Here is a 56,248-nt window from a genome sequence, read left to right on the forward strand (position 1 = left end):
ACCGGTTCCGGATGACGCAGTTCACCGAGCCCGGGCTCAGCCGCGTCGTGCGCCTGGCCTACCGCCGCGACGTCGAGCAGCCGCGCGCGGTGCGGGCGCTCCAGGACGGCATTGTCCGGTTCCTGCACGGCGAAAGTGGGGTCGGTCACCTTCCCCCGGGCACGCGCTCGCTCGTCGGAGCATGATCGAACTCGGATGCCACCGACCAAGGGAGACGACGGGATGCCGGGCGCGTTGAACGAGCAGTCGGCCGTGCGGGTGCTGGACTCGGGCGGTGTCCGGTTCACCTACGTGGTGGACGGCGCGATGGGGCTCACCCCGGCGGGCTTCTTCCCGGAGGTGCCGGAGTCGTACTGGACCGAGCACCCGGAGGCCCTCGACGGCGCGGGCCGCGTCGCGATGTCGGCCGGCGGCCTGCTCGTGGAGCGCGACGGCCGGCGGCTGCTGATCGACGCCGGGCTCGGAGTGGTGAGCCAGGAAATGGGTGTCGGCGGCGTGTCGATCGGCTTCGCGGATTCCGGGGCGCTCCCGGAGACGTTGGCAGCGCTGGGAATTGCGCCGGCGGACGTCGAAGCGGTCGCCTTCACGCATCTGCACGTGGACCACACCGGCTGGGCCTTCGACGGCGGGCAGCCGTTTTTCCCGGCCGCCCGGTACCTGGTCGCGGCCGAGGAATGGGGGCCGCACGGACGCGGTGAGGCGCTCCCGGGCGCGCCGTCACGCGAGGCCGTGCTCGAGCCACTCGCGGGCCGCCGCACCGAAATCGCCGATGGCGAGGAGATCTTCCCGGGCGTGCGGGCCGTCGTGACGCCCGGCCACAGCCCGGGCCACACCTCGTACGTGATCGAGGCCGGGCCGCTCCGGGTGATCGCGTTCGGCGACGTTTTCCACTTCCCGGGCCAGATCGCGCACCCCGACTGGCCCTCGCGCCCCGACATCGACGCCGCGGCCGTGGTCGCCGCCCGTCGCCGGATCGCCGGTGAACTCTCGCAGCCGGACACCGTCGGTTTCGCCTGCCACTTCGGTGACCAGGCTTTCGGCCGCGTCGTCCCGGGCCCGGATGGGCTGCCGGCCTGGCAAGCCGTTGCGGCGGAAGCGGTCCTGCCCGCGCCGCGGATCCTGCCGGGCTGAGCGGTTCCCGGCCGCGGCGGGGAGAATGGGCGGATGATCTCTCGGTCGTCGCCGTCGGCAGCGCCGGCTGGACTGGTGCTGGCAGCCGGGCTGGTGCTGGCAGCCGGGCTGGCGCTGCTGCTTGCCGGGTGCAGTGGCGCGCCGGCCGCGCCCGCGCCGCCGTCCGGCGCCGGGTTCCGGGTACGGAGCGCCGACGCGAACGGGGCGGGCATCGCGGTCGCCCGGGACGTCGCCGTCCGGACCATGTGCCTGAGCGGGTGCACCCAATCCCAGTCGCCGGCGGCGCTTGAGGGCTCGTGAGTGTTTATGACGGTTCTAACCGTCATAAACACTCACGAGCTTTTACGTGCCAACGTTGCGTGGTGCGGCGCCGGACGGGCCGGCCTTGTTCGGTTCGTCGGTCGCGACGCTGATGAGCAGCTGGGCGGTGTGGGCGATGTGGTCGCGCAGCAGTTCCGCGGCTCGGTCGGCGTCGCGGGCCACGGCGGCGTCCAGCAGGGCCTGGTGTTCGCCGGTGAGGTCGCGGTCGGGTTCCCGGCCGAACGAGATCGACCACTGGAGGTACAGCTCGGCCTCCTCGCGCAGGCCGGTGGCCGTGGCCAGTAGCCGGTGGTTGCGGCAGCCGGCCAGCAGGGCGGTGTGGAACGCGGCGTGCGCGGCGGACCATGCGTCCGTCGGGTGGTCCGCGTCGTCCTGGGCCAGGAACTGCGTGCGCTTCAGGCGATGGTGGGCGGCGACCGCGGCCGACTCCCAGTCCATGTCGCCGTCGCGCACCGAAAGCCTCAGCACCAGTGACTCGATCTCCAGCCGGGCGTAGGTCAGTTCCGCCAGGTCTTCGTGGGACAGCGGCATGACGCTGAAGCCGAGGTTCGACTGCGTCCGCACGAATCCGTCGGCGACCAGGCGGGTCAGCGCCTCCCGGGCCGCGCCGACGCTGGTTTCGTACCGCCGGCTCAGCTCCGGGAACTTCAGCCGCTCGCCGGGGACGAGGCGGCCGCCGAGGATGTCCCGCCGGAGGCGCTGGTACACGCCGTCCGCGCGGGTCGAACCGGTGCCTGTCATGCCGCCACCCTAGCAAGATTCAACTACTCGCGGAAGTTTCGAAAGTTCATTGACATCTCGAACGTGGCGGCGTAGTCAGGAAAGACCTCCAACGAAGCGGGCGGTATGAACACAGTTCACGATGTGGTGGTCGTCGGCGCCGGTCCGGTCGGGCTGGCCGCGGCCCGGATGCTGGGCCGGCGCGGGTTTTCCGTGCTGGTGCTGGAGCGGTGGCCCGAGCCGTACCCGCGGCCGAGGGCGGTGCACTTCGACGACGAGATCGGCCGCGTGTTCCAGGGTCTGGGCCTCGCTGAGCCGGTGAAGGCGATCTCCGCGGCCGTGCCGGATCACTACGAGTGGCGTAACGCCGCGGGCGAGGCCCTGGTCCGGATCGACTGGTCCGGGCGAGGGCCCAGCGGCTGGCCGATGGCGAACTTCTTTTCCCAGCCGAACTTGGAGAAGGTGCTGGCCGAGGCCGTCGAGGCGATGCCGAACGTGACGTTGCGCCGCGGGGCCGAGGTCGTCGGCGTCGAGGAACAGGCCGAGGACGTGCTGGTGACTTACACGACCGCGGCCGTCAAGCAAGTCGGCGCGCGGGCCCGGTTCGTGATCGGCTGCGACGGAGCGAACAGCTTCGTCCGCGAACGCCTGGGCGCCGTCCTGCACGACCAGGGTTTCTTCTACGACTGGCTGATCGTCGACACCATCCCCCTCGACGAGCGGGACTGGTCGCCGCAGAACTGGCAGCTGTGCGATCCCGCCCGGCCGACCACGATCGTCTCCGGCGGCCCCGGCCGGCGCCGCTGGGAGTTCATGCGGCTGCCCGGCGAAACCCGCGACGAGCTCAACACCGCCGACAAGGCCTGGGACCTGCTCGGCCCCTGGGGACGCACGCCGCAGAACTCGCGCCTGGAACGGCACGCCGTGTACACGTTCGCCGCCCGCTGGGCCGATCGCTGGAACCGCGGCCGGCTGGCGATCGCGGGCGACGCGGCCCACCAGATGCCGCCCTTCGCCGGGCAGGGGATGTGCTCGGGCCTGCGCGACGTCGCCAACCTCTGCTGGAAGCTCGACCGGGTGCTGCGCGGCGAATCGGATTTCGCGCTGCTGGACACGTATACCTCCGAACGCAGTGTCCACTTGCAACACGCGATCGCGATGTCCGTCGAGCTGGGACGTGTCATCTGCGTCCTGGACGAGCAGCAAGCCGCCGACCGCGACGCGCGCATGATCGCCGGAGGCGCCGACCCGGCCCGCGTGCTGCCGGTGTCCGCGCTGCCCGTGCTCGGCGAGGGCGTCCTCGCCGACAGCCCCGCCACCAGCGCGTTGCGCGGCACCCTGGCGCCGCAGTTCCCGGTCGAGCGCGACGGGCATCGCGCCCTGCTCGACGACGTGACCGGCGACGGCCCCGTGCTCCTGACCCTCGACGAGGTGAGCGAGGACTTCGGCGGCCGCGCCTTCACCCTCGGCCCCGGCCTGCGTGACCCGGACGGGAACTGGACACGCTGGTTCGAAGCCCACCACATCCGCGCGGTGCTCATCCGGCCCGACCACTACGTCTTCGGCGCCGTCACCGACCCCGCCGGCACCCAAGAACTCGTTGCCCGGTACGGCGAACTCGCCCGGGCCCGGACCTCAGGAGAACGGATCTCATGCGCCTAGCCAACATCGACAACCGGGCCGCCCTCGTCATCGAGCAGGACGGTGCGGAGAAGTTCCTCGACCTCGCCCGCGCGTCGGACGGCCGGTGGGGCCCGGACCTGGGCGACGTCTTCCGGAACTGGCCGGAAGTCGTCGCCTGGGCGTCCGAAGTGGACGTTCCGGCCGACCAGCTCGTGCCGGTGGACCGTGCCCGGCTCGGCGCGCCCTCGCCCGCGCCGCGGCAGGTTTTCGCACTCGGCCTGAACTACCGCGCGCACGCCGCCGAGTCCGGGTTCGCCGCGCCCACCGAACTGCCGCCGGTGTTCACCAAGTACGTGTCGAGCTTCTCCGGGCCCGACACCGAAGTCGTGCTCCCGCCCGGGGGCAACGTCGACTGGGAGATCGAACTCGTGGCCATTGTGGGCCGCGAAGCACGCGATGTGGCCGAAGCCGACGCCTGGTCCTACGTCGCCGGGCTCACCGCGGGCCAGGACCTGTCCGAGCGGTTGACGCAGCTGCGCGGCCCGGCGCCCCAGTTCGGCCTCGGCAAGTCGTACCCGGGATTCTCCCCACAGGGCCCCTGGCTGGTGACACCGGACGAGTTCGCCAACCCCGACGACCTCGAGCTCGGCTGCGCGATCGACGGTGTCGAAGTCCAAAAGGGACAGACCAGCGACCTGATCTTCGGCATTGCCCGGATGATCGCCGCCCTGTCGGAGAACGTCACGCTCTACCCGGGTGACGTGATCTTCACCGGCACCCCGTCCGGCGTCGGGATGGGCCGGGAGCCCCAGCGGTACCTGCGGGCCGGCGAGCGGCTCGACAGCTGGATCGCCGGCATCGGCGAACTGCACCAGACCTTCGTTTCCGCCCCGGCCGCCAGGTAAGGAGACTGTCATGCCACTGCACGGACTGGGCAACGTCGTCATCGGCGTGCCCAACGTCGCGGAGACCATCGCGTACTACACCGACTTCGGGCTCCAGCCCCGAGACGACGGCGCCTTCGCGACCCTCAACGGCGGCGACCAACTCCGGATCGTCGAGGCCCCGACGCGCCGGCTGGTGGAGCTGACGGTCGCGGCCGACGACCCCGACGACATCGCGGCGATCGCCCGGCGCCTGCGCACACACGACATCGCGGTGGAGGAGACGGACACGGCCTTGACTGCCGTCGAACCGGTCACCGGGACGAGGGTCCGGGTCGCGGTGCGCCCCCGGATCGTCGTCTCTCCTGAGGTGCCCGCGACGCTCTACAATGGACCTGGCCGGATCGACCGGTGGGGGCGGGCGCCGTTCCTCGGCCGCACCGGGCCGGTGCGGCCGCGCAAGCTGGGCCACGCGGTGCTCGGCAGCACCGACCTGGAGACGACGATGCGGTTCTTCACCGAGGGCATCGGCTTCAAGGTCAGTGACTACATGGGCGACAAGGCCGCGTTCCTGCGCTGCTCGGTCGAGCACCACAACGTGCTGGTGATGGCCGCGCCGGTGAACTTCCTGCACCACACCAGCTGGCAGGTCGACGACGTCGACGAGGTCGGCCGGGGCGCGCACGCGATGCTCGAAGGCAAGCCGGAACGGCACATCTGGGGCCTGGGCCGGCACTACGCGGGCGCGAACTTCTTCTGGTACCTCAAAGACCCGGCCGGCAACTTCTCCGAGTACTACTCCGACATGGACACCGTCCCCGAGGACGAGCTGTGGAGCCCGGAGGTTCTTCAAGGCCTGCAAGGGCTCTACGCCTGGGGACCGCCGCCGCCCCCGTCGTTCCTCGAACCCGACGACCTCGCGGCCCTGATGACCGGAGCCCATTCGGCGAGCGCGGGGTGAGGCGGCGGCCCCGTTGACACCTCAGCTGCGGCCGAGCATTTCCGCCGTCAGGACGTTGCCGCCCAGGCCCCAGCCGCCTTCGACGACCTCGTCGACCAGGACGAGGGTGGTGGCGCGGGCGCGCTCGCCGTACACGTCGGCGTACGCGTCCGTGACGGCGTCGATGAGCTTCTTCTTCGACTCCGGGCTCAGCGTGTCGGCGGGGACCTTCAGGTTGGCGAACGGCATGACAGTGTTCCTTTCGTTGCGGTGATGAGAAATTTCAGCCGGCGTGCGGCGGGATCAGACGATCCCGCCGTTGGCCCGCACGACCTGGCCGTTGACCCAGCGCCCGCCGGGCCCGGCCAGGAACGCGACGACCTCGGCGATGTCGGCCGGGGTGCCGAGCCGTTCCAGCGGCGGCTGCTGGGCCAGGCGTTCGATGGTCGCCTCGTCCTTGCCGTCGAGGAACAGGTCGGTGGCGGTGGGGCCGGGGGCGACGGCGTTGACGGTGACGTCGCGGCCGCGCAGTTCCCGCGCCAGGATCAGGGCCATCGCCTCGACGGCGCCCTTGCTCGCGGCGTAAGCGCCGTAACCGGGGAACTGCAGTCCGACGACCGAGGTGGACAGCAGCACGATCGCGCCGCCCGGGCGGATCCGGCGCGCGGCCTCCCGGGCCACGACGAACGTGCCGCGGATGTTGGTGCGGTGCAGCGCGTCGAGGTCGGCGAGGTCCAGATCCGCGATGGGGGACAGGGCCATGCGCCCGGCGGAGTTGACGACGACGTCAATGCCGCCGAACGCCTGCGTCGCGGTCTCGAACAACGCGGCGACCGCGTCCTCGTCGGCGATGTCGGCCTGAGCGGCCACGGCCTGCCCGCCGGCGGTGGTTATCTCGTCGACGACCTGCTTCGCCGCCACGTCGTTGCCGGCGTAACCGACGACGACGGCCTGCCCGGCGGCGGCCAGGGTGGTGGCGATGGCGCGGCCGATGCCCCGTGAAGCGCCGGTGACGACGGCGACTCGTTGGTCAGCCATGAGCCTCACTTCCAAGATCAATAGTGTCGATATCGGAGTGTCGTTTCACCGATAAGATAAACATAGCAGACGCTCCCGATCGCCGCTAGCGATGTGACGTAGCATTGATTCCATGAGCGATGCCTCCCGCCGCCGGGGCGCCACCGGCCCGGCCGACGACACCACTGTCCGCGCGGCCCTGATCGACGCCGCCGAGCGGCAGCTCGCCGCGTCCGCGGACGGTGACATCGCCACCCGCGCGATCGCCGAAGCGGCAGGGGTGACGCAGCCGGTGCTGTACCGGCTCTTCGGGGACAAGCGGGGCCTGCTCGACGCCGTCGCCGACACCGGTCTCGAGCGCTACGCCCTGCGGAAGACCGAACTCGAGGCCACCGACGACCCCGTTGCCGACCTGTACGCCGGCTGGGACGACCACATGGCCTTCGCCGCCGACAACCCCGCGCTCTACCAGCTGATGTTCGCGCCGCGCCCGCACTCGGCTGCGACGACCCACCGGCGCATCCTCCAACTGCTCGAGGCGACCCTGCTGCGCTGCGCCGCGGCCGGGGCTCTGGCGACGACGCCCGCGCTGGCCGCCCAGTTGATCCTGCCCGCCAACATCGGCGTCGCTCTCAGTCGCATCGCCCAGCCCGAGCTGTTCGACGACCCGGAACTGTCACACCGCGCTCGAGACGCCGTTTTCTCCGCCGTCCTCACCGAGCCTGTGGTTTCGAGCGGACCGGACCCTGTCCGCTCCGCCGCCCGCCAGCTGCGTTCCCAGATCGCCCTTACCGGCACTGATCGGTTGGAGCCGGTTGAGACCGCCCTGCTGGACCGCTGGCTGGAGCGCATCGACCAGCCGAGCTGAGCACGGAAAGCACCCTTTGAGCCGGACGGGGCAGGCCCGTGGACACCGTCCAGCACGGGTGCTATAACCGGACTACTGAATACTGCATACAACATACAGTCAAGTGGGTGACGTGATGTCCGAGCCCCAGACCGTCCTGCCGGTGCGGGAGATGCCCGAGGTGAAAGAGGTCCGCGACGTCTACGGGCGGCGGTACCGGGTGGGGGAGAGCGACCGGCAGCTGATCGGCCGGTCGCGGGCCTGGATGGTGTGGCTCGGCGGGGCGGCGATGTTCGCGGCCGGGGTGCAGCAGTACGGGTTCGGCGTGATCGCGCCGGTGCTGACGAGCGCGCATGGCTGGACGTTCACCGAGGTGGTCGTCTCGCTCGCGCTCTGGGCGGTGTGCCAGGCCAGCGTCGCGTTCCCGGCCGCGTGGCTGCGTGACCACGGCAAGCTCCCGCCGGCCGTGGCGGTCACCGTCGGCGGGGTGCTGTGCGCGACCGGACTGGTGACGCTCGGGCACGCGTCCAGCCTGACCACGGTGTTCCTCGGCTACTCCGTGCTCGGCGGCATCGGCACCGGGCTGGTGTACGCCACTTGCGTCGGCGCCGTGATGCGGTGGTTCCCCGACCGGACGGCCGCCCGCGTCGGCGCGGTGAGCGGCGCTTTTGCTTACGGCAGCGTGCCGTTTGTGCTCATCGCGGGCTTCGGGCTGTCGATCGGCAACCGCGCGGTGCTGCTCGACGTCACGGCGGCGGTGGTGCTCGTGGTGATCGCCGGGGCCGGCGCGCTGCTGCGCTTCCCGCCGCGGCATTGGTGGCCGGCCGAGCCGGACCCGCGGGCGTGGGCGCTCGACAAGGTGCGCAACCGCAGTGTCTCGGCCAACCGCCCGGCGGTGCGGCATTACCGGCCGGGTGAGCTGTTCCGTTGCGGCACAACGCTTTCGCTGTACCTGACGGTGGTGCTGGCGGCCGCCGTGCTGCTGTTCGACCTCGCCTACCTGGCCACGTCCGTCGCCGAGCAGGGCGGCGGACCGGGTCTCGCCGCGGTCGCGCTGGCGGTGCTGGCCGGGGTCACCGGCACCGGCCGGGTGCTGCTTGGCTGGCTGTCGGACCGGCTCGGCCGGCGGCGCGTCCTGCAGCTCGCCCTGGTGGCCGGAGGGATCGGGCAGCTGGTGCTGTCCTACTCCGGCGAGCACCACCACGCGGCCGGTCTGCTGCTCGGCGTCGCGCTCGCGGGCCTCGGCAACGGCTGCTGTTACACGCTGCTCGTCGGGCTCGTGCGCGAGTACTTCGGCGAGGAGTCCATGATGCAGAACTTCGGCGTGCTCTACAGCGCCAAGGCTGTCGGCGCGGTCCTCGGCGTCGGCCTCGCCGCGATCGTGGTGACCTCGCACGGCTACTCCGGCGCCTTCGCCGCGGCGGCCGCGCTCAGTCTGGCCGGCGCCCTGCTCACCGGCCGGCTCACCCAGCCGGGACGGCCGAAGTCCTTGCTGCCCGCGGGTTATCGAGGCTGAACCGCGCCAGTGGATTTGAGCCGAAGCGCATGTCGCCCGGCGCGCGGCGTGCCACGATATCCCGATGGCAGCGCCTCCGAGTCCCGTCGTGGTGACCGAGCTGGGTACGGCGCACGGCGTCCGTTGTGAAGTCGCCCAGACCTCCCGGCCGTGGCTGCTCGACATCGACACGATCGTCATCTCGGTCGGTACCCTCCTGGGCGCGCTCGGACGCGAGATCCGGGACCGCTTTCCCGACGCCGATCGAGACAGTGTCGTATTCGGCGCGATCCCCATGGACCAGACCTCGACCTCGACCCCGAAGGCCGGTTTCGCCGCGCGGTCCTGGTCTCACCGCACGACGGACCGGGCCAGGCCGATCCCGCCCCGACGTCGCTGGCACGGGCCGCGAGATCCGCAGCGGTGGAGGCCGGCGCCACCGGGGTGGGCACACCCCTGCTGGGGACGGGCGACCCGGGACCTTGTCCTCGGCGTCTGACTTCCTCGGCGGCGAAGAGCGGCCCGGCCAGTACCGGGTGGTCATACTCCTGCTCCGCTTGCTCAGCACGAGCCTGCGGCACGCCGTGTTCGACTCCCCGGCCCAGGAGGGCGTGGCCGGTGGCCTGCTGTACCGCCCGGACGACCGCGGCTGGGGCGAGCTCGTCGCCCGACATCCGGCCCCGGCGGTCGCGCCCCGGCTGGGAGAACGGCGTCGTGGGCACTGTGGACGGACAGCAGCTCCTGGCCTGGGACCGGCTGCACCGGGGGATGGCCTGGGCGTCCGCGGGGCTCGAATCGTTGACGCTCCGCGCCTTCCGCGACCGGATACCGGTGATCAGGCGGTTCTCCTACACACTGCCCTGAGCCCGGCGGCTACATCGACCACTTGACGAGGTACCACTTCACGTCGCGCTGTTCCATGATGGCGTCGGGCAGCTCGGTGTCGGTGAGGTCGGCGCCGACCTTGACCGCCGAGACGGGGATCTCGACCCTGGTGGACGACTCGTCGACGGCGGAACGGTCCACCGTGGCGCCCTGCATCGCCGCCTTCTCCGTGGGGGAGTACATCTCGACGGTCAGCTGCATCTGCTTTTCGCAGGGGCCTAGGTCCGCCTCGAGCTTCTTGGTGGTGTCGCCGCCGATCTCGCAGGCCGTGGCGACGTCTTCGTTGCCGATCGCGTGCAGGAAGGTCGCGTACCGGCCGACCGCGTCGTCACCCTCCTTTTTGGTCGACGGCTTGGCTTCCTCGGTCTCGGCGGTGGCGGACCCGGCCGCCGGCGCAGCGCCGTTCGAGGCGGTTCCCGAGGTGCCGCTCCCGCCCGAACAGCCGGCGATCAGCAGGGCGAGGCCCGTGACGAGGAGGGGGAGCGCGCGAGCGGACATGGGACACCTTTCAGGTCGGCGGGAACGGCCGCAGCGTAGCGCCCCCATCAGTCAAGAGTGACACTTTTACCTGAATTGCCACACGAGTGGGCGAAGATGGCTAGAATGCCACAATCCGGGCGGTGGAGCCGGTGCACGGCGAGGGGAAGCTGCGGGGATGAACGACACCTGGTGTGTGCCCGGGTACGCCGAAGTGGACGTGCTCGGTACCGGCGGTTTCGGCCGGGTCGTGCTGGCCAAGCACGAGGCTTCGGGGCAGATGGCGGCGATCAAGTACCTGCACGCGGACTTCCTGGCCGACGCGGCGATCCTGGACGGGTTCCGGCGGGAGGCGTGGATGCTCTCCGGCGTGCGGAGCCCGCACGTGGTCCGGCTGTTCGATTTCGTCGAGACGCCGCAGGGCGCCGCGCTGGTCATGGAGGCGGTGCCGGGTGTGTCGCTGCGCGCGCTGCTGGCAGCGGAGAACGTGCTGGCGCCCGAAGCGGCGCTGACGATCCTGAAGGGCTCGCTGCTCGGCCTCGCCGACGCGCACGCGGTCGGCGTCGTCCACCGCGACTACAAGCCGGCGAACGTGCTGGTGTCGCGGGAAGGGGCGTCGAAGCTGGTCGACTTCGGACTGGCCACTTTGGACGGACACAACGGACTGACCGCCGGTTCACCGTCCTATATGGCCCCGGAGCAGTGGGCCGGGCAGCCCGGCCTGCCCGCCACCGACGTCTACGCGGCCACGTGTGTGTTCTACCAGTGCATCACCGGGCACCGGCCGTTCGAGGCGGACACGAGCGAGCAGCTGCGCGCCCTGCACGGGGGAGCGCCGGTGCCGCTGGACGTGGTCCCCGAGGCGCTGCGCCCGCTGATCGCGCGGGGCATGGCGAAGGACCCGGCGTGGCGTCCGGCGACGGCTGCTGCCTTTGTCACCGAGCTGGAAACCGTGGCCCGCAAGGAATACGGGAAGAACTGGGAGAAGCGCGGCTGGAAGCGCCTGGCCACCTCGGCTGCCGCGTTGACGGCGTTGACCCCCCTGGCGCTGCTGACCTCCGCCGGCACAGCCGCGGCACCGATCGCGGCGGCCGGTGCCGGGACCGGCGTCACGGCGGGTACCGGGACGGGTGTGGCGGCCGGCACCGGAACGGGTGTCGCGACGAGCACCGGGGCAGGGGTGACCGCGACGGTCGTGGGCAAGGTCGCCATCGGCGTGGTGATCGTCGCCGGGCTGGTCGCCGGCGGGCTGGTGGTCTTCCGGCCCGGGGGTGACCCGCCCGCTCCGCCACCGCCGCAGCTGACGGTGGCCATGCAGACCCTGGCCGGGCAGGACCAGGCGCTGCCGATGAGCTACGAGCTGCAGTACCCGCAGGTGTCCGGCGGCGCGGACCCCGCGGTCCGGCAACGGGTCAACGAGGCGTTGCGGGCGCCGATCGACAAGCGGCTGAAGACGGTGCGGGACTCGGTCGCCGACCCGAGCACGCTCGACATGTTCCGGCAGCGGGGCGACACCGCCGCGCTGCACTCGTCCGCGCGGATCCTGCTGCAGACGCCGGACCTGCTTTCCGTGCGGTACGACCACGATCTCAAGTCGGACGTGCTGTCGCACACCACCTGGCGGTTCCCGGAAGCGTTCACTGTGGACCTCACCACGGGCAAGGTGCTGGGCCCCCAGGACATGTTCCGGCCCGAGATCCTGACGGCCGACGGCATGCGGACGCTGACCCAGCGGCTGACCCCGCACACGGGCGAATTCTGCAGCGTGCCCACGGTCGAGGGGTATCCGACGCGGCAGGTCAGCATGGACGCCGCGGAGATGCCCGGTGGCGGTGGCCACGTGCCGGCCTCGGCGTTCGGGTTCACCGGGACCGGGGCCGAGTTCGAGATCCTCTGGTACAAGCTCGGCTGCGCCAGTGCTTCCGGGAGCGAGAGCGTGGTGCTGCCGTATGCCGAGCTGAACGACCTGCTGCTGCCGAAGTTCCTGACCATGCTGGGCAAGGCGGCCACTCCTTCGCCCGCATCGTCGAAGCCGGCCCAACCGGGTGCCGACGCCACGTACACGAACTCCCGTTTCGGGTTCACCGCGCAGGTGCCGCCGGGCTACACCCCGTTGAAGTGGACCCCGGAGAACGGCGAGGGCATGACCTACAGCGACGACAAGATCGACGCGACGCTGTACGTGTGGGGCACCAACTCGGGAACCGGCTCGGGCGGCCTCAGCCCGGCGGACAAGCTGGCCCAGCTGGTCGCCTCCTTGGAGGGCAACGGCGGCCGGGTCACCTTCAGCACGTCAGACAGCGAGGGCTACACGGTTTCCGGCTACCAGGGCGACGGCAAGATCTATTACGCGCACGAGTCCATCGGCACCGGCTCGACGGCCGGGCTCCGCTGGGTCTACCCGGCCGCGCAGAAGACGGCATTGGACAAGCTCGTCACCGACACGGTGAGGACGTTCAAACCCGGCGATCTCTCCCAGCCGCACTGACACCGGCCCGGCGACCTGGTGGAGCGGTCGCCGGGCGGTCGTGCGCGGGGTCAGAACATCCCGTTGCCGTTCGCGGCGGTCTTCGGCACGTCCTGGATCACGTCCCAGTGCTCGACGACCTTGCCGTCCTCGAGGCGGAAGAAGTCGGCGAGCGCCCGTCCGGGATTGTCCGGGTTGCCGGGTTCGAGGTCCAGCACCGACGGAATCCACCCGTGCCCGCAAAGCGCGGCCCGCTTCACCAGCTGGCTGCTCGGCGAACTGGCGAAGCTGGACCCCGCGCTGAAGCCGTCGCCCGCGGAGTCCTGGGCCAACGCCGGCTGGGCCGCGGACGGCCGCTTCAAGGGCTGCTGACCAGCTTGACGTTCACGTCGAAAGACAGACGACCGGGCCCGGCCCTTCCCTTGCCACAGGTCAGGGAAGGGCCCGGGCCGGTCAGCGGTTGGTGGAGTACGAGTGCGCGCCGGTGCCGGCGAGCTTGCCGCCGTCGACGATGAGGTACTCGTCGCGGATCGGGGTGCCGTCGAACCAGGACTCGAGGATCTCGCGGGTGCCTGCGGCGTAACGGGTCTGGGCCGAAAGCGAGGAACCGGAGATGTGCGGGGTCATGCCGTGGTGCGGCATGGTGCGCCACGGGTGGCCGGCCGGGGCGGGCTGCGGGAACCAGACGTCGCCCGCGTAGCCGGCGAGCTGGCCGCTCTCCAGCGCGCGCACGATGGCGTCGCGGTCGGCGATGCGGGCGCGGGCGGTGTTGATCAGGTACGCGCCGCGCTTCATGGTGGAGATCAGGCTGTCGCCGAACAATCCCTCGGTCTCCGGGTGCAGCGGGGCGTTCACGGTGACCACGTCGCAGTGCGGCACCATCGCGGCGGCGTTCTCGTGGAAGGTCAGGTTCAGCTCGCGCTCGACCTCGGCGGGCAGCCGGTGCCGGTCGGTGTAGTGCAGGTGGACGTCGAACGGCTTGAGCCGCTTGAGCACCGCCAGCCCGATCCGGCCGGCCGCCACCGTGCCTACGTGCATGCCTTCGACGTCGTACGAGCGGGCGACGCAGTCGGCGATGTTCCAGCCGCCGTCGAGCACGGTCTGGTACGAGGGCAGGTAGTTGCGCACCTGCGAAAGGATCATCATCACCACGTGCTCGGCGACGCTGATGCTGTTGCAGTAGGTCACCTCGGCGACCGTGACGCCGTGCGCGATCGCCGCGTCGAGGTCGGTGTGGTCGGAGCCGATGCCGGCGGTGACGACCAGCTTGAGGTTCTTCGCGCGCTCGAACCGCTCGGCGGTCAGGTAGGCGGGCCAGAACGGCTGGGAGATCACGATGTCGGCGTCCGGCAGCTCGCGGTCGAAGACCGAGCCGTCGCCGTCCTTGTCGGACGTCACCACGAGCTGATGGCCTTGGGACTCCAGGAACTTCCGCAGCCCCAGCTCACCGGAGACGCTGCCGAGCAGGCTCCCCGGCGTGAAGTCGACCGCCTTCGGGGTCGGCAGGGTCTGGCCGCCGGGATAGCCCTCCAGCTTGGGCAGCCCGTCCCGGGCGTAGCTCGTGGGGTACCCGGCCGCCGGGTCGTCGTAGAGCACGCAAAGCACCTTTGCCATGATGTGTCTCCCGAAAGAATTCGTTGGCATTCAACGCTTTTCACCCTCCTCCCGGGCGCGGGGGAGGTCAAAGCGTTCGTGCCTATCCGGGCATAGCCCCCGGCTATCGAGCGGGCCCGAGGAAACGCGCGAGGACGCGCTTCAGCGTCCCCCGGACATCGGCGCCGACGGTGACGTCGAGCAAGGCGCGGGCGAGGATCGGCTCGGGGTCCCGGTCTGCCAGCACCAGCCCGATCTCCGGTGAGTGCGCCGGTTCCTCCAGCGGCACCACGCGCATGCCCGGCGGCACGCCGAACATGTGCAGCCAGGCGTGCGAGATGACACTGGACCACTTGCGCGACGCGACATGCGCGTAGAGCGCGGAAACGGTGTCGGTCTCGATCGCGGGCACCACCGTCGCGCCCGCGGTGGCGAAAAGCCCGTCCAGCACCCGTCGGTTGCGCATCTGCCGGCCCAGCAGGCACAACGGGAGCGCGGCGACCTCGTCCCAGCGGACGACGTCGCGGGTGGCGAGGTCGTTGTCACGCGGGGTCAGGAGCAGGTAGTGCTCCTCGTAGAGCGGGAACGTCCGGACCGCGCCCAGCTCCTCGTCGTCCACATAGGTCAGTGCTATGTCCAGCTCGAACTCGCCCAGCCGCCGCGTTATTTCCCGCGACGACAAGGATTCCAGGCTCACGCGCGCGTGCGGGTGGCGTTCGCAGAACGGGGTGGTCAGCAACGTCGCGGCGGTCAGCGCGGTGGGGATCGCCCCGACCCGCAGCACCCCGGAAAGGCTGTGGCGCATGGTCGACAGGTCGTGGCGCAGCCCGTCGCACTCCGCCAGGATGCGGTGCGCCCAGAGCAGCACCCGTTCGCCTTCGGGGGTCAGGCCCTCGAACCGGTGGCCCCGCCGCACGATCGCGGTGTCGAGTTCCTGTTCCAGCTTCCGGATCCCCGCCGACAGCGACGGCTGCGACACGTGGCACGCGTCGGCCGCGCGCGCGAAGTGCCGCTCCCGAGCGAGCGCGACGAGGTACTCCAGCTGACGCAGCAACACTCCGCGATCATGCCGCACGGCGAGCGGCACGGGAAGCGCCGCCTTCACTCCAGCACTTTCACGACCGCGCGGACGGCGTCGGAAACCTCGCCGCCGGACCACCACACCGCCACGTCCCATCGGGGCCCGCCGCCGGTGAACCGACGCACCCGCAACTCCGGGAACCGCCCCGCCACCGACTCCGGCAGCAGGCAGGCCCCGAAGTCGTGGCGGACCAGCTCCACCGCCGCGCCGATCTCGGCCACCTCGCACGAGACCACCCGCGCAACCCCGGCGTCGCGGAAGGCCCGGTCGGTCACCTGCCGGACCGCCCACCCCGGCGCGAAATCCACCACCGCCAGTTCCGCCGCCTCGGCCATGGTCAGCGCCCCGCCTTCGGAGGTAGGTGCCGTCACCAGGACCATTTCCTCCCGCCGCAACGAGCGTCGCACCAGCCCGTCGGTCCCGTCGCCGTCAGCCACGCCGACCATCACGTCCACAGTGGACTTCCGTACGGCGGCCGACAGTTCGTCCGGATGCGCCATCCGCACCTCGGCCCGTACCGCCGGATGCTCACGCCGCAGCTTGGCCAGCACCCGGTGCGGTTCCGCCCAGCACCCGGGCATCACGCCGATCCGCACGCAGCCGCTGACCTTCCAGCGGGCCCCGTCCACGGTCGCGCGGGCCTGTTCCGCCGCGGTCAGCGCGGCGCGGGCGGCCGGCAGGAACGCCAGCCCGGCGGGGGTCAGCGCGACCCGGTGGGTGGTGCGTTCGAACAGCGCCGTGCCGAGGTCCCGCTCCAGCGCGCGGATGACGGTCGAGACCGTCGACTGCACGGTGTGCAGCCGCAACGCCGCGGCGGTGAACCCGCCTTCCTCGGCGACCGCCACGGCGATCTCGAGCTGCCGCAGGTCCATCCGTCCTCCCGGGTTCGGGTGTGGCTCAGCAGGGGAGCGCCGGCAGCACCGCTCGCGTTCCCGGCGGCACCGGCGCCCCGGTGGCGATCTCGACCGCCGTGCCGGGCGTGAGCGGGGACGGATGTGGCGCGCCGCCGGCCGGGACCGGGCTCGCCAGCGCCATCCCCAGCGCGTCGGCCAGCGGCAGTTCGACCGCTTCCAACGGCTTCACCGCGTCCCGCGCGGCTTGGCGAGCCTCGGCCCAGTGCATCCGCGTCCTCCTCAAACAATGCCGTCGACTTCCGTCATAGACCCCGTCCGCTCGTCGTAGACGAATCCGCGCACCGAGGCGGTGTGCGGCAGGAACGGGCTGCACCGCACCCGCCGCAGGCACTGCCGGACGTCCTGCGCCGGATCGGCGAACGACTCGGCCGACCAGGGCGGCCGGATCCCGGTGCCCGCCTCGACCTGCCGGGCGAACTCGGTGTCGGTGAAGGTTCGCATGCCGCAGTCCTCGTGGTGGACCAGGATCACCTCCCGCGTGCCGAGCAGCCGCTGGCTGACCGCGAGCGAGCGGATGGCGTCGTCGGTGACGGCGCCGCCGGCGTTGCGGATCACGTGCGCGTCGCCCTCTTCGAGGCCGAGCAGCCGGTAGACGCTGATGCGCGCGTCCATGCAGGCGATCACCGCGACCCGGCGCCGCGGCCGCCGCGTCAGCCGGGTGTGGTCGAGCCGGTGGTGGTAGCCGCGGGCGTGGGCGACCAGCTCGTCGATTTCGCCCACGGTCAACCGGCCAGCACTTCGCGGACCAGCCGCGCGGTTTCGCTCGGCGTCCGCCCGACCCGGATGCCCGCCGCCTCCAGCGCCGCCTGCTTCGCGGCTGCCGTGCCCGCCGAACCGGAGACGATCGCGCCCGCGTGGCCCATGGTTTTTCCTTCGGGCGCGGTGAATCCGGCGACGTAGCCGACCACGGGCTTGCTGACGTTGTCGCGCACGTACGCGGCAGCGCGCTCTTCGGCGTCTCCGCCGATCTCGCCGATCAGCACGATCACGTCGGTGTCCGGGTCCTTCTCGAACGCCTCGACGGCGTCGATGTGCGTCGTCCCGATCACCGGGTCGCCGCCGATGCCGATGCAGCTGGAGAAGCCGAGGTCACGCAGCTCGTGCATGAGCTGGTAGGTCAGCGTGCCGGACTTCGACACCAGCCCGATCCGGCCGGGCCCGGTGATGTCGGCGGGGATGATCCCGGCGCCGGACTGCCCGGGGGAGATCAGGCCGGGGCAGTTGGGCCCGATGATCCGGGTCTTGCCACCGCGGGCCACGGCGTGCGCCCAGAACACCGCGGAGTCGTGCACCGGCACGCCCTCGGTGATCACCACGGCCAGCCCGATCTCGGCGTCGACGGCCTCGATCACCGCGTCCTTGACGAACGGCGGCGGCACGAACAGGACCACCACGTCCGCGCCGGTCGCGGCCATCGCGCCGGCGACAGTGCCGAACACCGGCAGCTCGCGCCCGCCGATGGTGACGGACTGCCCGGCCTTGCGCGGGTTGACGCCGCCGACGACGTTCGTGCCGGCGTCGAGCATCCGCTTGGTGTGCTTGGTGCCCTCGGCGCCGGTCATGCCCGAAACGATGATGCGGCTGCTGCTGTCCAGGAAGATCGCCATCTCAGGCCTCCGGGGTGACGGGGACGGCGGCCAGCTCGGCCGCCGCGCGGGCGGCGTCGTCCATCGTGGCCACGACGGTGACCAGCGGGTGGGCCGCCTCGGCCAGGATCCGCCTGCCCTCGGCGACGTTGTTGCCGTCGAGCCGGACGACCAGCGGTTTGGTGGCGCGGTCGCCGAGCAGGGCGAGCGCCTTGACGATGCCGTCGGCCACCGCGTCGCACGCGGTGATGCCGCCGAACACGTTCACGAACACGCTGCGCACGCCCGGGTCGCCGAGGATCACCCCGAGCCCGGCCGACATGATTTCGGCCGAGGCGCCGCCGCCGATGTCCAGGAAGTTCGCCGGTCCCACGGCGCCGGCCTCGGCGGCCGCGTCCGCGACGACGTCCAATGTGGACATCACCAGCCCCGCGCCGTTGCCGATCACGCCGATGTCGCCGTCCAGCTTGACGTAGTTGAGGCCCTGCTCGTGGGCCTGGCGCTCCAGCGGGTCGCCGGCCCCGGGGTCGGCGAACGCGGTGTGCCCGGGGTGCCGGAAGGCGGCGTTCTCGTCCAGGGTGACCTTGCCGTCGAGCGCGACGATCTCGCCGCTTTTCGTGCGCACCAACGGGTTCACCTCGACCAGGGTGGCGTCCTCGGCGACGAAGACCTCCCACAGCCGCATCAGTGCGTCCGCGACGCCGCCGGCGACCTCGGCCGGGAACTGCGCGGCGGCCACGATCTCGCGCGCCTTCTCCGCGTCGACGCCGGTGAGCGCGTCGATCGGGACCTTCGCCAGCGCTTCGGGCTTGGTGGCGGCCACTTCCTCGATCTCCATGCCGCCTTCGACGGACGCCATCGCGAGGAACGTGCGGTTCGCCCGGTCCAGCAGGAAGGACGCGTAGTACTCCTCGGCGATCTCGCTCGCCTCGGTGACCAGGACCTTGTGCACGGTGTGGCCCTTGATGTCCATGCCGAGGATGTCCTCGGCCACCTGCTCGGCGTCGTCGGGCCGCGCGGCGAGCTTGACCCCGCCCGCCTTGCCCCGGCCACCGGTCTTCACCTGCGCCTTGACCACCACGGTGCCGCCGATCTCGACGGCGGCGGCGCGGGCTTCTTCGGGACTAACGGCGACCCGGCCGCGGGGGACCGGTACGCCGCGGGCTTCGAACAGCTCGCGGGCCTCGTGCTCGAAAAGATCCATCGGATTCCTTCCTTGCCGGTCTGGGGGAATGGGCCGGGTCCGGGGAGGGGGACCGGGCGAAAAACCTGCGGATGGCCCTGGACAGCGGGCAACTCTGAGAGTAATCCTAATGCCTACCGCATACGGTATGCAATCTACAGTTTGTCCCGAAGGTGGCGCTGACCTGGAGGGATGGCCCTCACGCCGGACCGCGGACGGACGAGCACACCGGAACGAGCGCGCGGATCAGAGAGGTCCGGCGCGAGAGCAGCAGAGGAGCTGAGCCATGGCGCCAACCACCACGGGCCAGGACGCCGAGCAGGGCCGGGCGGCCGCGAACGGTGCCCCGGCGGCCCCGGACACGATCTCCGGCGGGCACCTGGTCGCCAAGGCGCTCAAGGCCGAGGGCGTCGACACGATCTTCACGCTGTGCGGCGGGCACATCATCGACATCTACGACGGCTGCGTGGACGAGGGCATCAACGTCATCGACGTACGGCATGAGCAGGTCGCCGCGCACGCCGCCGACGGGTACGCCCGGATCACCGGCAAGCCTGGCTGCGCGGTGGTCACCGCCGGGCCGGGCACCACCGACGCGGTCACCGGCGTGGCGAACGCGCTGCGGGCGGAGAGCCCGATGCTGCTGATCGGCGGGCAGGGCGCGCTGGCGCAGCACAAGATGGGGTCGCTGCAGGATCTCCCGCACGTGGACATGATGACGCCGATCACCAAGTTCGCGGCGACCGTGCCGTCCACCGCGCGGGCGGCCGACCTGGTCTCGATGGCGTTCCGGGAGGCGTTCGCGGGCGCGCCCGGGCCGTCGTTCCTGGAGATCCCGCGTGACGTCCTCGACGCGCGGGTCCCGCTCGCGAACGCGCGCATCCCGTCGGCAGGTCAGTACCGCGCGTCTACGCGCAGCGCCGGCGACCCGGCGGACATCGAGAAGCTCGCGGACCTGCTGGTGCACGCGAAGAAGCCGGCGATCCTGCTGGGCAGCCAGGTCTGGACCACGCGGGCGACCGAGCCGGCCACGGAACTGGTGCGCTCGCTGAACATCCCCGCGTACATGAACGGCGCCGGCCGCGGCACCCTGCCGCCGGGCGACCCGCACCACTTCCAGCTCTCCCGCCGGTACGCCTTCGACAACGCCGACGTGATCGTCATCGTCGGCACGCCGTTCGACTTCCGGATGGGGTACGGCAAACGGCTTTCGCCGGACGCCACGGTCGTGCAGATCGACCTCGACTACCGCACCGTCGGCAAGAACCGCGACATCGACCTGGGCATCGTGGGCGACGCCGGGCAGGTCCTCGCCGCCGTCTCGCAGGCCGCTTCGGGGCGTGTGGACACCGGCGCGGTGGCGCGCAAGCCGTGGCTGGAGGAACTGCGCGCGGTCGAGGAGAAGGCGAAGCAGAAGCGCTTGCCGCAGCAGCACTCCGACGCGAACCCGATCCACCCGTACCGGCTGGTGCACGAGATCAACGAGTTCCTCACCGAGGACTCGATCTACATCGGCGACGGCGGCGACATCGTCACCTTCTCCGGCCAGGTCGTGCAGCCGAAGTCGCCGGGCCACTGGATGGACCCGGGCCCGCTGGGCACGCTCGGCGTCGGCATCCCGTTCGTGCTGGCGGCCAAGCACGCCCGCCCGGACAAGGAGGTCGTCGCGCTGTTCGGCGACGGCGCGTTCTCCCTCACCGGCTGGGACTTCGAGACGCTGGTGCGGTTCAACCTGCCGTTCGTCGGGATCGTCGGCAACAACTCCTCGATGAACCAGATCCGCTACGGCCAGGCGCAGAAGTACGGCCTGGCCCGCGAGCGCATCGGCAACACCCTGGGCGACGTGCGCTACGACGAGTTCGCCCGGATGCTCGGCGGCTACGGCGAGGAGGTCCGCGACCCCGCGGACATCGCGCCGGCGCTGCAGCGCGCCCGCGAGTCGGGCAAGCCCTCGCTGATCAACGTCTGGGTCGACCCGGACGCCTACGCCCCCGGGACCATGAACCAGACGATGTACAAGTAGTCGGAGGCCGAAATGGGAAAGGCACTTGAGGGCGTCCGCGTCCTCGACATGACCCACGTCCAATCAGGACCGTCGTCGACCCAGATCCTCGCCTGGCTCGGCGCGGACGTCATCAAGCTGGAGACGCCGGGCCGCGGCGACATCACCCGCGGGCAGCTGCGCGACCTGCCCGGGGTGGACAGTCTCTACTTCACCATGCTGAACGCCAACAAGCGCAGCATCACGCTGAACATGAAGAGCGAGGAGGGCAAGAAGGTCTTCACCGAGCTGGTGTCCTCTGTGGACGTCCTGGTGGAGAACTTCGGCCCTGGCGTCGTCGACCGGTTCGGCTTCCCGTGGGAGAAGCTGCACGAGATCAACGAAAAGCTGGTCTACGCCTCGATCAAGGGCTTCGGCCCGGGCCGGTACGCCGACTTCAAGGCGTACGAGGTGATCGCGCAGGCCATGGGCGGCTCGATGAGCACCACCGGCTTCGAGGAGGGCCCGCCCACCGCGACCGGCGCGCAGATCGGCGACTCGGGCACCGGCATCCACCTGGTGGCGGCGATCCTGGCCGCGCTGTACCAGCGCACGAACACCGGCCGCGGCCAGCGGGTCCAGGTCGCCATGCAGGACGCCGTGCTGAACCTGTGCCGGGTGAAGCTGCGAGACCAGCAGCGCCTGGCGCACGGCCCGCTCGGCGAGTACCCGAACGAGGTGTTCACCGACGAGGTGCCGCGCTCGGGCAACGCCTCGGGCGGCGGCCAGCCCGGCTGGGCGGTGCGCTGCGCGCCCGGCGGCCCGAACGACTACATCTACGTGATCATCCAGCCCGTCGGCTGGGCGCCGATCACCGAGCTGATCGGGCAGCCCGAACTGGCCGAAGACCCGGAGTGGGCCACCCCGGAGGCTCGGCTGTCGAAATTGGACAAGGTGTTCGCGCTGGTCGAGCAGTGGACCGAGCAGCACACCAAGTGGGAGGTGATGGAGCGGCTCAACGCCTGCAACATCCCGTGCGGCCCGATCCTGTCCACCCGGGAGCTGATCGAGGACGAGACGCTGGCCGAGCTGGGCACCGTGGTCGAGGTGCAGCACCCGGAGCGCGGCGCCTTCAAGACCGTCGGCTGCCCGCTGAAGCTGTCGGACTCCCCGGTCGAGATCGAGCGCTCGCCGCTGCTGGGCGAGCACAACAACGAGGTGCTCGGCGAGCTGGGCTACGGACCGCAGGACCTCGACCGGCTCCGCACCGCAGGCGTGATCTGAAGGAGAGCAGCGAATGACCACGGGAACCGACCGCGCCGCGGTCGAGAAGATCCTCGCCGCGGCCGCGGCCGAGGGACGCAGTTCGCTCACCGCGCCGGAGGGCCGGGCGGTCTGCGAGGCCTACGGGATCCCCACCCCGCAGGAACGGCTCGCCGCCACCGCGGCCGAGGCAGTCGCGCAGGCCGAGGAGATCGGCCTGCCGGTGGTGCTGAAGATCGTCTCGCCGGACATCCTGCACAAGACCGAGGCCGGCGGCGTGCTCGTCGGCCTCCGTAGCGTCGAGGAGGTGGCCGAGGGCTTCGCCACCATCCTCGAGAATGCCAAGGTCTACAACGCCGACGCGAAGATCGTCGGCGTCCAGGTACAGCAGATGCTGACCTCCGGGCAGGAGGTGATCATCGGCTCGGTCAGCGACCAGACCTTCGGCAAGGTCGTCGCCTTCGGCCTCGGCGGCGTGCTCGTGGAGGTGCTCAAGGACGTCACCTTCCGGCTGGCCCCGACCAGCACCGAAGAGGCACTGTCCATGGTGGACGGGATCGCGGCGGCGGAGATCCTCAACGGGGTCCGCGGCGCCGAGGCGGTGGACAAGGACGCGCTGGCCGGCATCATCCACCGGCTCGGGCAGCTGGTCACCGACTTCCCGCAGCTGGCCGAGGTCGACCTCAACCCGGTCCTGGCCACCGCGTCCGGCGCGACCGCCGTCGACGTCCGGATCCTGGTCGACCCGGAAGCGGCGAAGGAGCCGCTGCGGTTCACCCAGGAGGAGATCCTGGCGTCGATGACCCGGATCATGAAGCCGGCCGCCGTCGCGGTGATCGGCGCTTCCGCCGAAGCCGGCAAGATCGGCAACTCGGTGATGAAGAACCTGGTCAACGGCGGCTACGCGGGGGAGATCTACCCGATCAACCCCAAGGCGAGCGAGATCCTGGACCGCAAGGCCTACGCCAGCATCGCCGACGCGCCCGGCGACGTGGACGTGGCGGTGTTCGCCATCCCGGCGAAGTTCGTGCCCGCCGCACTCGAGGAAGCGGGCGCCAAGGGTGTGGCCGGGGCGATCCTGATCCCGTCCGGCTTCGGCGAAACCGGCAACATCGCGCTGCAGGACGAGGTCGTGGCGATCGCGCGCAAACACGGCGTACGCGTCCTCGGGCCGAACATCTACGGCTACTACTACACGCCGGAGAACCTGTCGGCGACCTTCTGCACGCCGTACGACGTCAAGGGCGGGGTCGCGCTCTCTTCGCAGAGCGGCGGCATCGGCATGGCGATCCTGGGCTTCAGCCGGTCGGCGAAGATGGGCGTGTCCTCGATCGTCGGCGTGGGCAACAAGGCCGACATCGACGAGGACGACCTGCTCACCTTCTTCGAGCAGGACGACAACACCCAGCTGATCGCCATGCACCTGGAAGACCTGAAGGACGGCCGCTCGTTCGCCGAGACGGCCAAGCGGGTCTCGCTGAAGAAGCCGGTGGTGGTGCTCAAGGCCGGCCGCACCTCGCAGGGCGCGAAGGCGGCCAGCTCGCACACCGGCGCGCTGGCCGGCGACGACAAGGTCTACGACGACATCCTGCGCCAGAGCGGCGTGATCCGGGCGCCCGGGCTGAACGACATGCTCGAGTACGCCCGCGGCATCCCGCTGCTGCCCACGCCGAAGGGCGAGAACGTCGTGATCATCACCGGCGCCGGCGGTTCGGGCGTTCTGCTGTCCGACGCCTGTGTGGACAACGGCCTTTCGCTGATGGAGATCCCCGGCGACCTCGACGAGGCCTTCCGGAAGTTCATCCCGCCGTTCGGCGCGGCCGGCAACCCGGTGGACATCACCGGCGGCGAGCCGCCGTCGACCTACCGCAACACCATCGCGCTCGGCCTGTCCGACGAGCGCATCCACTCCCTGATCCTCGGCTACTGGCACACCATCGTCACGCCGCCGATGGTGTTCGCCGAGCTGGTGGTCGACGTCGTCGAGGAGTTCCGCCGCAAGGGCATCCACAAGCCCGTGGTGGCCTCGCTTTCCGGCGACGTCGAGGTCGAGGAGGCGAGCGACCACCTGTATGCCAACGGGATCGTCGCCTACCCGTACACGACCGAAAAGCCGGTGGCGGTGCTCGGCGCCAAGTACCGCTGGGCCCGGTCCGCGGGACGACTCTGAAAAACCTCCACAGGGGCTGGCCTCACCCGAGGGAAAGGACGAAGATCCACCGCACGCCGCGTACCAAGAGGGAACCGAAGTCAACGGTGACGAAAGAGAACTCTCATGACCGCAGCCCAACCGACTTACCAGGAGATCATCGACGACAACGGCCGGGTCTACCGGATCGGTGAGAGTCCACGGGACATCCTGGGGCGCTCACGCAGTTTCATGGTCTGGTTGCCCTGGATCGCCATGATGGCGGTCAGCGTGTTCGAGTACGGCTGGGGGGCCGTCGAAGGGACACTCGAAGAAAAGTACGGCTGGTCCCTGTCGGACGCGTTCTGGCTGGCCAGCATCTGGGCCGTCTTCCAGGCGGGGGTCGCGTTCCCCGCCGGGCGGCTGCGCGAGAAGAACATCGTCTCGGCCAAGACCGCCATGCTCGCCGGCGCCGTCCTGAGCGGGATCGGCTATTTCACCATCGCGCACAGCGGAAACCTGGTCATCGCGTTCATCGGGTATTCCGTGCTCGGCGGCACCGGCGCCGGGCTGGTGTACGCCACCTGCATCAACATGGTCGGCAAGTGGTACCCGGAAAAGCGCGGGGCCCGGACCGGTTTCGTGAACGGCGGTTTCGCGTACGGCGCGGTCCCGTTCATCTACCTGTTCAGCGCGTTCCTCGGCCACGAGAACGTGACGATCACGCTGGACGCCATCGGGCTGTACATGCTGCTGGTGGTCGGGATCTGCGGGTTCCTGTTCAAGGACCCGCCGAAGAACTGGTGGCCGGCCGAGGTCGACCCGATCGCGTGGCTCAAGGGCAAGGCCGTCGGCAATGCCAAGGGCCTGGCCAAGAATCCGCCCGCGGTCAAGCAGTTCACGCCGATGGAGGCGATCCGGACCGGCATGCTCCCGCTGATGTGGGTGTGCCTGGTCGTGATCGGCGGCGTCTCGCTGTTCGGCATCAACTTCCAGGTGGACTTCGCCAAGGAAAGCAATTTCGGCGCGTTCGTGGCCGCTTCTTCGGCGGGCATCCTGGCGGTGGTGAACGGCGTCGGGCGCGGCCTGGTGGGCTGGGCCTCGGACCGGATCGGCCGCAAGGCCACCCTGTTCTGGGTGCTGGTGATCGCGGCCGTGGCGCAGTTCGGCGTGATGTGGTCGGGCAACGCGCACAGCCTGTTCTGGTTCATGGTGTTCGCGGTGCTGACCGGCTTCGGCAGCGGCGCGTTCTACCCGCTGTTCGCCGCGCTCGTGCCGGACTACTTCGGCGAGAACCACAACGCGACGAACTACGGCCTGGTCTACAGCGCCAAGCTGATCGGCGGGGTCGGCGGCGGTGGTCTGGCCGCGGGCGTGATCGTCGCCTGGGGCTACACCGGCGCGTACATCCTCGCGGGCTGCATCGCCTTGCTGTCCGCGCTGCTGACCCTGTTCCTGAAGCAGCCCGGCCGGCGTTCCGGCCCGGGTGCGACGGTGCAGGTCACCTCGCCGGACGTGGCCGCCCGGGCCACTCCGGCCACCGGGAGTGCCGGCAGCTGACGCTTGCCGGGGCACCGGGGTAAGGGACCGTCTGTTCCGCCCCAATGTGGCGTTGGTTGCGTTGGGCGCACCGAACGCCACATTGGGGCGCATTCGGCGCTGCCGAAGCAAGCCAGGAGTAGAGGGGGCGGCTGACGCCCGCCCCCTCTACTCCTGGGTTGCTTCGGGCCGCTCGTGGAACGCCTGCCGCGTGCGCTCCGTGTGCTGGGCCATGATCTTCTCCGCGCCGGCGGGGTCCTTGGCGGCGATCGCCTCGATCAGCTTGGCGTGCTCGTGCCAGGAGTCGTGGGCCCGCGGCCGGGCGATGGGCGTGTAGTACCAGCGGACCCGGCGGTCGACGAGCGCGATCAGCTCGGCGAGCACCGCGTTTCCGGTCAGCTCGGTGATGTAGGAGTGCAGATAGGCGTTCGCCGTGACGAGGCCTTCGCCGTCGTCCGCCTCAAGTGCCGCCACCCCGGCGTTCTGCAGTTCCCACAGCCGCGCCACGTGTTCCTCGGTGGCGGTCGACGCGGCGAGCCGGGCGGAATGGGTTTCCAGCACGGCGCGGACGCCGAGCAGCTGGTCGGCCTCCTCGTCGGTGGGCATGTGCACGAAGGCGCCCTGCGCGGGCCTCAGGTCCACCCAGCCTTCGCTCTGAAGTCGTTGCAGCGCCTCACGAACGGGCTGCCGGCTGACCCCGAGGTACTCGGCGAGGTCGGCTTCCACGAGGTGCTGCCCGGGCTCCAGGGTCCGGTTGATGATCAGCTCTGCCAGCGCGTCGTACACGACCTGGCGCAGCGGCGCGGGCCGCTCGACGCGCTTGGGGGAGTTGCCGGACAGCGAGCCTTTCGCCGTGCGCCGACCGGTGGGCCCGCGCTCGGGCAGGGGGGAAACGGTCTGCGACACGGGGCACCTCGGGGGGTTGGGCAGAAACGGTTCGGGGAAGCTGCGTTCAGAATACAGCTTTTGGTATGCAAAATCCCAACCCTTCACTCTGTGGCCTGGATCTCACCCGAAGTGGATCAACAGGGCTTGCCGGAAATGACGCTGTGTGCCTGTTTGATCCGAATCCGTTGGGCTGCCCGGGTGTCATCGGCGAACGTCATGACCAGCCTCTGGCCTCGGGGAAGCTTCTCGGGATACTGTATACAATCACGGCGTTCGACCGAGCGGGAGGCACATCATGCGGGTGGCTGTTCTGGGTGCCGGTGCGATCGGCGCATACGTGGGCGCGGCGCTGCACCGCGGTGGCGCGGACGTCCATCTCGTCGCCAGGGGTCCGCACCTCGCGGCGATGCGGGAGCACGGGGTGCGGGTGCTGAGCCCGCGCGGCGACTTCACCGCGCACCCCCACGTGACCGACGACCCGGGTGAGGTCGGCCCGGTCGACTACGTTTTCCTTGGCCTGAAAGCACATTCCTACCCGGGTTGCGGGCCGCTCGTGGAGCCGCTGCTCGGTCCGGAGACCGCGCTGGTGGCCGCGCAGAACGGCATCCCGTGGTGGTATTTCCACGGCCTGGACGGGCATCCGCTCGCCGGGCGGCGCGTCGAGACCGTCGACCCCGGCGGGGCGACGAGCGCGGTGCTCGCGGTGGAGCGCGCCATCGGCTGTGTCGTCTACTGCTCGACGGTGATCGAGGAGCCGGGGGTGATCCGGCATCTGGAGGGCACCCGGTTTTCCCTCGGTGAGCCCGCCGGCGGCCGATCCGCGCGCTGCCTCGCGCTGTCCGAGGCGATGGTCGCGGGCGGGCTGAAGGCGCCGGTGGAGCCGAACCTGCGCGACGACATCTGGGTCAAGCTGATGGGCAACGTCGCGTTCAACCCGCTCAGCGCGCTGACCCGGGCGACCATGGCGCAGATGTGCGAGCACGACGACACCCGCGCACTGGTGGCCACCATGATGACCGAGACGCTCGAGATCGCGCGGGCGGCGGGCGCGGATCCGCAGGTCTCCGTGGCGAAGCGGATCGACGGCGCGTGGCGGGTCGGCCACCACAAAACGTCGATGCTGCAGGACCTGGAGGCGGGCAAGCCGCTGGAGATCGACGCGATCATCGGCGCGGTCGTCGAGCTGGCCGCACTCACCGACGTGCCCGCACCCGCGCTGCGCCATGTGCACGCGGCGATCGGGCTGCTGAACCACACCGCCACCGCCGTCCCGGTCGGCTGAGCCGGACCGTGGCGCCGGTCCGGCTGACCTCGCCGCTGGTGCGGGACTCCGGTGTGCTGCGTCCGGCCACTTGGGACGAGGCGCTCGACCGGGTCGCCGCGGCGTTGCGGCTCACCCGGAAGCCCAAGGGGCTGGCTGTCGAATTCCTTGTGGTGCAGGACTTCCTGACGTCGTCGGCTCAGCTGGCCGACATCGTGCTGCCTGCCTCCGCTTGGCGTGGGCTGCTGCCGGAACTGGCGCGCCGGGCCGGGCCCGGCTGGTCTCCGTCCACTGTGGATACCGCGCTGTCTCACCCCTGACCGAACCGGAGGGTCGACGATGCCTGCTCCCGAAGAGATCGCACGCGTGGTGGCGGGGGTTGTCGCCCCGGCCGCGGCTGGCGGTGACCGGCTGGCCCGCTTCCCTCGCGCAGCCGTCAACACGTTGGGGCGTAAGGGAGTTCTGGGGATGACGGCGTCGCGTCGGCTGGGCGGCGGCGGGCGCGGACTGGCCGAGGCGGCCCGGGTCGTGGAGCAGGTCGCGCGGGTCTGCGGCGGCACGGCCACCGTGCTGCGGGCGCACTTCGCGGCCGTCGCGGTGCTGGAGGCGCACGGGGACACGGCCGTTCGCGCGGAGGTCGCTGCCGGACGGCACTTGAGCACGCTCGCGCTGTTCGACGCCAGGCCTGGCCGCCGGTTGCTCGCGCCGGAGGGCTCGTCGCACCGTCACGGCGGGGTGGTCGACCTGCACGGGCGCAAGGCCTGGGTGGTCTCGGCGGGGGAGGCGGACAGCTACGTGTGGGCGGGCCGACCGGCGACCGGCCGTGGTCCCGCGACGCTGTGGTTCGTGCCCGGCCACGCGCCGGGTCTGCTGGTTCCGGACCACGACGGCGGCATCGGGCTGCGCGCCAGCGCGGCGACCACGGTGCTCGCCGATCCCGTCCGGGTGCCGGAAACCAACACGCTCGGCGCCGACGGCGACGGCGCCGAAGTGGTGCTCGACCTGGCGTTGCCGTGGTTCCTCGGGCTCGGCGCGGCGGTCGCGCTCGGCCTGGCCGAGGGCGCGATCGCCGAGACCGCGGCGCAACTCGCGGCCGGCCGGTGCGGCTCCGGCGACCCGCGCGCGGACCTGGCCCGGATGCGCCTTCGCGCGGACGCCGTGCGCGTGCTGCAGGACGACGCGTTCGCCACGTTCAGCTGGGATCCCGCGCACGCGTTGCCGAAGCTTTTCCACCTGTGCCTCGCTTCCGCCGAAGCCGTGACCGCGGTGACCGAGCAGGCGATGAAGCTCTGCGAGGGCGCGGCGTTCAGCGGCGACGGCGGCATCGAGCGCCGCTTCCGGGACGCGCGGGCGAACTGCGCGCTGGAGCCGGCCGTGGACACCGTCGTCGGCCTGGCGGCGCGGATGACCGCGGACTTCGCCGCCCCGGCGGGGATCGGGGAACTCGACCCGGCCCGTTGACCGCACCGGCCGGCGCCAGCTATTCTCGATATACGGAAGGAACCTTCCACGATACGAAATCAACGGCTGCCGGGTTTGTAGGCCCCGGCGGTCGAAGGCTGTGAGGTATATCGATGACTGGTCCTGCCGGTGGGCGGCATTCGCTGCCCTACACCGCCAACCTGTCGATCCTGTTCACCGAGCTCCCGCTGCTCGAGCGTGCACCGGCCGCTCGGGCAGCGGGCTTCACCGCGGTGGAGTTCTGGTGGCCGTTCGACGCCGCCGACCCGCGGCCGGTGGAGGTGGAGCGGTTCGTCCGCTCGATCGAGCAGGCCGGCGTCCAGCTGACCGGGCTGAACTTCTTCGCCGGCGACATGGCCGCCGGTGAGCGCGGGCTGGTGTCGTGGGTCGGGCGCGAGGCGGAGTTCGCCGTCAGCCTGACCATCGCGCTCGGCATCGCCGAACGGCTCGGCTGCCGCAGCTTCAACGCGCTGTACGGCAACCGGATCGAGGGCGTGGAACCGTCCGAACAGGACGAGCTGGCGCTGGTCCAGCTGGGCACCGCGGCCGAGGCCGCGGCCGGGATCGGCGCGCAGCTGGTGCTGGAGCCGCTGTCCGGGATGCCGAGCCACCCGCTGAAGACGGCCGCGGACGCCGTGGCGGTGCTGGACAAACTGGGCCGGGACAACGTCCGGCTGCTGGTGGACCTCTACCACCTGGCGGTCAACGGCGACGACCTCGACGCCGTGATCGCCGAGCACACCCCGCGCACCGGGCACGTGCAGATCGCGGACGCGCCGGGCCGGCACCAGCCGGGCACGGGGGAGCTGGACCTCGAGGGCTACTTGGAAAAGCTCCAGGCGGCGGGCTACGACGGGCACGTGGGGATCGAGTACAAACCGGACGGCCCCACCGTCGAGTCGCTGGCCTGGCTGCCGGTCGAACGAAGGGGAAACTGATGGGCAAGCTCGGATTCATCGGCCTGGGCGTGATGGGCACGCCGATGGCCGCGCACCTGGCCGCGGCCGGGCACGACGTGAGCGGCTTCGACCTCAACGCCGACGCGCGGGCCAAGCTGGAGGCCGCGGGCGGGCGCGCCGCCGCCGACGTGGCGGACGCGGTGGCCGGGGCCGAAGTGGTGATCACCATGCTGCCGGACCACCCGCAGGTCGAGCAGGTCGTGCTCGCGCCGGGCGGGGTGCTGGACGCGGTCGCGCCGGGCACGCTGCTGGCCGACATGAGCACCATCCGCCCGGAGACCTCGATCGCGGTCGCCGAAGCCGGTGCGGCGAAAGGGATCCGGGTGCTGGACGCGCCCGTCTCCGGCGGGCAGGCCGGGGCCGAGCAGGCCGCGCTGTCCATCATGGTCGGTGGCGAGGAGGCCGATTTCGCCGTCGCCCGGCCGTTGTTCGAGGTGCTCGGCAAAACCATTGTGCACGTCGGCCCGCACGGCGCGGGCCAGGTGGTGAAGGCGGCGAACCAGCTGGTCGTCGGCGGGATCTACGGGCTGGTGGCCGAGGCGATCGTGCTGCTGGAGGCGTCCGGGGTGGATGCGGGCACCGGGCTCGACGTGCTCGCCGGCGGACTGGCCGGCAGCCGGATCCTGGAGCTGAAGCGCAAGTCCATGGTGGCGCGCGAATTCAAGCCCGGCTTCCGGATCGACCTGCACCACAAGGACATGGGCATCGCGCTCGCCGCCGCGCGGCAGGCCGACGTCGCGCTGCCGCTCACCGGGCTGGTCGCCCAGCTCGTCGCCGCCGGGCGGTCCATGGGCTTCGGCTCGCTGGACCACTCGGCGCTGCTGAAAGTCGTCGAAGAGCTGTCCGGCCGCTCGTCACAGGAGGTTTGATCATGGCCAGAATCCCCGCGATGGAAGCGGTTGTCGACGTGCTCATCGACGAGGGGGTGGACGTCGCCTTCGGCTGCCCGGGCGCGGCGATCCTCCCGCTGTACCAGGCGATGCAGGGCCGGGGCATCGAGCACCTCGTGGTCCGCCACGAGGAGGGCGCCACGCACATGGCCGACGGCTGGTCGCGCACCACCGGCAAGGTCGGCGTCGCGATCGGCACCTCCGGACCGGCCGGCACGAACATGATCACCGGCCTCTACACCGCGCACGCCGACTCGATCCCGATCCTGTGCATCACCGGGCAAGCGGCGTCGTCGAAGCTGCACCAGGAGGCGTTCCAGGCGGTCGACATCGTCGAGATCGCCAAGCCGGTCACGAAGTGGGCGGTGCAGGTGAAGGAGGCGGCGCAGCTGCCGTGGATCTTCCGGGAGGCGTTCCGCGTCGCGCGGTCCGGCCGGCCGGGCCCGGTGCTGATCGACCTGCCCATCGACGTCCAGAAGCAGCTGATCGAGTGGGACTCCGGGATCGACTCGGCGCTGCCGATCACCCCGGTGCTGCCCTCGCCGGCGCGCGTCGAGCGGGCGCTGGAAATGCTGCTCGCCGCCGAGCGGCCGCTGATCCTCGCCGGCGGCGGCGTGGTGCTGGGAGAGGCGAGCCCGCAGCTGCGCGCGGTGGCCGAGCGGCTCGGCGTCCCGGTCGGCGTCACGCTGATGGGCAAGGGCAGCTTCCCCGAAGACCACGAGCTGTTCGCCGGCATGGCGGGCATCCAGACGTCGCAGCGCTGGGCCAATGCCGCGTTCCTGGAGTCCGACCTGGTGCTCGCGTTGGGTGCCCGCTTCGGCGACCGGCACACCGGCGAGCTGTCGGTGTACCGCGGCGAGCGGAAGTTCATCCACGTCGACATCGAGCCGACGCAGCTGGGCAAGGTGTTCGGCCCGGACCTCGGCGTGGTTTCCGACACCGGCGCGTTCCTCGACGCCCTGCTGTCCGCTTTGGACGGCCGTGCGCTTGCTCGTGACCGCGCCTGGGTTTCGCGCATCGGCGAGCTGAAGGCGGAGCTGCCGCGCCGGGAGGACTTCGACAGCACGCCGATCAAGGCGCCGCGGGTGTTCAAGGAGATCAACGAGTACTACGGCCCGGACACCTACTTCGTCACCGCGATCGGGCTGTACCAGATCTGGTCCGGCCAGTTCCAGCGCGCGCACCTGCCGCGGCACTACCAGGTCTGCGGCCAGGCCGGCCCGCTCGGCTGGGAGATCCCGGCCGCGATCGGGGTCAAGAAGGCCCGCCCGGACGCCGAGGTGGTCGGTGTCGTCGGCGACTACTCGTTCCAGTTCCTGGTGGAGGAGCTGGCCGTGGCCGCGCAGTACGACGTCGGCTTCGTGCTGATCATGCTCAACAACGAGTACCTGGGCCTGATCCGCCAGGCCGAGACCGGCTACGACATGAACTTCCAGGTCGACATCCACTACGACGAGTCCGGCACCGACAACGTCAAGATCATGGAGGCGTACGGCTGCTCCGGCACCCGCGTGGTGGACCCGGACGGGATCCGGTCGTCGCTGGAGTGGGCCCGCAAGGAGGTCGACCGGACGCACCGGCCGGTGCTCGTCGAGATCATGATCGGCCGCGAGGACAACGCGGCGATGGGGGCGGCGCTGGACGCGGTGAAGGAGTTCGAGAGCGCCTGAGCGGCTTTGGGGCGTGGCGCGGCTTGGCTGCGCCACGCCCGGCCGGTCACGAGATGGCCGCCAGCAGTCCGAAGTAGACGGCGCCGCCGACCACCGCGCCGAGCAGCGCCCCGCTCACGACCTGCGCGGCGGTGTGCGCGGCCAGCTCGACGCGCGACCAGCACACCCAGGCCAGGAACGGGACCAGCAGGAGCAGCCACGGCCCGCAGACCCAGACCAGCATGACCGTCGCGCCGGCCGCGACCACGGCGTGGATCGAGATCTTGAACTTCAGCGCCGAGGTGATGGCCAGCGCCACGACCAGGCAGGCCAGCTCGGCGGCGGTCAGCGCCACCATCTCGTGCGGCGCGCCGCCGGCGATCAGGATGACGAAACCGGCGGCCAGCGAGGCGAAGCAGAACGCCAGCGGCACCAGCCGCCCGGCCCGGTTCGCGACGTGGTGGCCGTCCCACTTCCCGCGCCGCGCCCCGCGCACGATCACGGCCATCGGGATCAGCGACCCGGTCACGCCCACCACGAGCCCCCACAGCAACGCCGCCCCGGCCCGGTGCCCGGTCACCTGCCACGCGACCACCAGCGGCAGCCCGAGCGCCCACACCCACGGCGCGAGCACCTCGGTCGCGACCCGGGCGAACAGCTGCCGGCCTCCGCGGTTTTCGGAGCTGCCGTGGTTGTCGGGCCCTCCGTCGTTGTCTGGCACAGAAGGCGCGGGGGAGGACATCGGGTCTGGTCTCCTCGGCTCGGTCACCCGTCGGCAGGGGGCTGCGGTGACCGGGGTGCTGCGGGTCTTGCTCGGGCGCAGCGGATGTTACCGAGGGGCGGGTGAGGCCGGGGCGTTGGCGGTGCTCGTGCGTTGCGGCCGCTGCCGCCGGAGGTCCGCGCGGATCAGCCACCACTGGAGCAGGCGCAGCACCAACGCGAACAGCACACACAAGCCGACCAGCAGCAGGGACCAGCCGAAGTCACTCATCCACAGCCTTCTTTCGTGAGGGACGAGAGTCAGCCTGCTGGCGCGCGAGGGCCGACGCCCGTCGCGCTCACGCTTCCTTGACAGCCGGGGCGGCGATGTTGACGTCTCCCTCCTGGTGGGCCGGGGGAGGGCGGTCGAAATCCGGTGGTCGGCGGCGTGCACCTCGGCCGGTGACCGTGACGGGTCGACGCAGGCTTGGGCTTAGGGGGCGAGCGGCGCGGCCGTCAGCGCGTCGGCGAAGTTGTGGAGCGTGTCCCCGAGCAGCGCGACGGACTCGGTGAACGTCACGACGACCAGCTGCGCCGCCGCGGTGGCCAGCAGCACCGCGAACGACAGCCACAACGCCCGCATCCCGGCGCGGCTCGCCTCGAGCGCGTCGCCGGAGTCGTGGCTGTGAGGATTGAGTGCGTCGGCTTAGGGGCCGCGTTGCCGGGGAAGGTCAGTCGAGGCAGAACTCGTTGCCCTCGATGTCCTGCATGACGATGCAGGACTCCTCTACGCCGTCGGCCTCGAGGAGCTGAAAGCGGGCTGCGCCGAGTGCGACCAGCCGCGCGCACTCCGCTTCGAGGGTGGCGAGGCGTTCGGCACCCACGAGGCCGGTGCCGACCCGCACGTCGAGGTGCACCCGGTTCTTGACGACCTTGCCCTCGGGAACGCGCTGGAAGTAGAGCCGCGGGCCGACCCCGGCCGGGTCGGAGCAGACGAAGCCCGAGCCCTGGCGTTCGGGCGGCAGCGACTGGTTGAAATCGTCCCAGGTGGCGAATCCCGCCGGCGCCGGCGGCACGACGTACCCCAGCACCTCGCACCAGAAACGGGCGACGCGCTCGGGTTCCGCGCAGTCGAAGGTGACCTGGACCTGCCTGACCGATGCCATAGGGGTCACCATAGCGGCGGGGGCCGGACGGTTCGCGCGAATTTCGCCGACGGGCTGTGCGGGCGGTGGTGGTCCCGTCTCGGCCGGTGCGCGAGTACGCCGGTGCGCGGGTACGCCGGTGCTCGGTGCTCGGCCGGCCGCGGAGGCGTCGGCGGCGTGGCCGAACATGCCGGGCAAGCCGGCGCAGGACCGTTCAGCCGGGAGGGCGTTCGCCGGGGCGGTATCGGGCCCTGATGTGGACGCGTTCGCCCTGCGGGCCGAGGATGCTGATGAACTCGACCGCGCGCTGGTCGGCGTTGCCGAACCAGTGCGGGAGGTGGGTGTCGAATTCGGCGGCTTCCCCGTCTCTGAGGATGAAGTCCTGGTCGCCGAGCACGACGCGCAGGCGTCCGTTGAGGACGTACAGCCAGTGGTAACCCTCGTGCGATCGCGGTTCGGGTTCGCGGCCGTCGGTCAGGCCGGCCGGGACGATGTGCTTGAACGCCTGCAGCCCGCCGGGATTGCGCGTCAGCGGGATGACGGTCATGCCGTTGCGGGTCATCGGCCGCGGCGGCACCCGGGGATCCGGCTCGGCCGGGGCGCCGACCAGTTCGTCGATCGGCACCCGGTAGGCCTTGGCCAAGGGCAGCAGCAGTTCGAGTCCCGGCTTGCGGTGCCCGGACTCCAGCCGGGACAGCGTGCTGATCGGAATCCCGGTGGTCCCGGACACCGCAGCCAGCGTGGCCCCGCGCCGACGGCGCAACCCCCGCAACCTCGGCCCGACAGCGGCCAGGACGGCGTCGAGTTCGTCGCTCATGCCGTCCACTGTGCCTTTTGCGTTTTCCGCAAAGAACTTTGCCCTCGGTGCGAGTCCGGGCGCACCTTGGCGGCAAGGCCACCCGCCTGCTCCGTGAGGCCCGGCATCAACGAGAGGGTTGGAAACCATGAACTCCCGACACTGGGACGAGCTGTACCGCACCCGCGCCCGGGTCTTCAGCGGCAACCCCAACGAAGCCCTCGTTGCCGAAGCCACCGGCCTCCCTCCGGGCCAAGCCCTGGACGTCGGCTGCGGCGAAGGCGCCGACGCCCTCTGGCTCGCCCGCCACGGCTGGCACGTCACCGCGGTCGACGTGTCCGAGACTGCCCTGCGCCGTGGTGCCGCCACCGCTGCTGCCGCGGACGCCGCGGCTGCCGCGGACACAGACGCCGCCGCCGCTGCCGCTGCCACAGACGCTGCCACAGACGCTGCCGCTGCCGCGGACACACTGGACGCCATGGCGGACGCAGCTTCCGCGGAAACCCGCACTGACACCGCGGCCAGGGAAGCCGGCGCCAGAGGCCCTGCTGCTGCGGCGGACGCCGCCGTTGCCACCGCTGGTGCGATGGCCGCCGCCGGTGTCGCTGTCACCGTCCCGGCCGCAGCCACAGCCGCTGCCACGGAAGCTGGCGCGCCAGCTGCCATCGCCAGTGGTACGGAGCCTGCTGCTGGTGCCATGGGCGCCGTTGCCCGAGCCACGAAGGCTGGCGCCGCGGACGCTGTCGCTGGAGCGGAAGTCGGCGCTGACGGTCCCGGGGAAGCTGCTGGCACAGTCGCTGGTGTCGTCGGGGGCGTTGGGCGGCGGGTGGCTTGGGTGTGGGCTGATCTCGGCGGGATGGTGCTGCCGGACCGGTCGTTTGATCTGGTGTCCGTGCAGTACTTTCCGCTCAGGCGTCAGCCGGGGGACGCGGTGCTGCGCAGGCTGCTGAACGCGGTCGCGCCGGGCGGGACGCTGCTGTTCGCCACTCATGCCAGGGCGGATCTGGTGCCGAGTCCAAAGGACGGCTTCGACCCTGCCGGCTACTACCAGGCTGAGGCCATCGCATCACTCCTTGAATCCACGGTTCTCGAGTCCACCTGGACTGTTCTGGTCAACGAAACTCGGCCCCGCGTCACGCCGGCGCCGACGGGGACTCGACACAGCAGTGACAGCGTCTTGCGGGCACAGCGGCTGTCCTGACGCGTCGGTGCCAGACGGTCCGTTGTGGACGGTGGGTGTCGTGACAGTGAACACGGGGTCAGAAAGGCGGCTCGCCGACGCTGGAGGCCACGGCGGCGGGGGTGGGCGCGGTGGACCAGCTGTCCGAGCCGTCACCGGACGTGGACGACGAACTGGACCGGGCAACGCGGTTGACTGCGGCGGTGGCGTAGCGGAGGGAAGGGCCGATCTCGTCCACCTGGAGTTCGACGACCGTGCGCTTTTCGCCCTCCTTCGTCTCGAACGAGCGTTGCACCAGGCGGCCCTGGACGATCACGCGGGTGCCTCGGGTCAGGGACTCCGCCGCGTTTTCCGCGGCCTGGCGCCATAGGCTGCACCGCAGGAACAGGGCCTCGCCGTCCTTCCATTCGTTGGTCTGGCGGTCCAGGGCACGCGGGGTCGAGGCGACGGTGAAGCTCGCGACCGCGGCGCCGGTGGCGGTGAAACGCAGCTCCGGATCGGACGTGAGGTTCCCGACGACGGTGATGACGGTGTCTCCGGCCATGGCTTTTCTCCTGAGTTCCGGCGGCGCCCTCGGGGTGGGCGGCCGCGCTTGGGGAAAGGAGACCATCCGGGTACGACAGTTTCGGGCCGCCGGCCGTCACCCCTTCAGGTGGTCCACCGAAAACGGCACAGAAACAAGCGAAGAAACAGCCGTTACCCCGATCTTGTTACCATTGGAAGCATGGCTACCTCGGACACGACCCGCGACCGCGTCCTCGCCGCCGCCGCCGAGCTGCTGGCGAGCGAAGGGCGCGAAGGCCTGTCGACCCGTGCGGTGAGCGCCGCCGCGGGGATCCAGCCGCCAACGCTCTACCGGTTGTTCGGGGACAAGGATGGGCTTCTCGCGGCCGTCGCGGCGTACGGGTTCGAGCGGTTCCTCGAGAGCAAAAACGCGATCCCGCCGAGCGACGATCCGGTCGAAGACCTCCGCCGCGGCTGGGACCAGCACTGCGACTTCGGGCTCACCCAGCCGGAGTTCTACGTCCTGATGTACACCGGCTCCCGGCCGGGCGAGGCCAGCCCGGCCCGGCGCGAAGGCCTCGAAATCCTCCGCAGCAAGGTGGCCCGGGTCGCGGACGCGGGGCGGCTGCGGATGAGCGTCGAGCGCGCCGTGCGGCTGATCCACAGCACCGGCATGGGCGTGGTGCTGTCCCTGATCGCCACCCCGCCTGAGGAGCGTGACCTGGAGCTTTCCGCGATCGCGCGGGAGAACGTGCTCAGCATGATCGTCTCGGCCGAGACGCCGGCGCCGGACACCGGGCCGGCCGCGCGCGCCGTCGCCCTGCGCGCCTCGCTCGGGGAGGCGAAAGTTCTCACCGAGGCTGAACGGGTCCTGATGGCGGAGTGGCTCGACCGGATCGCGGACGCCTGAACCGCCGGAGTTCCCGCCGTTCGGCTGTTGTCTCCCGGCCCGCCCGGCGGCACCATGTCGGAGCCCGCCGAGCAGCGAAAGGGAACCGGATGAGGACGTGGACGAAGACCCGCGCGGTCGTGGTGGCGGTGCTGGCCGCCTCGGCGCTGGTGGCCGCCCCGGCGACGGCCGCGACCGGGCCCGCGACGGACTGCTGCGGCGGCCCGTCCTCGTGGACGACCGGGGACAAGTCCGCGCTCGGCACCGCCGCCGCGGGCACCGCGAGCCCGGTCTGGTTCACCGTCGCGAACGGCGTCACCTCCGAGGTCTTCTACCCCCGCGCCGACGTGCCGAACATGCAGGACATGCAGTACGTCGTCACTGACGGCTCCTCCTTTGTGGATCTGGAGCGCGACGCGACCGACCACGTCGTCTCGATGCCCGACGAGAAGGCGCTCGAGTACACCGTCACCAACACCGCCAAGAGCGGCAAATACCGGATCACCACGACCTACCTGACCGACCCGTCCCGCGCGACGCTCGTGACGCGCACCCGGTTCCAATCGCTCGACGGCGGCAGCTACCGGCTCTTCCTGCTGGCCAACCCGTCGATGGCGGGCGGCGCCGCGAACGACACCGCCTCGTGGGACGGCGCCGGCCTGGTCGCGAGCGGCACGGAGAACCTGTTCGGCAGCAGCACCACGGTCGTCTCCTCGATCCAGTCCTCACTCGGCTTTTCCGCGCACGACAACGGGTATTCCGGCGCCGGCAGCGACTGCCTCACAGACTTGCGCGCGGACAAGACGCTGAGCAACCAGTTCGACTCCGTCTCCGGTCCCGGCAACGTCGTCCAGTGCGGACAGGTCCCGGTCGCGGCGGACACCACGTTCACCGTCGCGCTCGGGTACGGTGCCAGCGCGGCGGCCGCGAGCGGGGCGGCGAGTGGCTCGCTGTCGAGCGGGTTCAGCAGCCTGGAGAGCGGCTACCGGTCGGGCTGGAATTCCTACGTGGGCGGCTTGAAACCGGCCCCGGCCAGCGTTTCCGGCGACACGCAGCGGCGCCGCGCGTACTACGTGGCCGCGATGGCGCTGCACGCCGCCGAGGACAAGACGCATCCCGGCGCGAGCGTCGCGGGCCTGGCCACGCCGTGGGGCGACGTGGTGAACGGCGACAGCCTCAACGACGGCTACCACCGCGTCTGGGGCCGTGACCTGTACCAGCAGGCGACCGGCCTGCTCGCCGCCGGCGACACCGCGCAGCCCCGGCGGATGGCGGAATTCCTGTGGAACTCGCAGTGGATCGGCTCGCCGACCGCGGGCGACGGCACGACCTACCCCGCGGGCGCGTTCCCGCGGTACAGCCCGGTCAGCGGCGTCGCCGGGGCGAGCGGGCAGCTGCTCGGCTGCTGCGAACAGCTGGACCAGGACTCCGACGCGATCGTGCTGGCCTGGCTGACCGGGCTCACCGACTCCGCCACGTACGCGAAGATCAAGGTCACCGCCGAGCACATCCGGACCACCGGCCCGGCCACCACGGAACGCTGGGAGGAGCAGGCCGGCCGCTCGCCGTCGTCGATCGCCGCGGAGATCGCCGGCCTGGTCACCGCGGGCGCGATCGCGCGGGCCAACGGCGACACCACCAGCGCGGCCAGCTGGGAGTCCACCGCGGACTCCTGGCGCGGATCGCTCGACTCCTGGACGGTCACCAGCACCGGCTACTGGGGCGCGCACAAGTACTACGAGCGGATCGAAAAGGGCACGGACCCCAACGACAGCGGCCAGATCTGCTTCGACGAAGGCTGTTTCTACGAGCACGACGTCGTCGACTTCGGCTTCCTCGACCTGGTCCGGCTCGGCATCCGCGCCGCCGCCGACCCGACGATCGCCGCGTCCGTGCCGGCCACCGCCGCGGCCTCGGACGGGAATGCGCCGATGCAGGTCACGCTGCCCAACGGCGACGTCTACTTCCACCGCTACCCGCACGACAATTACGGCGAGAGCACCACCGCGTGCACCGGCTGGCCGGCGAACGGCCCGCAGCGCTTCGGACGGCTGTGGCCGGTGCTGTCGGGGGAGCGGGGCGAGTACGAGCTGGCCAACGGCCGGTCCGCCGCGGTCTACCTGAAGTCCATGGCGGACGCGGCGAACGACGGGTACTTCGTGCCCGAGCAGGTCTGGGACCGCTCCGACGCCGCCTGCTTCGGCCTCGGCCGCCCGACGGGCAGCGCCGCGCCGCTGATGTGGGCGGAGGGGCAGTACCTGCGGCTGGCGCAGAGCATCGACGCCGGGCACAACCTGGACACGCCGTCGGTGGTCAAGGACCGGTACGGCAACTGAGGCACACCACCCGCGCGCGGTTCGAGAGCGGCGCGCGGGCCGACGGGGAGGCAGACTGCCCGCATGAAATCACGAACCGGTGGCATGTGGTGGGGGACGGCGATCGAGGCGCCGGACCCGAGCGGGCTGGCGAGGTTCTACGCCGAGCTCCTGGGCTGGCACGTCGGGCACGAAGAGCCCGGAACGGCCGTCGTCGCGGCCTCCCCGCAAGGGCCGTTCCTGGTGTTCCAGCAGGCGGACGGCTATCGCGCGCCGGTCTGGCCGCCGGTCGCCGGGCAGCAGCGGCCGATGATGCACTTCGACTTCCAGGTCGGCGATCTGGACTCGGCGGTGGCCGAGGCCGTCGCCCTGGGGGCCGTGCCGGCGGAGCACCAGCCCCAGGACCACGTCCGGACGCTTTTCGATCCAGCCGGCCACCCCTTCTGCCTGTGCTTCGACGAGGGATGACCGGCTGGGCCGTCAGGCGGGTGCGTTCACAGTCGTGAAGGTGAGCGTGAAGCCCGCCTTCTGTGCGTGAAGCCGATACTGCGGCAGCACGCCCGGGCCGCACGACGCCGTGCCGAGGCCGTGTTGCGCGAGGTCGAGGTTCAGGTGCACCAGCGAGCCAGGCTCGAGGTCGACGGTGTGCCGCGCCGCGTCCAGTTCCTCGCTGGTCCACCGGCGGGCGGTGAAGTCGAACTGCGGCTCGCCGTCGATGCGGAGGGCGGCGCCGTCCGCGGAAGTGAGTTGCAGCCAACGGGTGTCGGTGCGGTTGCCGTTCTCCTGCGGGTAGACGTACGGCGTCTGCAGCTCGTCGACGGTGCGCGCGAAGCGGCCGACGCGGGCGGCCTGGCGGCTGTCCGCGTACGCCTCGCCGGGGCCGGCGCCGAACCACTCGACGGCGCCGAACGAGCCCGGCACCGCCATCCGCAGCCCGAGCCGCGGCAGGGTGCACGGCCACTCGCCGTCCGGCTCGACCTCCACGCGCAGCCGCAGCCGCCCGGCGTCCGCGGTCCAGTGGTAGTCGGCGAGCAGGCCGAAGCCGAGGCCGGGCGGGGCGACTCGGGTGCGCACCACCAGCTCGGTTTCCCGCTGCTCGACGGCGGCCACGCGGTGCTGGAGCCGGTGCAGCCCGGCCGCGCGCCACCGGCTTTCCTCAGACGGCGCCGCGCCGCGGTCGTTGTCGGTCGGCGCGCGCCACAGGTCGAGCCTCGGCCCGTGGACGCGGTGGCCGCCGAGCGCGGTGAGCAGGCCCGTCCCGGCGTCGAAGGTTCCCGTGCCGAGAAGCAGCTCGGTGCCCTCAGAGAGCAAGGCGGCGCCAGTAGCCGCAGCGGGCGGCAGCGGCGCGGGGACTACCGGAAGCTGGCCCCACGCGACCACGTGACCGGCGGGCGCCCACGCCGTCGCGCCGGGCAGCGTGGCGCGGACGGTCAACCAGCCCTCGCCCGTCACATCAGGCAACGGCGGCAGCGGGACCTCGGCGCTCTGTCCAGGGTGGACGGACGGCACGGCGAGGTCGCCCGAGGCCACAGCCAGACCGTCCTCTTCGTACACCCATGAGAAGGAAAGATGTTTCAGGGTAACGAAGTCGTAGTGGTTCGCCACGCGGATCCCAGCGGCGGAACCGGTGATCCGCACCGGCTCGAACACCTTCGCGAACTCCAGCAGCGCGGGCGACGGCGTGCGGTCCGGGTGCAGGACGCCGTCGATCACGAAGTTGCCGTCGTGGATCTGCTCGCCGAAATCGCCGCCGTACGCGAAATAGGCGCGGCCCTCGGCGTCACGCCGGGCGAGGCCGTGGTCGATCCACTCCCAGACGAACCCGCCCTGGCAGCGCGGGTACCGCTCGAACAGCTCGCGGTACTCCAGCAGCCCGCCCGGCCCGTTGCCCATCGCGTGCCCGAATTCGCACAGCAGGAACGGCATCGCGCGGCGGCGCTCGTTCGGGTCGTCCTGGCGGCCGATCCGGTCGACCTCCTCGTGGTCGGCGTACATCCGGCTGTACACATCCACGTACTCGCACTCGAAGTCGCCCTCGTAGTGCACCGGCCGCGAGGGGTCGCGCTCGCGCGTCCACTGGGCCGCCGCCGCCAGGTTCCGCCCCGTGTGGGCCTCGTTGCCCAGCGACCACAGCACGATCGACGGGTGGTTCTTGTCCCGCTCCACGGTGCGGCGCATGCGGTCGAGGTAAGCGTCCGTCCACTGGGGATCGTCGCTCGGGTTGCCCGCCCAGCCGAGGTCGCCGAACCCGTGCGTCTCGAGGTCGGACTCGTCGATCACCCACAGGCCGTGGATATCGCACAGCTCGAGGAAGTACGGGTCCGGCGGGTAATGGCTGGTGCGCACGGCGTTGACGTTGTGGCGCTTCATCAGCTCGATGTCGGCGAGGGCGGCTTCGCGGGGCAGCGCGCGGCCGTACTCCGGGTGGTGCTCATGCCGGTTGACCCCGCGGAACAGCACCGGCGCGCCGTTGACCTTGATCTGGCCGTCGGCGATCACCACGGTGCGGAACCCGATCCGCACCGGCACCCGCTCGGCGGCGGTGTGCACCTCGCCCGCGTACAGCCGCGGCGACTCGGCGCTCCACGGCTCGACCGGCAGCCGGACCGTCTCGCCGGCGGGCAGGTCTTCGATGCCCAGTTCCGACACACTCAGCAACACTCCCTCGGCGGCGGTGACTGACAGCGTCCCCTCGCCGGTGACGTGGTCATAGCCGGCGTGCAGCTGGTAGTCGGCGACCCCGCCGGCCGGCCGGGACAGCAGCGTCACGTCGCGGAAGATCCCGGACAGCCACCACATGTCCTGGTCTTCCAGGTAACTGCCCGCGGACCACTGGTGCACCCGCACCGCGAGCACGTTGCCGCGCGGGCGCAGTAGGTGCCCGACGGCGAACTCCGACGGCAGCCGGCTGCCCTTGGTGACACCCAGCTCGGAGCCGTTGAGCCAGACCCGCCCGCACGAGTCGATGCCGTCGAAGCGCAGCACCGCGGGCTCGTCCGGCCAGTCCGCGGGCAGGTCGAAGGTGAGCCGGTGGTCGCCGGTCGGGTTCTCCGACGGGACCTCGGGCGGCTGCACCGGGAACGGGTAGTGCACGTTGGTGTAAGCCGGTTTCCCGTGCCCGTGCAGCTGCCAGTGGGCGGGCACCGGGAGGGTGTCCCAGGCCGAGTCGTCGAAGTCCTCGCCGGGCATCCCCTCCGGCGCGGCGGCGAGCGAGGGGGAGAGGTGGAACCGCCACGTCCCGTTCAGGCTCACCGCGCGCGCGTCCGAGGCGAACGCGGCACGCGGCGCGAGCGAACCCCGCCCGGGTGCGGGGTCTTCGAAGTACGACGGCGACATGACTTCCTTCCAGTGCGGGGGTTTCAGCCCTTGAGGGCGCCGGCGGCGATGTTGCGGATGAAGTGCCGGGCGCCGAACAGGAACACGATCACCAGCGGGACGATGGCCACGAGCGTGCCCGCCATGACCACGCTGTAGTCCTTGACGTACAACCCGTTCAGCTGCGAGAGCGCGACCTGCAGCGTCACGTGGTCGGAGTCGATCAGCACGACCAGCGGCCAGAGGTAGTCGTTCCAGGCGTTGACGAAGGTGAAGATGCCGAGGAACGCCAGCGCGGGCCGCAGCACCGGCAGGCCGACCGACAGGTAGGTGCGGAAGAAGCCGGCGCCGTCCATCCGCGCGGCCTCCAGCAGCTCGTCCGGGATGGCGCCGCGGGCGTACTGGCGCATCCAGAAGATGCCGAACGCGTTGGCGGCGGCCGGGATGATCAGCGCTTTGAGGTCGCCGACCCAGCCGAAGTGCGCCATCAGGTCGAACTGCGGGATCGCGGCCAGCTGCGTCGGCACCACGAACGTGGCCAGCAGGACGCCGAAGAGCACCGAGCTGCCGGGGAAGTCGTACTTGGCGAAGGTGAACGCGGCCAGCGAGTCGAAGAACAGCACCAGCAGCGTGGTCGCCACCGCGACGATCAGGGTGTTGAGCAGCGAGCCGAAGAAGTCGATCTTCGCGAACACCTGGCCGATGTTGGCGAACAGGTGACCGCCGAAGGTGAGCCGCGGCGGGGTCGCGTAGATGTCGGCCGTGGTGTTGGACGCCATCACGGCCAGCCAGTAGTAGGGGAACAGCGTGAGCAGTGCGCCGACGATCAGCGCGACGTACGTCACGACGCGTCCGCGAGTGGTGGTCATCGGACCGCCTCCTTGACCTGACTGACCTGCCCGCGAGAAGGGCGCTGCACCAGCCGCCAGTTCAGGATCGAGAACAGCACGACGACCACGAAGATGCCCCACGCGATCGCGGCGCCGTAGCCGAAGTCGTTGTCCGCGAAGGCGGTGTTGTAGAAGTAGAGGACCATGGTCATCCCGGCGCCGTCCGGGCCGCCGCGATTGCCGAGCAGCACCTGCGACTCGGTGAAGATCTGCATCCCGCTGATCGCCGACATCACCACGGAGAACAGCAGCACCGGGCGCAGCAGCGGCAGCGTGATCCGGAAGAACGTCTGCACCGGCCCGGCCCCGTCGATGCGGGCGGCCTCGAACACATCCGTCGGCAGCGCCTGCAGGCCGGCCAGGAAGATGATCGCGTTGTAACCGGTCCAGCGCCAGATGATCATGATCGAGATCGCGCCGCGGATCGCCCACGGGTCGTTGAGCCACTGCACGTGGTCGATGCCGACCAGGCCGAGCACCCAGTTCAGGATGCCGAAGTCGTGGGAGAAGATCGAGCCGAACACCAGCGACATGGCCACGATCGACGTGACGTTCGGCAGGAAGTACGCCACCCGCAGCACGCCTTTGAACCGCACCGAGGAGTTCAGCCCGAGCGCGATCAGCAGTGCCAGCACCGTCATCGGGACCGTCGACATGACCCAGATGACCAGGGTGTTGCCGATCGACTCCCAGAAGGTGGCGTCGCTGAGCAGGAACCGGAAGTTCTCCAGCCCGACGAACTTCATCGGCCCGACGCCGTCCCAGCGCTGCAGCGCGAGGTACAGCGAGTAGAGCACCGGGTAGAGGCCGAAGACCGCGAACAGCAAGAAAAACGGCGCGATCGCGAGGTACTGCGGCAGGTAGCGCCAGCGCTTGCGCTTGCTGACAGGGGCGTGTCGCGCCGGCGCGGAGGCGGGCGCGGTGCCGGGGAGGATCGCGGTCACGAGAGCACCCCCTGACGGCGCAGCAGCCGTTCGACCGAGGCCCGCGCGTCGTTCCACGCCTGCTCCGGGTCCTTGCCAGCACTCTCCACAGTGGTCAGTGCGTCGGTGTAGGTGTCGCTGATGGTGATGTCCCAGGGGCTGAAGTAGACGGACTGGACCTCACGGGCGGTCTTCGAGAACACCTCCATGGTCGCCTGGCCGCCGAAGAACGGCTCCGGCGCGAGCAGCCGCGGGTCGGTGTAGACGGACGGGCTGGGCGGGAACAGGCCCAGCTCCAGGTAGTTCTGCGGCTGGTTCGCGGGGGACTGGAGCCACTTCACGATCTCGAACGCCGCGTGCGGGTCGGGGCAGTACTTCGTGATCGCCAGGAACGAGCCGCCCTGGTTGCCCGCGCCGCCGGGGGCGCGGCAGACCCGCCATTTGCCCGACGTCCCGGGCGCGGACTGCTTGAGCTCGCCGGAAATCCACGAAGCGTTGACGAAGCTCAGCTCCTTGCCGCTGTTCCAGGCGGCGTGCCGGTCGATGGACTCGCCGTTCTGGCTCTGCGAGCCCGCATAACCCGCGGTGAGGCCCAGCCGGAACGCCTTGACCGCGCGGTCCCACGCCCGGCGCACCTGCGACTGGTCGTCGAGGTAGTGGTTGTCCCGGTCGAAGTACTTCCGCGGCTCCTGGGCCAGCGAGTAGGTGAACACGGTCTTGGTGTCGGTGATCAGGTAGCGGCCGGGCAGCTTCTTCTGCGCCCGTACCCCGAAATCGAAGTAGTCGTCCCAGGTGGGCACCGCGGCCGCGACATCGTCGGGCTCGCTCGGCAGGCCGGCCTGGGCGAACAGGTCGTGCCGGTAGTACAGCGCGGCCGGGCCGACGTCGATCGGGAAGCCGAGCTGGAAACCGTCCGGGCTCGCCCCGGCCTGCCACTTCCACGGCAGGTACTCGGGTTTCGCCTCCGCCGCGCCGAGGGTGTTGAGGTCGACGAAGTGCTCGGTGTCGGCGAAGTAGCTCGCGATGTCGTCGCCGAGCATGGTGATGTCCGGCAGGTAGGCCTCGCCGGCCAGCGCGGCCAGCAGCCGCTGCTCCAGCTCGCCGCTGACCTGCGACGGCGTCAGCTTGTCGGCGGCGAACCGCCGCACGGCCTCGCCGAGCACCTGCTCGGACAGGCCGTTCGAGGTGTACCAGAGCGTGATCCGCCCCGGGTTCGCGGTAGTGGGACTGGTGCAGGCGGCGGCCCCGAACGCCGCGGCGCCGAGGGCGGCCGCGCCGGTCAGGAACCTTCGTCGAGTCAACGTCATCGGGGACCCTCCGGACAGGTCCGTGAACGCTCCCGTGAACGTTCACGAATTGCCGCGAAGCATGCTTGACCTGGCCTGGGCCTGTCAAGAACCAGGGCCGGACCAGACAAGGGTCCAGGCGGGGTTCAGGCGGATTCGCGCAGCAGCAGCCGGGCGCGGACGACGAGGTCGGCGGCGGTCAGCGGGGTGACGCCGGTGAGCAGGCGCGCGGCCTGCTCGATCGCCAGCGCGCCGACGGCGCGGGTGTCGAGGGCGACGCTGCTGAGCGCGGGGTGCACGAGGGTGCCGAGTTCGAGCCCGTCGAAGCCGATCACCGCCAGGTCGGCGGGCACGGCGCGGCCGAGCCGGCGGGCCGCGCGCAGGGCGCCGATGGCGATGATGTCGTTGAAGGTGAACACCGCGGTGAGATCCGGGTGCGCCCGCAGCAGCGCCTCGAGCGCCTCCGCGCCGCCGTCGACGGACTGGGCGGCGCCCGCGACGGCATCGGCGTCGAGGCCGTGCGCGGCCATCGCGGTGGCGAACCAGTCGAGGCGGACGCTGGGCTCGGCGCGCCCGGCGTGGTCGAGCATGCCGATCCGCCGGTGGCCGGCGGCGAAGAGGTGCGAGATGGCTTCGGCGACTCCTTCCGAGCCGTCGATGCGGATGGAGCTGAACCGCGGCGTGTGGTGCTCGCGGCCGATCAGCACGACGGGGATGCCGCGGGTGAAGCGGTCGAGTTCGTCCTCGGGCTGGCTGAAGTAGCCGACGACGGCGTCCACCTGGGACGCGATCACCTGCAGCGTGCCGAGCTCCTCGTCGGCGCTGTCGGCGGTGTCGTAGACGACGACGTGCCAGCCGCGCGCCCGCGCGGCTTCGAGTGCGGCGGCGGCGACCTCGGTGAAGAACGGGTTGCGCAGGTCGGGGATGACCAGGCCGATCGTGGTGGTGTCCTGCCGCACCAGCCCGCGGGCGAAGCGGCTCGGCCGGTAGCCCAGCTCGCGGGCCGCGTCGAGCACGCGCTGCTTGGTGGTGCCGTCGATCTCGGCTTTGTCGTTCAGCGCACGGGAAACGGTCTGCCGGGAAACGCCGGCGCTGCGCGCGACGTCGTGGATCGTTACCCGGCGGGACGCCTCCGACGAGACCACTGGTGAAACCTCCCGAATGCCGGCGCGGGCGCGCGGGCCGGATCCGAGTATGCCCGCACCGGGCCCGCCGGGCCGGAAACCGCTCCGGCCCGGCGGGTAGCCCGGCGTCCCGGTCAGACCTCGAGGTCGGCGTCGGCCGGACGACGGCGGGCGACGAACCGCCAGCCCACCACGAGCACGACCACGAGCACCGGGATCGAGTAGAACGCGATCTTCTCGGCGCCGTCGGAGAAGCCCATCAGCACGACCACGAGCACCAGGAACGCGAGCGTGGCCCAGCCCGTGTAGGGCGCGCCGGGCATCCGGTAGCTCGGCCGTTCCAGCTCGCCGCGCAGCGCGGCCTCGCGCATCCGCATCTGCGAGTAGATCAGCGTCGCCCACGTGGCCACCACGCCCAGCGAGGCGATCGCGATGGCGATGTCGAACGCCTCGGACGGGACGATGTAGTTCAGCACCACGCCGAGCACGTAGGCGATGGAGGTGAACAGGATGCCGCCGTAGGGCACGTGGCGGCTGTTCATCTTGCCGACGAACTTCGGCGCCTCGCCCTTGTCGGCCAGCGCCCGCAGGATCCGGCCGGTGGAGTAGAGGCCGGAGTTGCACGAGGACAGCGCGGCGGTCAGCACGACCGCGTTCATCACGTCGCCGATGCCGCCGATGCCCAGGCGCGAGAAGACCGTGACGAACGGGCTCTCGTCGCCGTTGTAGAACGGCCAGGGCAGCAGCATCGCGAGCATCAGCACCGAGCCGACGTAGAACACGCCGATCCGCCACACCACGCCGTTGATGGCCTTCGGCAGCACCTTGCGGGCGTCCTTGGTCTCGCCGGCCGCGATGCCGACGACCTCGATCGCGGAGTACGCGAAGATCACCGCCTGCAGCGTCATCAGCGCGATGCCGATGCCGGCCGGGAAGAACCCGCCGTGGTCGGTCAGGTTGTGCACGCCGGCGGTGGTGCCGCCGATGTTCGCGCCGGTGAGCACCAGCCCGATCGCGGTGACCAGGAAGACCACGATGGCGAGCACCTTCACCACGGAGAACCAGAACTCCAGCTCGCCGAACAGCTTGACGCTCAACAGGTTCACCGCGAGCAGCACGCCCAGCGCGACCAGCGCGGTGATCCACTGCGGCAGGTCGGGCAGCCACTTGTGCACGTAGATCGCGACCGCGGTGATCTCCGCGATCCCGGTCATGGCCCAGTTGAGCCAATACATCCAGCCGGAGACGAAACCGGCCCAGGGCCCGATGAACTTCCGGGCGTACACGACGAAGCTGCCCGAGGTCGGCTGGTGCATCACCAGCTCGCCGAGCGCCCGCATGACGAAGTACGCGGCGATGCCGCAGATCGCGTACGAGAAGACCAGCGACGGCCCGACGGTGTGGAGCTTGCCGCCCGCGCCGAGGAACAGCCCGACGCCGATCGCGCCGCCGATCGCGATCATCTGCACCTGGCGTTTGCCGAGTGCTTTGGTGTAGTTGTCACCCTTCTCGGTGACCACTGTGGAATCCATGGTTGCGGGACGCTATCGGTCAAGGGGCCGGTGACCAAGCACACCAAGGAAGACTTAAGGTGTGCGTCAGATCACGTCCGCGGAACTACTCGAATTCGGTTCCCCGATTTGACAAACGGCATTCCGATCCGGCCGAGATGATCTTGGTGCGTTCAGGAACACTTCGGTGCCCGGGCGGACAGAATGCCGGGCGCGCGCCGCGGCCGCCGGTTAGTTTCGCGGTATGACCTCCGAACTGCCGGCCTCGCAGCTGTCCTCGTCCATTGTGGACGAGATCGAGCAGCTGAAGGGCACCTTCCCGGGTTACCGCCGGGCTCACGCGCGCGGCGTCTGCTACGACGCGACGTTCGTGCCGTCCGGCGTCGCCGCCGACCTGACCACGGCGGCGCACCTGAGGGGCGAGCCCGTCCCGGCGACCGTGCGGTTCTCCCACACCGACACCAACCCGCACCTGCCCGACGCCGACCGGGCGGTGCGCGGTTTCGCGACCAAGTTCCACCTGCCCGGCGGCGGCACCACCGACCTGGTGACGATCAACCTCGACCGGTTCATCGCCTCGACGCCGGAGGACTTCCTGCACCTGCTGAAGGCGGCCGAGCCGGACCCGGCGACCGGGGCACCCGACCTGGCGAAGGTGCAGGCGCACGTCGCCGGGCACCCGAGCGCCGGCCCGGCCCTCGCGGCCGCCGCGAAGCTGCCGACGCCGCGGAGCTACGGCACCACCACGTACTGGGCCGTGCACGCGTTTCTCTGGCGCGGGGAGGACGGCGTCGCCCGCCCCGTGCGTTACCGCTGGGAGCCGGTGGCGGGGGAGGCCGTGCTCGGGGAAGGCGAGGGCACGGACGGGTCCGCCACCTACCTTGCGGAGGAGCTGGCCCAGCGGCTGAGTGAGGGCCCGGTGGAGTTCACGTTGAAGGTCCAGCTGGGCGAGCCGGGCGACCCGACCCACGACTCCACGCTGGTCTGGCCGGCCGAGCGCACGGAGGTCACCGCCGGGCGCCTGTCGATCACGGCCGAGGCGGCGGACCAGGAGCACTGGGCCGCCCAGGTTTTCGACCCCACCCAGCTGACGCCCGGCATCGAGCTGTCCGACGACCCGGTGCTGGCCGCCCGCAGCGCGATCTACGCGGTGTCGTACGACCGGCGCAGCCACGGCCGCTGAGTTGCCTTAAGACCGGCCGTCTCAGCGCAGGTGGTTGTAGACCGTCGCGCGGGAGACGCCGAGCAGGCCGGTGAGCGTGGCGACCGCGTGCTTGACCTCGAGGTGGCCGCCGGATTTCAGCTCGCGCACGAGTTCCCGTTTCGCCGCGGCGGGCAGGCTGCGCGGGGTGTGGCCGCGCGCGGTCGCGAATGCCTCGGCGGCGGCGCGCAGGTCGTCGGCGGTACGGGCGCGCAGCGTCTCCGCGACGGGCAGGTCCTGGTCGTCGGTCCGGGCCAGCGCGGCCAGGCTGGCCGCGACGGTGGTCAGCAGCGAGACGTCGAGGTTCAGGCACAGCGCCGCGACGTAATCCCCTTGGCCGTTGCGGATCCCGATCGACGTGCTCTTGGCGGGACGGCCGTCGGGCAGCCGGTTGGGGTAGTTCTGCAGCACGTCGGGGAAATCCGGGTCCTGGATGCGCGCCAGGCCCAGCTCCGTCGCGGGATCGCCGACCGACCGGCCGGACAGCCCGCCCTCGATCGCGCGCACGGCGTGCGCCGGGTCGCGCAGATCGTGCAGCACCACTTCGCACAGCCCGGGGAACATCCGCCCGACGGCGACCGCGATCTTTTCCGCCTCGCGTAAGAGAAGTTCGTCCTCGGTCACAGCAGCCCGCCGATCGTCGTCGCGGCCTTGAGGCCGGAGCCGGTGAGCACCACAACGGTCGTCTCGCCGGGCGCGATGACCCCGCGGGCGCGGAACTCCGGGACCGCGGCGGCGGCCGTGGCGCTGGTCGGCTCCGCGTAGAGGCCGATGGCGGCGAGCCCGCGCGTGGCGGCGTCGATGTCGTCCTCGCCGATGGTGACGGTGGCGCCGCCAGACCGCCGGATCGCGGCTAGAACCTCGGGCAGCCGCACGGGCTCGCGGATCGCCGTGCCCTCGGCGATCGTCGGCGCGAACGGCCGGGGCCGGGTGCCGCGGAAGGCCGCGTCGATCGGCCCGCAGTTGGCCGGCTGCGCGACGAGCAGCCGCGGCCGTTTCGTGATGGCGCCGGCAGCGAGCAGCTCGCCGAAGCCGAGGTCGCAGCCGAGCACGATGCTGCCCGCGCCGGCCACCGTGACGACGTTGTCCGGCGCGGTGAAGCCGAGGTCTTCCCACAGCTCGTACGCGATGGTTTTGGTGCCCTGCAAGAAGAACGGGTGCCAGTTGTGGCTGGCGTACGTGGTCTCCCCGGACCGGCGCAGTGCCTCGGCCGCGGTGTCGTCACGGGTGCCCGGGACCAGCTCGACCTTCGCGCCGTACGCGCGGCTTTGCAGCACCTTCGCGGGCGAGGTCGATTCCGGCGCGAGGATGGTTGCCGCGATCCCGGCCGCGGCGGCGTACGCGGAAACCGACGAGCCGCCGTTGCCGGAGCTGTCCTCCAGCACCGCGGTCACCCCGGCCTCCGCGAGCACGGACAGCATCACGCTGCTGCCGCGGTCCTTGAAGCTCCCGGTGGGGCTGAACCATTCGAGCTTGAACCGGGTGTCGTGCCCACGCCACGGCAGCTCGACCAGGGGAGTGCAGCCCTCGCCGAGCGAGACCGGGCGCCGGATGCCGCCGGGCAGCGCCGCGCGGTACCGCCACAGCGACCTCGTGCCGGCCTCGACGTCCGCGCGCGTGATCCCGGGCATCGGCTCGACGCTCAGCGGCGCCCCGTCGTCGCCCCGCCAGCGCAGCGGGTCGAGCGGGTAGCGGCGATCGGAGCGCGCGTCGAGGTAATCCACGGTTGGACAGTCTGTGCAGAACTGGACTGAATGTCAAACCACGGGCCGTTACGCGCCGGGCCGCAGGTCACCGGAACGAGTGGCTATCCACAGTGGACACCGGGCAATACGGTGGACGCGAGCGCGAGGAGGGCCGCATGACCGCGACCGCTGAGGTCACAGAAGAGCCGGTGCCGGCGGGAGCCGGGATGTCGCGGCGCAAGATCAACGCGGTGTTCGCCGCGGTATTGCTGGGCATGCTGCTCGCCGCACTGGACCAGACCATCGTGGGCACCGCGCTGCCGACCATCGTCGGGGACCTCGGCGGGGCCGGGCACCTGTCCTGGGTGGTCACCGCGTACCTGCTGGCCGAGACGATCATGACGGTGGTCATAGGCAAGCTGGGCGACCTGTTCGGCCGCAAGCTGATGTTCCAGCTGTCCGTGCTGATCTTCGGCGTCGGCTCGTTCTTCTGCGGGTTCGCCGACAGCATGACCTGGCTGATCATCTGGCGCGCGGTGCAGGGCCTCGGCGGCGGCGGGCTGATGGTCACCTCGACCGCGCTGATCGCCGACGTGGTGCCGCTGCGCGAGCGCGGCAAGTACCAGGGCGCGCTCGGCTCCGTCTTCGGCGTGGTCACCGTCGCCGGGCCGATGCTGGGCGGCTTCTTCGTCGACCACCTGTCCTGGCGGTGGGCGTTCTACGTCAACATCCCGCTGGTCGTGGTGGTGCTGGTGGTCGCGACAGCGGTGATGCCGAACGCGCGCGCGGTGGTCAAACCGGTGATCGACTACCTCGGCATCCTGCTGATCGGCCTGGCCGCGACCGGGCTGACGCTGGTCACCAGCTGGGGCGGGACGACGTATCCCTGGGGCTCGGTGACCATCATCGGCATGGCCATCGGCTCGCTGGTGCTGCTGGGCCTGTTCGTGCTCGTGGAGCTGCGGGCGAAGGAACCCATGCTGCCGATGCGGTTGTTCCGGAACCCGGTGTTCACCGTCGGCGGGATCATGAGCTTCGTCGTCGGCTTCGCCATGCTGGGCGCGCTGTCCTATCTGCCCACGTACATGCAGTACGTCCAGGGCGTGTCGGCCACGACGTCCGGGGTGCGGCTGCTGCCGATGGTGCTCGCCCTGCTGTTCGCCTCGATCCTGTCCGGCAACCTGGTGAGCAAAACGGGGCGGTACAAGATCTTCCCGATGCTGGGCGCCATCGGCATGACCGCTGGGCTGTACCTGCTCTCGCGCCTCGGCCCGCACACCGGCTTCTGGGAATCGGCGCTGTACATGGCCGTGCTGGGGCTGGGGATCGGCCTGGGCATGCAGGTGCTCACCATCGCCGTGCAGAACACGGTGGACTACCGGGACCTCGGCGTCGCCACTTCCGGCGTGACGTTCCTGCGGTCGATCGGCAGCTCGTTCGGCGCCGCGATCTTCGGCACGGTGTATGCGAACCAGCTCGCGCCGAACATCGCCAAGGCGGTCGCCGAGCACCCGCTGCCATCCGGGGTCGACCCGCGCGCGCTGCAGGTGCCCCAGGCCCTGCACCAGCTCCCGGCCAGCGTGTCGGAGCCGGTGATCGGGGCGTACAGCCAGTCGCTGCACGTCGTGTTCCTCTCCGCCGCGCCGGTCGGGCTGGTGGCGCTGGTGCTTTCGTTCTTCCTCAAGGAGATGCCGCTGCGGGACACCTCGCGCGCGGCCGCGCCGGACCTCGGCGACGGCTTCGGCATGCCCGAGGCACGCGACCACGACCGCGAGCTGGAGCGCGCGATCTCGACGTTGTTCTTCCGGGAGCGCCGGAAGGTCGCGCCGGCCATCGCCGAGCGGGCCGGGGCCGACCTGGACCACGGCGGGCTGTGGTGCCTCGTGCAGGTCCACCTGCGTGAGCGCCGCGGCGAACCGGCCACGCTGCAGGCGATCGGCGAGCACTACAGCGTGCCCGCGCAGGTCCTCGAACCGGCGTTCGCGCGCCTGGAGCTGACCGGCTACCTGAGCTACTCCGGCGGCGGCTGGTCGCTCACCGAGAGCGGGCGGCAGGAGTTCGGCAAGCTCGTGCGCGCGTGGAAGGACTGGATCGCCGAGCGGCTGGCGGACTGGGGCCCGGGCGGGCGTGAGGAGCTCGACGCGGCGATCGGCCGGGTCGCGGCTCGGATGCTCGACCAGAGCCGGGACACCGAGCGAGCCGGGCGTCACGCGCTGGTCTGAGGAGACCGCGTGTTTCGCGCCGCGTCTTAGCACGGCTGTAACGAGAGTGCTCTAAAGTCTCCGGACCATGTCGGTGGATGAGTCAGTGGTCACGATGCCGGAGGACGCGGGCAGTCGCGTCAAGCCCCGGTCGCACAGTGCCGTACGGTCACGCTCCGTGCGCTTCCGATGGTTGCCCTGGGCCGCGGCCCTGCTGGGCCTGCTGACGTTCCTGCTCGTGCGCGGGAGCCTGACCGACGACGGCTACATCACGCTGGCCTACGCGAAGAACCTCGCCATGCACGGCGAATGGGCGCTGGTGCCGGGCAGCACGGCGAACTCGGCCACCTCGCCGCTCGACGTGCTGCTGCTGGGCCTGCTGACGTTCGTCACCCGGATCAGCGGCTCGGGGCACCCGGTGCTCGCGCTCGGCGCGCTGACCGTGCTGACCAGCGGCGCGCTCGGCTGGGCCTGGCTGCGGCTGATGCGCGCGTTCAAGCTCGCCTCGTGGGTCGGGCTGCTCGGCGTGGTCCTGGTCCTGGTGAACCCGTTCCTGCTCTCGGCGACCGGGCTCGAGGTCCTGCTGGTGCCGGCCATCCTGCTCTGGCTGACGGTGTTTGCGGTCGAGGGCCGGCCGGTGCTGTTCGGCGTGGCCGCCGCGCTGGCCGTGCTGACCCGGCTGGACCTGGTCGTCTTCGTCCTGGTGATCACGTTCTGCTCGGCGGAGATCCGCAAGCACTTCTGGCGCGCGTTCGGCACCGCGGTGCTGGTGTCCGCGCCGTGGTTCCTGTTCAGCTGGTTCGCGCTCGGCTCGTTCATCCCGGACACCCTGGTGATCAAGCAGGACCAGGACGGCCTGTTCGGCGCGTGGGGCTACTTCAGCGGCCCGATGATGTACTTCCTCTACCAGCCGGTGACGGTGATGCTCACCTTCGCCTCGGCGCTGGTCGGCGTGGTCGTGCTGCTGGCCTGGCTGGGCGTGCGGTTCGCGCGGCGGTGGGAGGACTTCCCGGCACTGGCGCCGGTGGTCGGGCTCGGCGCCGGCGGGGTCGCGTACTACATCGTCTACTCGACGCTCGGGGTCGGGCCGTACCACTGGTACTACGTGACGCCGGTGGTCACCACGGGCATGTTCGCCGTGCTGGTGGCCGGGGTGTGGCTTTCGAAGGCGCAGGAGAGCCCGGAGCTGCGCGCGGGCCCGCCGCGGCTGGCGCTGGGGCTCGCCTGGGTCGTGGTCGCGAGCACGGTCGTGCTGGACCTGGCGCAGGGCGTGCCGTGGCCGTCGCCGGTCATCTTCGGCAACTGGGCCAGCTCGACGGATTACGCGCGCGTCGGCCAGGCGCTCGGCAAGCGGCTGAACGGCGCTTCGGTCGCCGGGCCCGGGGAAATCGGCACGCTCGC

General features: G+C 71.0%; 52 protein-coding genes and 2 pseudogenes (2 of these 54 running past the window's edge). 27 read left to right on the top strand and 27 right to left on the bottom strand.

The annotated features are described in order from the left end of the window. The 3 genes in view from OG371_RS38765 to OG371_RS38775 are tightly spaced (at most 33 nt apart) and all read left to right on the top strand, a layout consistent with a single transcriptional unit that may run on beyond the window. Positions 1-185 carry the 3' end of a LysR family transcriptional regulator gene (locus OG371_RS38765; protein ID WP_329061232.1) on the top strand. 745 nt of this gene lie to the left of the window's left edge, so only the last 185 of its 930 coding nucleotides appear in the window; its start codon lies off the left edge, out of view; its stop codon occupies positions 183-185. A gap of 10 nt (positions 186-195) precedes the next feature. Continuing rightward, a complete protein-coding gene (locus OG371_RS38770) occupies positions 196-1,131 on the top strand; it encodes an MBL fold metallo-hydrolase (RefSeq protein WP_329061234.1) in 936 nt (311 codons plus the stop codon). 33 nt (positions 1,132-1,164) lie between these two features. Beyond that, complete coding sequence (locus tag OG371_RS38775; RefSeq protein WP_329061236.1) at positions 1,165-1,431, top strand: hypothetical protein; 267 nt, start codon at positions 1,165-1,167, stop codon at positions 1,429-1,431. A 42-nt stretch (positions 1,432-1,473) separates the two neighbouring features. Here OG371_RS38775 and OG371_RS38780 read toward each other — a convergent pair whose 3' ends face one another. Next, positions 1,474-2,193, bottom strand: coding sequence for a GntR family transcriptional regulator (locus OG371_RS38780; RefSeq protein WP_329061238.1), 720 nt, complete (start codon positions 2,191-2,193; stop codon positions 1,474-1,476). Between the two features lie 105 nt (positions 2,194-2,298). Between OG371_RS38780 and mhpA the strand changes: the two genes are divergently transcribed. Genes mhpA through OG371_RS38795 form a run of 3 tightly spaced genes read left to right on the top strand, consistent with a single transcriptional unit; the run spans position 2,299 to position 5,640 of the window. Then, positions 2,299-3,834 (top strand): bifunctional 3-(3-hydroxy-phenyl)propionate/3-hydroxycinnamic acid hydroxylase MhpA, encoded by a 1,536-nt coding sequence (mhpA, locus tag OG371_RS38785; RefSeq protein WP_329061240.1) that lies wholly within the window; start codon positions 2,299-2,301, stop codon positions 3,832-3,834. Then, positions 3,825-4,700, top strand: a complete 876-nt coding sequence (locus tag OG371_RS38790; protein ID WP_329061242.1) for a fumarylacetoacetate hydrolase family protein — start codon at positions 3,825-3,827, stop codon at positions 4,698-4,700. Before mhpA ends, OG371_RS38790 begins: the two co-directional genes overlap by 10 nt. A gap of 10 nt (positions 4,701-4,710) precedes the next feature. Further along, on the top strand, positions 4,711-5,640 hold the full coding sequence (locus tag OG371_RS38795; RefSeq protein ID WP_329061244.1) for a VOC family protein: 930 nt from the start codon (positions 4,711-4,713) through the stop codon (positions 5,638-5,640). 21 nt (positions 5,641-5,661) lie between these two features. Here the strand turns inward: OG371_RS38795 and OG371_RS38800 are convergent, their stop codons facing one another. Together OG371_RS38800 and OG371_RS38805 are read right to left on the bottom strand one after the other, a co-directional pair. Further along, positions 5,662-5,868, bottom strand: coding sequence for a tautomerase family protein (locus OG371_RS38800; RefSeq protein ID WP_329061246.1), 207 nt, complete (start codon positions 5,866-5,868; stop codon positions 5,662-5,664). Positions 5,869-5,922: 54 nt separating this feature from the next. Then, complete coding sequence (locus OG371_RS38805; protein ID WP_329061248.1) at positions 5,923-6,657, bottom strand: SDR family oxidoreductase; 735 nt, start codon at positions 6,655-6,657, stop codon at positions 5,923-5,925. Between the two features lie 112 nt (positions 6,658-6,769). On the opposite strand from OG371_RS38805, the gene OG371_RS38810 reads away from it, so the two are divergent. The 3 genes from OG371_RS38810 to OG371_RS38820 all read left to right on the top strand — a co-directional run bounded on the left by OG371_RS38810 (position 6,770) and on the right by OG371_RS38820 (position 9,842). Beyond that, positions 6,770-7,504 carry a TetR/AcrR family transcriptional regulator gene (locus OG371_RS38810; RefSeq protein ID WP_329061250.1) on the top strand — a complete coding sequence of 245 codons (735 nt, stop codon included), beginning with the start codon at positions 6,770-6,772 and terminating at the stop codon, positions 7,502-7,504. 115 nt (positions 7,505-7,619) lie between these two features. After that, entirely contained in the window at positions 7,620-8,999 is a 1,380-nt protein-coding gene (locus OG371_RS38815) for an OFA family MFS transporter (protein WP_329061251.1), read from the top strand. A 693-nt stretch (positions 9,000-9,692) separates the two neighbouring features. After that, on the top strand, positions 9,693-9,842 hold the full coding sequence (locus OG371_RS38820) for a hypothetical protein (protein WP_329061253.1): 150 nt from the start codon (positions 9,693-9,695) through the stop codon (positions 9,840-9,842). A 9-nt stretch (positions 9,843-9,851) separates the two neighbouring features. Here the strand turns inward: OG371_RS38820 and OG371_RS38825 are convergent, their stop codons facing one another. Further along, on the bottom strand, positions 9,852-10,361 hold the full coding sequence (locus OG371_RS38825) for a hypothetical protein (protein WP_329061255.1): 510 nt from the start codon (positions 10,359-10,361) through the stop codon (positions 9,852-9,854). A 157-nt stretch (positions 10,362-10,518) separates the two neighbouring features. Between OG371_RS38825 and OG371_RS38830 the strand changes: the two genes are divergently transcribed. Beyond that, positions 10,519-12,828, top strand: coding sequence for a protein kinase domain-containing protein (locus OG371_RS38830; RefSeq protein WP_329061257.1), 2,310 nt, complete (start codon positions 10,519-10,521; stop codon positions 12,826-12,828). Between the two features lie 50 nt (positions 12,829-12,878). Here OG371_RS38830 and OG371_RS38835 read toward each other — a convergent pair whose 3' ends face one another. The 8 genes from OG371_RS38835 to sucC all read right to left on the bottom strand — a co-directional run bounded on the left by OG371_RS38835 (position 12,879) and on the right by sucC (position 19,185). Next, the gene (locus tag OG371_RS38835) at positions 12,879-13,169 is read right to left on the bottom strand and encodes a nuclear transport factor 2 family protein (protein WP_329061259.1); all 291 of its coding nucleotides are present in this window, start codon (positions 13,167-13,169) and stop codon (positions 12,879-12,881) included. A 91-nt stretch (positions 13,170-13,260) separates the two neighbouring features. Then, positions 13,261-14,421 (bottom strand): NAD-dependent formate dehydrogenase, encoded by a 1,161-nt coding sequence (locus OG371_RS38840; RefSeq protein WP_329061261.1) that lies wholly within the window; start codon positions 14,419-14,421, stop codon positions 13,261-13,263. Between the two features lie 103 nt (positions 14,422-14,524). Continuing rightward, a complete protein-coding gene (locus tag OG371_RS38845; protein WP_329061262.1) occupies positions 14,525-15,457 on the bottom strand; it encodes a LysR family transcriptional regulator in 933 nt (310 codons plus the stop codon). A 44-nt stretch (positions 15,458-15,501) separates the two neighbouring features. Then, positions 15,502-16,353, bottom strand: a complete 852-nt coding sequence (locus OG371_RS38850) for a LysR family transcriptional regulator (RefSeq protein WP_329061264.1) — start codon at positions 16,351-16,353, stop codon at positions 15,502-15,504. A 25-nt stretch (positions 16,354-16,378) separates the two neighbouring features. After that, positions 16,379-16,603 (bottom strand): hypothetical protein, encoded by a 225-nt coding sequence (locus OG371_RS38855; protein WP_329061266.1) that lies wholly within the window; start codon positions 16,601-16,603, stop codon positions 16,379-16,381. A gap of 11 nt (positions 16,604-16,614) precedes the next feature. Then, entirely contained in the window at positions 16,615-17,115 is a 501-nt protein-coding gene (locus OG371_RS38860; protein ID WP_442876202.1) for a beta-class carbonic anhydrase, read from the bottom strand. Positions 17,116-17,117: 2 nt separating this feature from the next. After that, the gene (sucD, locus tag OG371_RS38865; protein WP_329061270.1) at positions 17,118-18,002 is read right to left on the bottom strand and encodes a succinate--CoA ligase subunit alpha; all 885 of its coding nucleotides are present in this window, start codon (positions 18,000-18,002) and stop codon (positions 17,118-17,120) included. Position 18,003: 1 nt separating this feature from the next. Continuing rightward, entirely contained in the window at positions 18,004-19,185 is a 1,182-nt protein-coding gene (gene sucC / locus OG371_RS38870) for an ADP-forming succinate--CoA ligase subunit beta (protein ID WP_329061272.1), read from the bottom strand. A gap of 265 nt (positions 19,186-19,450) precedes the next feature. Here sucC and OG371_RS38875 point away from each other — a divergent pair, with 265 nt between their 5' ends. From OG371_RS38875 to OG371_RS38890, 4 genes are all read left to right on the top strand, one after another. Continuing rightward, the gene (locus OG371_RS38875; protein WP_329061274.1) at positions 19,451-21,187 is read left to right on the top strand and encodes a thiamine pyrophosphate-binding protein; all 1,737 of its coding nucleotides are present in this window, start codon (positions 19,451-19,453) and stop codon (positions 21,185-21,187) included. Between the two features lie 12 nt (positions 21,188-21,199). Further along, complete coding sequence (frc, locus tag OG371_RS38880) at positions 21,200-22,429, top strand: formyl-CoA transferase (RefSeq protein WP_329061276.1); 1,230 nt, start codon at positions 21,200-21,202, stop codon at positions 22,427-22,429. Between the two features lie 13 nt (positions 22,430-22,442). Further along, positions 22,443-24,578, top strand: a complete 2,136-nt coding sequence (locus OG371_RS38885; protein ID WP_329061278.1) for an acetate--CoA ligase family protein — start codon at positions 22,443-22,445, stop codon at positions 24,576-24,578. A gap of 105 nt (positions 24,579-24,683) precedes the next feature. Beyond that, positions 24,684-26,096 (top strand): OFA family MFS transporter, encoded by a 1,413-nt coding sequence (locus OG371_RS38890; protein ID WP_329061279.1) that lies wholly within the window; start codon positions 24,684-24,686, stop codon positions 26,094-26,096. Positions 26,097-26,243: 147 nt separating this feature from the next. Here the strand turns inward: OG371_RS38890 and OG371_RS38895 are convergent, their stop codons facing one another. After that, the gene (locus OG371_RS38895) at positions 26,244-26,981 is read right to left on the bottom strand and encodes a GntR family transcriptional regulator (protein ID WP_329061281.1); all 738 of its coding nucleotides are present in this window, start codon (positions 26,979-26,981) and stop codon (positions 26,244-26,246) included. Positions 26,982-27,258: 277 nt separating this feature from the next. Here OG371_RS38895 and OG371_RS38900 point away from each other — a divergent pair, with 277 nt between their 5' ends. The 6 genes and pseudogenes from OG371_RS38900 to gcl all read left to right on the top strand — a co-directional run bounded on the left by OG371_RS38900 (position 27,259) and on the right by gcl (position 33,204). Further along, a complete protein-coding gene (locus OG371_RS38900) occupies positions 27,259-28,245 on the top strand; it encodes a 2-dehydropantoate 2-reductase (protein ID WP_329061283.1) in 987 nt (328 codons plus the stop codon). Beyond that, positions 28,242-28,376, top strand: a pseudogene (locus tag OG371_RS38905) (molybdopterin-dependent oxidoreductase); the annotation flags it as partial. The gene OG371_RS38900 and the pseudogene OG371_RS38905, both read left to right, overlap by 4 nt. 187 nt (positions 28,377-28,563) lie before the next feature. Continuing rightward, positions 28,564-29,685, top strand: a complete 1,122-nt coding sequence (locus tag OG371_RS38910; RefSeq protein WP_329061285.1) for an acyl-CoA dehydrogenase family protein — start codon at positions 28,564-28,566, stop codon at positions 29,683-29,685. A gap of 113 nt (positions 29,686-29,798) precedes the next feature. Next, positions 29,799-30,623: a hydroxypyruvate isomerase family protein gene (locus OG371_RS38915; protein ID WP_329061287.1), complete on the top strand. Its 825-nt coding sequence runs from the start codon at positions 29,799-29,801 to the stop codon at positions 30,621-30,623. Continuing rightward, positions 30,623-31,513, top strand: a complete 891-nt coding sequence (locus OG371_RS38920; RefSeq protein ID WP_329061289.1) for a 2-hydroxy-3-oxopropionate reductase — start codon at positions 30,623-30,625, stop codon at positions 31,511-31,513. Before OG371_RS38915 ends, OG371_RS38920 begins: the two co-directional genes overlap by 1 nt. A 2-nt stretch (positions 31,514-31,515) precedes the next feature. Next, entirely contained in the window at positions 31,516-33,204 is a 1,689-nt protein-coding gene (gene gcl, locus OG371_RS38925; RefSeq protein ID WP_329061291.1) for a glyoxylate carboligase, read from the top strand. Positions 33,205-33,250: 46 nt separating this feature from the next. Here the strand turns inward: gcl and OG371_RS38930 are convergent, their stop codons facing one another. The 5 genes and pseudogenes from OG371_RS38930 to OG371_RS38950 form a co-directional block, all read right to left on the bottom strand. After that, entirely contained in the window at positions 33,251-33,925 is a 675-nt protein-coding gene (locus tag OG371_RS38930) for a hypothetical protein (protein ID WP_329061293.1), read from the bottom strand. A gap of 87 nt (positions 33,926-34,012) precedes the next feature. Beyond that, positions 34,013-34,174, bottom strand: coding sequence for a hypothetical protein (locus OG371_RS38935; protein WP_329061295.1), 162 nt, complete (start codon positions 34,172-34,174; stop codon positions 34,013-34,015). A 210-nt stretch (positions 34,175-34,384) separates the two neighbouring features. Continuing rightward, positions 34,385-34,579, bottom strand: a pseudogene (locus OG371_RS38940) (cation diffusion facilitator family transporter); the annotation flags it as partial. 34 nt (positions 34,580-34,613) lie between these two features. After that, the gene (locus OG371_RS38945) at positions 34,614-35,048 is read right to left on the bottom strand and encodes a VOC family protein (RefSeq protein ID WP_329061296.1); all 435 of its coding nucleotides are present in this window, start codon (positions 35,046-35,048) and stop codon (positions 34,614-34,616) included. A 193-nt stretch (positions 35,049-35,241) separates the two neighbouring features. After that, positions 35,242-35,844, bottom strand: a complete 603-nt coding sequence (locus OG371_RS38950; protein WP_329061298.1) for a helix-turn-helix domain-containing protein — start codon at positions 35,842-35,844, stop codon at positions 35,242-35,244. A gap of 127 nt (positions 35,845-35,971) precedes the next feature. Here OG371_RS38950 and OG371_RS38955 point away from each other — a divergent pair, with 127 nt between their 5' ends. Further along, a complete protein-coding gene (locus tag OG371_RS38955; protein ID WP_329061300.1) occupies positions 35,972-37,024 on the top strand; it encodes a methyltransferase domain-containing protein in 1,053 nt (350 codons plus the stop codon). Positions 37,025-37,082: 58 nt separating this feature from the next. Here OG371_RS38955 and OG371_RS38960 read toward each other — a convergent pair whose 3' ends face one another. Further along, positions 37,083-37,547: a single-stranded DNA-binding protein gene (locus tag OG371_RS38960; protein WP_329061302.1), complete on the bottom strand. Its 465-nt coding sequence runs from the start codon at positions 37,545-37,547 to the stop codon at positions 37,083-37,085. A 180-nt stretch (positions 37,548-37,727) separates the two neighbouring features. Here OG371_RS38960 and OG371_RS38965 point away from each other — a divergent pair, with 180 nt between their 5' ends. From OG371_RS38965 to OG371_RS38975, 3 genes are all read left to right on the top strand, one after another. Beyond that, the gene (locus OG371_RS38965; protein ID WP_329061304.1) at positions 37,728-38,417 is read left to right on the top strand and encodes a TetR/AcrR family transcriptional regulator; all 690 of its coding nucleotides are present in this window, start codon (positions 37,728-37,730) and stop codon (positions 38,415-38,417) included. An 89-nt stretch (positions 38,418-38,506) separates the two neighbouring features. Further along, positions 38,507-40,732, top strand: coding sequence for a glycoside hydrolase family 15 protein (locus OG371_RS38970; RefSeq protein ID WP_329061306.1), 2,226 nt, complete (start codon positions 38,507-38,509; stop codon positions 40,730-40,732). A 63-nt stretch (positions 40,733-40,795) separates the two neighbouring features. Continuing rightward, positions 40,796-41,179, top strand: a complete 384-nt coding sequence (locus OG371_RS38975) for a VOC family protein (RefSeq protein WP_329061308.1) — start codon at positions 40,796-40,798, stop codon at positions 41,177-41,179. A 12-nt stretch (positions 41,180-41,191) separates the two neighbouring features. On the opposite strand, the gene OG371_RS38980 is transcribed toward OG371_RS38975, so the two are convergent. From OG371_RS38980 to OG371_RS39005, 6 genes are all read right to left on the bottom strand, one after another. Next, positions 41,192-44,047, bottom strand: a complete 2,856-nt coding sequence (locus OG371_RS38980; protein ID WP_329061310.1) for a glycoside hydrolase family 2 TIM barrel-domain containing protein — start codon at positions 44,045-44,047, stop codon at positions 41,192-41,194. Between the two features lie 23 nt (positions 44,048-44,070). Next, a complete protein-coding gene (locus OG371_RS38985; protein ID WP_329061312.1) occupies positions 44,071-44,895 on the bottom strand; it encodes a carbohydrate ABC transporter permease in 825 nt (274 codons plus the stop codon). After that, positions 44,892-45,860 carry a carbohydrate ABC transporter permease gene (locus OG371_RS38990; RefSeq protein WP_329061314.1) on the bottom strand — a complete coding sequence of 323 codons (969 nt, stop codon included), beginning with the start codon at positions 45,858-45,860 and terminating at the stop codon, positions 44,892-44,894. Before OG371_RS38990 ends, OG371_RS38985 begins: the two co-directional genes overlap by 4 nt. Then, positions 45,857-47,146 carry an extracellular solute-binding protein gene (locus OG371_RS38995; protein ID WP_329061316.1) on the bottom strand — a complete coding sequence of 430 codons (1,290 nt, stop codon included), beginning with the start codon at positions 47,144-47,146 and terminating at the stop codon, positions 45,857-45,859. The genes OG371_RS38990 and OG371_RS38995 overlap by 4 nt, the downstream gene beginning before the upstream one ends. A 125-nt stretch (positions 47,147-47,271) precedes the next feature. Then, complete coding sequence (locus tag OG371_RS39000) at positions 47,272-48,270, bottom strand: LacI family DNA-binding transcriptional regulator (RefSeq protein ID WP_329061318.1); 999 nt, start codon at positions 48,268-48,270, stop codon at positions 47,272-47,274. A 113-nt stretch (positions 48,271-48,383) separates the two neighbouring features. Then, the gene (locus tag OG371_RS39005; protein WP_329061320.1) at positions 48,384-49,781 is read right to left on the bottom strand and encodes an amino acid permease; all 1,398 of its coding nucleotides are present in this window, start codon (positions 49,779-49,781) and stop codon (positions 48,384-48,386) included. A gap of 223 nt (positions 49,782-50,004) precedes the next feature. Between OG371_RS39005 and OG371_RS39010 the strand changes: the two genes are divergently transcribed. After that, positions 50,005-50,943, top strand: a complete 939-nt coding sequence (locus tag OG371_RS39010) for a catalase family peroxidase (RefSeq protein WP_329061322.1) — start codon at positions 50,005-50,007, stop codon at positions 50,941-50,943. A gap of 21 nt (positions 50,944-50,964) precedes the next feature. Here OG371_RS39010 and OG371_RS39015 read toward each other — a convergent pair whose 3' ends face one another. Continuing rightward, positions 50,965-51,585 (bottom strand): helix-turn-helix transcriptional regulator, encoded by a 621-nt coding sequence (locus OG371_RS39015; protein ID WP_329061327.1) that lies wholly within the window; start codon positions 51,583-51,585, stop codon positions 50,965-50,967. Then, on the bottom strand, positions 51,582-52,685 hold the full coding sequence (locus tag OG371_RS39020) for a threonine synthase (RefSeq protein ID WP_329061329.1): 1,104 nt from the start codon (positions 52,683-52,685) through the stop codon (positions 51,582-51,584). Before OG371_RS39020 ends, OG371_RS39015 begins: the two co-directional genes overlap by 4 nt. A 137-nt stretch (positions 52,686-52,822) precedes the next feature. On the opposite strand from OG371_RS39020, the gene OG371_RS39025 reads away from it, so the two are divergent. Both OG371_RS39025 and OG371_RS39030 read left to right on the top strand, forming a co-directional pair. Further along, positions 52,823-54,868: an MDR family MFS transporter gene (locus OG371_RS39025; protein WP_329061331.1), complete on the top strand. Its 2,046-nt coding sequence runs from the start codon at positions 52,823-52,825 to the stop codon at positions 54,866-54,868. Between the two features lie 157 nt (positions 54,869-55,025). Next, positions 55,026-56,248, top strand: the 5' portion of a protein-coding gene (locus OG371_RS39030; protein WP_329061333.1) for a hypothetical protein. It continues 262 nt past the right edge of the window; only the first 1,223 of its 1,485 coding nucleotides appear in the window; the start codon lies at positions 55,026-55,028; its stop codon lies beyond the right edge, outside the window.

The organism is Amycolatopsis sp. NBC_01480 (assembly GCF_036227205.1).
Classification (GTDB): Bacteria; Actinomycetota; Actinomycetes; order Mycobacteriales; family Pseudonocardiaceae; genus Amycolatopsis.

Coding starts and splice junctions, on each gene's coding strand:
- OG371_RS38770 (WP_329061234.1), top strand. CDS start 196: ATGCCACCGACCAAGGGAGACGACGGGATGCCGGGCGCGTTGAACGAG.
- OG371_RS38775 (WP_329061236.1), top strand. CDS start 1,165: ATGATCTCTCGGTCGTCGCCGTCGGCAGCGCCGGCTGGACTGGTGCTG.
- OG371_RS38780 (WP_329061238.1), bottom strand. CDS start 2,193: ATGACAGGCACCGGTTCGACCCGCGCGGACGGCGTGTACCAGCGCCTC.
- mhpA (WP_329061240.1), top strand. CDS start 2,299: ATGAACACAGTTCACGATGTGGTGGTCGTCGGCGCCGGTCCGGTCGGG.
- OG371_RS38790 (WP_329061242.1), top strand. CDS start 3,825: ATGCGCCTAGCCAACATCGACAACCGGGCCGCCCTCGTCATCGAGCAG.
- OG371_RS38795 (WP_329061244.1), top strand. CDS start 4,711: ATGCCACTGCACGGACTGGGCAACGTCGTCATCGGCGTGCCCAACGTC.
- OG371_RS38800 (WP_329061246.1), bottom strand. CDS start 5,868: ATGCCGTTCGCCAACCTGAAGGTCCCCGCCGACACGCTGAGCCCGGAG.
- OG371_RS38805 (WP_329061248.1), bottom strand. CDS start 6,657: ATGGCTGACCAACGAGTCGCCGTCGTCACCGGCGCTTCACGGGGCATC.
- OG371_RS38810 (WP_329061250.1), top strand. CDS start 6,770: ATGAGCGATGCCTCCCGCCGCCGGGGCGCCACCGGCCCGGCCGACGAC.
- OG371_RS38815 (WP_329061251.1), top strand. CDS start 7,620: ATGTCCGAGCCCCAGACCGTCCTGCCGGTGCGGGAGATGCCCGAGGTG.
- OG371_RS38825 (WP_329061255.1), bottom strand. CDS start 10,361: ATGTCCGCTCGCGCGCTCCCCCTCCTCGTCACGGGCCTCGCCCTGCTG.
- OG371_RS38830 (WP_329061257.1), top strand. CDS start 10,519: ATGAACGACACCTGGTGTGTGCCCGGGTACGCCGAAGTGGACGTGCTC.
- OG371_RS38840 (WP_329061261.1), bottom strand. CDS start 14,421: ATGGCAAAGGTGCTTTGCGTGCTCTACGACGACCCGGCGGCCGGGTAC.
- OG371_RS38850 (WP_329061264.1), bottom strand. CDS start 16,353: ATGGACCTGCGGCAGCTCGAGATCGCCGTGGCGGTCGCCGAGGAAGGC.
- OG371_RS38855 (WP_329061266.1), bottom strand. CDS start 16,603: ATGCACTGGGCCGAGGCTCGCCAAGCCGCGCGGGACGCGGTGAAGCCG.
- sucD (WP_329061270.1), bottom strand. CDS start 18,002: ATGGCGATCTTCCTGGACAGCAGCAGCCGCATCATCGTTTCGGGCATG.
- sucC (WP_329061272.1), bottom strand. CDS start 19,185: ATGGATCTTTTCGAGCACGAGGCCCGCGAGCTGTTCGAAGCCCGCGGC.
- OG371_RS38875 (WP_329061274.1), top strand. CDS start 19,451: ATGGCGCCAACCACCACGGGCCAGGACGCCGAGCAGGGCCGGGCGGCC.
- frc (WP_329061276.1), top strand. CDS start 21,200: ATGGGAAAGGCACTTGAGGGCGTCCGCGTCCTCGACATGACCCACGTC.
- OG371_RS38885 (WP_329061278.1), top strand. CDS start 22,443: ATGACCACGGGAACCGACCGCGCCGCGGTCGAGAAGATCCTCGCCGCG.
- OG371_RS38890 (WP_329061279.1), top strand. CDS start 24,684: ATGACCGCAGCCCAACCGACTTACCAGGAGATCATCGACGACAACGGC.
- OG371_RS38900 (WP_329061283.1), top strand. CDS start 27,259: ATGCGGGTGGCTGTTCTGGGTGCCGGTGCGATCGGCGCATACGTGGGC.
- OG371_RS38910 (WP_329061285.1), top strand. CDS start 28,564: ATGCCTGCTCCCGAAGAGATCGCACGCGTGGTGGCGGGGGTTGTCGCC.
- OG371_RS38915 (WP_329061287.1), top strand. CDS start 29,799: ATGACTGGTCCTGCCGGTGGGCGGCATTCGCTGCCCTACACCGCCAAC.
- OG371_RS38920 (WP_329061289.1), top strand. CDS start 30,623: ATGGGCAAGCTCGGATTCATCGGCCTGGGCGTGATGGGCACGCCGATG.
- gcl (WP_329061291.1), top strand. CDS start 31,516: ATGGCCAGAATCCCCGCGATGGAAGCGGTTGTCGACGTGCTCATCGAC.
- OG371_RS38930 (WP_329061293.1), bottom strand. CDS start 33,925: ATGTCCTCCCCCGCGCCTTCTGTGCCAGACAACGACGGAGGGCCCGAC.
- OG371_RS38935 (WP_329061295.1), bottom strand. CDS start 34,174: ATGAGTGACTTCGGCTGGTCCCTGCTGCTGGTCGGCTTGTGTGTGCTG.
- OG371_RS38945 (WP_329061296.1), bottom strand. CDS start 35,048: ATGGCATCGGTCAGGCAGGTCCAGGTCACCTTCGACTGCGCGGAACCC.
- OG371_RS38950 (WP_329061298.1), bottom strand. CDS start 35,844: ATGAGCGACGAACTCGACGCCGTCCTGGCCGCTGTCGGGCCGAGGTTG.
- OG371_RS38955 (WP_329061300.1), top strand. CDS start 35,972: ATGAACTCCCGACACTGGGACGAGCTGTACCGCACCCGCGCCCGGGTC.
- OG371_RS38960 (WP_329061302.1), bottom strand. CDS start 37,547: ATGGCCGGAGACACCGTCATCACCGTCGTCGGGAACCTCACGTCCGAT.
- OG371_RS38965 (WP_329061304.1), top strand. CDS start 37,728: ATGGCTACCTCGGACACGACCCGCGACCGCGTCCTCGCCGCCGCCGCC.
- OG371_RS38970 (WP_329061306.1), top strand. CDS start 38,507: ATGAGGACGTGGACGAAGACCCGCGCGGTCGTGGTGGCGGTGCTGGCC.
- OG371_RS38975 (WP_329061308.1), top strand. CDS start 40,796: ATGAAATCACGAACCGGTGGCATGTGGTGGGGGACGGCGATCGAGGCG.
- OG371_RS38980 (WP_329061310.1), bottom strand. CDS start 44,047: ATGTCGCCGTCGTACTTCGAAGACCCCGCACCCGGGCGGGGTTCGCTC.
- OG371_RS38985 (WP_329061312.1), bottom strand. CDS start 44,895: ATGACCACCACTCGCGGACGCGTCGTGACGTACGTCGCGCTGATCGTC.
- OG371_RS38995 (WP_329061316.1), bottom strand. CDS start 47,146: ATGACGTTGACTCGACGAAGGTTCCTGACCGGCGCGGCCGCCCTCGGC.
- OG371_RS39005 (WP_329061320.1), bottom strand. CDS start 49,781: ATGGATTCCACAGTGGTCACCGAGAAGGGTGACAACTACACCAAAGCA.
- OG371_RS39010 (WP_329061322.1), top strand. CDS start 50,005: ATGACCTCCGAACTGCCGGCCTCGCAGCTGTCCTCGTCCATTGTGGAC.
- OG371_RS39025 (WP_329061331.1), top strand. CDS start 52,823: ATGACCGCGACCGCTGAGGTCACAGAAGAGCCGGTGCCGGCGGGAGCC.